Origin of the sequence: Pantoea agglomerans (assembly GCF_020149765.1) — a bacterium.
GTDB lineage: Bacteria > Pseudomonadota > Gammaproteobacteria > Enterobacterales > Enterobacteriaceae > Pantoea > Pantoea alvi.
In genome coordinates this window covers 1934180-1991709 of sequence record NZ_CP083809.1, presented here as the reverse complement: position 1 = coordinate 1991709, position 57530 = coordinate 1934180, and the positions used below count along the sequence as shown (strand labels likewise).

The 57530-nt window shown below is 59.4% G+C and carries 48 protein-coding genes and 1 pseudogene (1 of these 49 cut by a window edge); 22 read left to right on the top strand and 27 right to left on the bottom strand.

Annotated elements, in window-relative coordinates:
* Both LB453_RS12095 and LB453_RS12090 read right to left on the bottom strand, forming a co-directional pair.
* Window positions 1–328, bottom strand: the start of a protein-coding gene (locus LB453_RS12095) for an MFS transporter (protein ID WP_103795818.1). The gene continues 947 nt to the left of window position 1, outside the view; only the first 328 of its 1275 coding nucleotides appear in the window; the start codon lies at window positions 326–328; its stop codon lies beyond the left edge, outside the window.
* The gene (locus LB453_RS12090) at window positions 325–1746 is read right to left on the bottom strand and encodes a M20 family metallopeptidase (RefSeq protein ID WP_224481752.1); all 1422 of its coding nucleotides are present in this window, start codon (window positions 1744–1746) and stop codon (window positions 325–327) included. Before LB453_RS12090 ends, LB453_RS12095 begins: the two co-directional genes overlap by 4 nt.
* A gap of 154 nt (window positions 1747–1900) precedes the next feature.
* Here LB453_RS12090 and LB453_RS12085 point away from each other — a divergent pair, with 154 nt between their 5' ends.
* The gene (locus LB453_RS12085) at window positions 1901–2809 is read left to right on the top strand and encodes a LysR family transcriptional regulator (RefSeq protein WP_103795899.1); all 909 of its coding nucleotides are present in this window, start codon (window positions 1901–1903) and stop codon (window positions 2807–2809) included.
* On the opposite strand, the gene LB453_RS12080 is transcribed toward LB453_RS12085, so the two are convergent.
* On the bottom strand, window positions 2810–4399 hold the full coding sequence (locus LB453_RS12080; protein WP_103795820.1) for an ABC transporter substrate-binding protein: 1590 nt from the start codon (window positions 4397–4399) through the stop codon (window positions 2810–2812). It lies immediately after the preceding gene.
* Window positions 4400–4521: 122 nt separating this feature from the next.
* Between LB453_RS12080 and pepT the strand changes: the two genes are divergently transcribed.
* On the top strand, window positions 4522–5748 hold the full coding sequence (gene pepT, locus LB453_RS12075) for a peptidase T (protein WP_199187314.1): 1227 nt from the start codon (window positions 4522–4524) through the stop codon (window positions 5746–5748).
* Between the two features lie 182 nt (window positions 5749–5930).
* On the opposite strand, the gene LB453_RS12070 is transcribed toward pepT, so the two are convergent.
* On the bottom strand, window positions 5931–6794 hold the full coding sequence (locus tag LB453_RS12070; RefSeq protein ID WP_103795822.1) for an ATP-grasp fold amidoligase family protein: 864 nt from the start codon (window positions 6792–6794) through the stop codon (window positions 5931–5933).
* Complete coding sequence (locus LB453_RS12065) at window positions 6795–8015, bottom strand: oligosaccharide flippase family protein (RefSeq protein WP_233215850.1); 1221 nt, start codon at window positions 8013–8015, stop codon at window positions 6795–6797.
* A 602-nt stretch (window positions 8016–8617) separates the two neighbouring features.
* Here LB453_RS12065 and LB453_RS12060 point away from each other — a divergent pair.
* Window positions 8618–9520, top strand: a complete 903-nt coding sequence (locus LB453_RS12060) for a pyridoxal-phosphate dependent enzyme (RefSeq protein ID WP_103795824.1) — start codon at window positions 8618–8620, stop codon at window positions 9518–9520.
* A gap of 75 nt (window positions 9521–9595) precedes the next feature.
* Here the strand turns inward: LB453_RS12060 and LB453_RS12055 are convergent, their stop codons facing one another.
* The gene (locus LB453_RS12055; protein ID WP_103795825.1) at window positions 9596–10375 is read right to left on the bottom strand and encodes a transporter substrate-binding domain-containing protein; all 780 of its coding nucleotides are present in this window, start codon (window positions 10373–10375) and stop codon (window positions 9596–9598) included.
* A 15-nt stretch (window positions 10376–10390) separates the two neighbouring features.
* Complete coding sequence (locus LB453_RS12050) at window positions 10391–11551, bottom strand: methionine aminotransferase (protein ID WP_103795826.1); 1161 nt, start codon at window positions 11549–11551, stop codon at window positions 10391–10393.
* A gap of 129 nt (window positions 11552–11680) precedes the next feature.
* Here LB453_RS12050 and LB453_RS12045 point away from each other — a divergent pair, with 129 nt between their 5' ends.
* Window positions 11681–12520, top strand: a complete 840-nt coding sequence (locus LB453_RS12045) for a LysR family transcriptional regulator (RefSeq protein WP_103795827.1) — start codon at window positions 11681–11683, stop codon at window positions 12518–12520.
* Here the strand turns inward: LB453_RS12045 and LB453_RS12040 are convergent.
* From LB453_RS12040 to LB453_RS12025, 4 genes are all read right to left on the bottom strand, one after another.
* Window positions 12517–14178, bottom strand: coding sequence for a methyl-accepting chemotaxis protein (locus LB453_RS12040; RefSeq protein ID WP_103795828.1), 1662 nt, complete (start codon window positions 14176–14178; stop codon window positions 12517–12519). The genes LB453_RS12045 and LB453_RS12040 overlap by 4 nt on opposite strands.
* A 209-nt stretch (window positions 14179–14387) precedes the next feature.
* Window positions 14388–15905: a carboxylesterase/lipase family protein gene (locus tag LB453_RS12035; RefSeq protein ID WP_103795829.1), complete on the bottom strand. Its 1518-nt coding sequence runs from the start codon at window positions 15903–15905 to the stop codon at window positions 14388–14390.
* Between the two features lie 98 nt (window positions 15906–16003).
* Window positions 16004–17347, bottom strand: coding sequence for a VOC family protein (locus LB453_RS12030; protein WP_103795830.1), 1344 nt, complete (start codon window positions 17345–17347; stop codon window positions 16004–16006).
* A gap of 69 nt (window positions 17348–17416) precedes the next feature.
* Window positions 17417–18751 carry an MFS transporter gene (locus LB453_RS12025; RefSeq protein WP_103795831.1) on the bottom strand — a complete coding sequence of 445 codons (1335 nt, stop codon included), beginning with the start codon at window positions 18749–18751 and terminating at the stop codon, window positions 17417–17419.
* 322 nt (window positions 18752–19073) lie between these two features.
* Between LB453_RS12025 and LB453_RS12020 the strand changes: the two genes are divergently transcribed.
* Window positions 19074–19994: a LysR substrate-binding domain-containing protein gene (locus LB453_RS12020; RefSeq protein WP_103795832.1), complete on the top strand. Its 921-nt coding sequence runs from the start codon at window positions 19074–19076 to the stop codon at window positions 19992–19994.
* On the opposite strand, the gene smrA is transcribed toward LB453_RS12020, so the two are convergent.
* The gene (gene smrA / locus LB453_RS12015; protein ID WP_103795833.1) at window positions 19991–20557 is read right to left on the bottom strand and encodes a DNA endonuclease SmrA; all 567 of its coding nucleotides are present in this window, start codon (window positions 20555–20557) and stop codon (window positions 19991–19993) included. The genes LB453_RS12020 and smrA overlap by 4 nt on opposite strands.
* Before the next feature lie 318 nt (window positions 20558–20875).
* Here smrA and LB453_RS12010 point away from each other — a divergent pair, with 318 nt between their 5' ends.
* Window positions 20876–21628, top strand: coding sequence for an FNR family transcription factor (locus LB453_RS12010; protein ID WP_224481751.1), 753 nt, complete (start codon window positions 20876–20878; stop codon window positions 21626–21628).
* 174 nt (window positions 21629–21802) lie between these two features.
* Window positions 21803–22762, top strand: coding sequence for a universal stress protein UspE (uspE, locus tag LB453_RS12005; protein WP_224481750.1), 960 nt, complete (start codon window positions 21803–21805; stop codon window positions 22760–22762).
* 32 nt (window positions 22763–22794) lie between these two features.
* Here the strand turns inward: uspE and pntB are convergent, their stop codons facing one another.
* Together pntB and pntA are read right to left on the bottom strand one after the other, a co-directional pair.
* The gene (gene pntB, locus LB453_RS12000) at window positions 22795–24183 is read right to left on the bottom strand and encodes a Re/Si-specific NAD(P)(+) transhydrogenase subunit beta (RefSeq protein WP_103795836.1); all 1389 of its coding nucleotides are present in this window, start codon (window positions 24181–24183) and stop codon (window positions 22795–22797) included.
* A gap of 3 nt (window positions 24184–24186) precedes the next feature.
* Window positions 24187–25719 carry a Re/Si-specific NAD(P)(+) transhydrogenase subunit alpha gene (gene pntA / locus LB453_RS11995; protein WP_103795837.1) on the bottom strand — a complete coding sequence of 511 codons (1533 nt, stop codon included), beginning with the start codon at window positions 25717–25719 and terminating at the stop codon, window positions 24187–24189.
* A gap of 536 nt (window positions 25720–26255) precedes the next feature.
* Between pntA and ydgH the strand changes: the two genes are divergently transcribed.
* Window positions 26256–27209 carry a DUF1471 family protein YdgH gene (gene ydgH, locus LB453_RS11990; protein ID WP_103795838.1) on the top strand — a complete coding sequence of 318 codons (954 nt, stop codon included), beginning with the start codon at window positions 26256–26258 and terminating at the stop codon, window positions 27207–27209.
* Window positions 27210–27412: 203 nt separating this feature from the next.
* Window positions 27413–28804, top strand: a complete 1392-nt coding sequence (locus LB453_RS11985; protein WP_103795839.1) for a basic amino acid/polyamine antiporter — start codon at window positions 27413–27415, stop codon at window positions 28802–28804.
* On the opposite strand, the gene LB453_RS11980 is transcribed toward LB453_RS11985, so the two are convergent.
* Window positions 28801–29217, bottom strand: a complete 417-nt coding sequence (locus LB453_RS11980) for a hypothetical protein (protein ID WP_103795840.1) — start codon at window positions 29215–29217, stop codon at window positions 28801–28803. The genes LB453_RS11985 and LB453_RS11980 overlap by 4 nt on opposite strands.
* A 174-nt stretch (window positions 29218–29391) precedes the next feature.
* Here LB453_RS11980 and rstA point away from each other — a divergent pair, with 174 nt between their 5' ends.
* From rstA to LB453_RS11955, 5 genes are all read left to right on the top strand, one after another.
* Window positions 29392–30120: a two-component system response regulator RstA gene (gene rstA, locus LB453_RS11975; protein ID WP_103795841.1), complete on the top strand. Its 729-nt coding sequence runs from the start codon at window positions 29392–29394 to the stop codon at window positions 30118–30120.
* Window positions 30117–31418, top strand: coding sequence for a two-component system sensor histidine kinase RstB (rstB, locus tag LB453_RS11970; RefSeq protein ID WP_103795842.1), 1302 nt, complete (start codon window positions 30117–30119; stop codon window positions 31416–31418). The genes rstA and rstB overlap by 4 nt, the downstream gene beginning before the upstream one ends.
* A 20-nt stretch (window positions 31419–31438) precedes the next feature.
* Entirely contained in the window at window positions 31439–32926 is a 1488-nt protein-coding gene (locus tag LB453_RS11965; RefSeq protein ID WP_103795843.1) for a carboxypeptidase M32, read from the top strand.
* 155 nt (window positions 32927–33081) lie between these two features.
* The gene (gene asr / locus LB453_RS11960; RefSeq protein WP_103795900.1) at window positions 33082–33543 is read left to right on the top strand and encodes an acid resistance repetitive basic protein Asr; all 462 of its coding nucleotides are present in this window, start codon (window positions 33082–33084) and stop codon (window positions 33541–33543) included.
* 284 nt (window positions 33544–33827) lie between these two features.
* The gene (locus tag LB453_RS11955; RefSeq protein ID WP_103795844.1) at window positions 33828–34637 is read left to right on the top strand and encodes a trypsin-like serine peptidase; all 810 of its coding nucleotides are present in this window, start codon (window positions 33828–33830) and stop codon (window positions 34635–34637) included.
* Window positions 34638–34703: 66 nt separating this feature from the next.
* On the opposite strand, the gene LB453_RS11950 is transcribed toward LB453_RS11955, so the two are convergent.
* Together LB453_RS11950 and hrpA are read right to left on the bottom strand one after the other, a co-directional pair.
* A complete protein-coding gene (locus LB453_RS11950) occupies window positions 34704–35279 on the bottom strand; it encodes an Ail/Lom family outer membrane beta-barrel protein (RefSeq protein ID WP_103795845.1) in 576 nt (191 codons plus the stop codon).
* A 206-nt stretch (window positions 35280–35485) separates the two neighbouring features.
* Window positions 35486–39388, bottom strand: coding sequence for an ATP-dependent RNA helicase HrpA (gene hrpA / locus LB453_RS11945; protein ID WP_224481749.1), 3903 nt, complete (start codon window positions 39386–39388; stop codon window positions 35486–35488).
* 255 nt (window positions 39389–39643) lie between these two features.
* On the opposite strand from hrpA, the gene LB453_RS11940 reads away from it, so the two are divergent.
* The gene (locus tag LB453_RS11940) at window positions 39644–40243 is read left to right on the top strand and encodes an FMN-dependent NADH-azoreductase (protein ID WP_103795847.1); all 600 of its coding nucleotides are present in this window, start codon (window positions 39644–39646) and stop codon (window positions 40241–40243) included.
* Between the two features lie 55 nt (window positions 40244–40298).
* Here LB453_RS11940 and LB453_RS11935 read toward each other — a convergent pair whose 3' ends face one another.
* From LB453_RS11935 to LB453_RS11925, 3 genes are read right to left on the bottom strand one after another with little or no spacing between them, the layout of a single operon-like run.
* Window positions 40299–40628: a YdbL family protein gene (locus LB453_RS11935; RefSeq protein WP_103795848.1), complete on the bottom strand. Its 330-nt coding sequence runs from the start codon at window positions 40626–40628 to the stop codon at window positions 40299–40301.
* The gene (locus tag LB453_RS11930) at window positions 40628–40816 is read right to left on the bottom strand and encodes a YnbE family lipoprotein (RefSeq protein WP_033747068.1); all 189 of its coding nucleotides are present in this window, start codon (window positions 40814–40816) and stop codon (window positions 40628–40630) included. Before LB453_RS11930 ends, LB453_RS11935 begins: the two co-directional genes overlap by 1 nt.
* Window positions 40813–43425 (bottom strand): YdbH family protein, encoded by a 2613-nt coding sequence (locus tag LB453_RS11925; protein ID WP_103795849.1) that lies wholly within the window; start codon window positions 43423–43425, stop codon window positions 40813–40815. The genes LB453_RS11930 and LB453_RS11925 overlap by 4 nt, the downstream gene beginning before the upstream one ends.
* Window positions 43426–43568: 143 nt before the next feature.
* Here LB453_RS11925 and LB453_RS11920 point away from each other — a divergent pair, with 143 nt between their 5' ends.
* On the top strand, window positions 43569–44567 hold the full coding sequence (locus LB453_RS11920; protein ID WP_103795850.1) for a 2-hydroxyacid dehydrogenase: 999 nt from the start codon (window positions 43569–43571) through the stop codon (window positions 44565–44567).
* A 75-nt stretch (window positions 44568–44642) separates the two neighbouring features.
* Here the strand turns inward: LB453_RS11920 and LB453_RS11915 are convergent, their stop codons facing one another.
* The 4 genes from LB453_RS11915 to LB453_RS11900 all read right to left on the bottom strand — a co-directional run bounded on the left by LB453_RS11915 (window position 44643) and on the right by LB453_RS11900 (window position 49535).
* On the bottom strand, window positions 44643–44915 hold the full coding sequence (locus LB453_RS11915; RefSeq protein WP_103795851.1) for a DUF333 domain-containing protein: 273 nt from the start codon (window positions 44913–44915) through the stop codon (window positions 44643–44645).
* 298 nt (window positions 44916–45213) lie between these two features.
* Complete coding sequence (gene feoB / locus LB453_RS11910; RefSeq protein WP_103795852.1) at window positions 45214–47340, bottom strand: Fe(2+) transporter permease subunit FeoB; 2127 nt, start codon at window positions 47338–47340, stop codon at window positions 45214–45216.
* Complete coding sequence (locus tag LB453_RS11905) at window positions 47337–47576, bottom strand: FeoA domain-containing protein (protein ID WP_103795853.1); 240 nt, start codon at window positions 47574–47576, stop codon at window positions 47337–47339. The genes feoB and LB453_RS11905 overlap by 4 nt, the downstream gene beginning before the upstream one ends.
* A gap of 180 nt (window positions 47577–47756) precedes the next feature.
* Entirely contained in the window at window positions 47757–49535 is a 1779-nt protein-coding gene (locus LB453_RS11900; RefSeq protein WP_103795854.1) for a sensor domain-containing phosphodiesterase, read from the bottom strand.
* Between the two features lie 332 nt (window positions 49536–49867).
* Between LB453_RS11900 and LB453_RS11895 the strand changes: the two genes are divergently transcribed.
* A complete protein-coding gene (locus LB453_RS11895; RefSeq protein WP_103795855.1) occupies window positions 49868–51313 on the top strand; it encodes a methyl-accepting chemotaxis protein in 1446 nt (481 codons plus the stop codon).
* Window positions 51314–51322: 9 nt separating this feature from the next.
* Here the strand turns inward: LB453_RS11895 and LB453_RS11890 are convergent, their stop codons facing one another.
* Window positions 51323–51526, bottom strand: a complete 204-nt coding sequence (locus LB453_RS11890; RefSeq protein ID WP_103795856.1) for a DUF3606 domain-containing protein — start codon at window positions 51524–51526, stop codon at window positions 51323–51325.
* A gap of 392 nt (window positions 51527–51918) precedes the next feature.
* Between LB453_RS11890 and LB453_RS11885 the strand changes: the two genes are divergently transcribed.
* The 3 genes from LB453_RS11885 (at window position 51919) to LB453_RS11875 (ending at window position 54586) form a co-directional block, all read left to right on the top strand.
* The gene (locus tag LB453_RS11885; protein ID WP_103795857.1) at window positions 51919–52149 is read left to right on the top strand and encodes a transcriptional regulator; all 231 of its coding nucleotides are present in this window, start codon (window positions 51919–51921) and stop codon (window positions 52147–52149) included.
* Between the two features lie 208 nt (window positions 52150–52357).
* A complete protein-coding gene (locus LB453_RS11880) occupies window positions 52358–53908 on the top strand; it encodes a methyl-accepting chemotaxis protein (protein WP_103795858.1) in 1551 nt (516 codons plus the stop codon).
* Window positions 53909–54049: 141 nt separating this feature from the next.
* Window positions 54050–54586 carry a DUF2058 domain-containing protein gene (locus LB453_RS11875; RefSeq protein WP_103795859.1) on the top strand — a complete coding sequence of 179 codons (537 nt, stop codon included), beginning with the start codon at window positions 54050–54052 and terminating at the stop codon, window positions 54584–54586.
* A 48-nt stretch (window positions 54587–54634) separates the two neighbouring features.
* Here LB453_RS11875 and LB453_RS11870 read toward each other — a convergent pair whose 3' ends face one another.
* Complete coding sequence (locus tag LB453_RS11870; protein ID WP_103795860.1) at window positions 54635–55333, bottom strand: RluA family pseudouridine synthase; 699 nt, start codon at window positions 55331–55333, stop codon at window positions 54635–54637.
* Window positions 55334–55567: 234 nt separating this feature from the next.
* Between LB453_RS11870 and LB453_RS11865 the strand changes: the two are divergent.
* Window positions 55568–55828: pseudogene (locus tag LB453_RS11865) on the top strand (EamA family transporter); the annotation flags it as partial.
* The gene (locus tag LB453_RS11860; RefSeq protein ID WP_103795862.1) at window positions 55825–56715 is read left to right on the top strand and encodes an oxidoreductase; all 891 of its coding nucleotides are present in this window, start codon (window positions 55825–55827) and stop codon (window positions 56713–56715) included. The pseudogene LB453_RS11865 and the gene LB453_RS11860, both read left to right, overlap by 4 nt.
* A gap of 573 nt (window positions 56716–57288) precedes the next feature.
* Here the strand turns inward: LB453_RS11860 and LB453_RS11855 are convergent.
* Window positions 57289–57486 carry a hypothetical protein gene (locus LB453_RS11855; RefSeq protein WP_146053822.1) on the bottom strand — a complete coding sequence of 66 codons (198 nt, stop codon included), beginning with the start codon at window positions 57484–57486 and terminating at the stop codon, window positions 57289–57291.
* Window positions 57487–57530 lie beyond the last annotated feature (44 nt).

The window sequence follows — 57530 nt, the reverse complement described above, 5'->3', positions numbered from 1 at the left end:
TAAAGGTAATGATCGCGCCGCCCAGCATCATCAGGTTAATGGAGAGCAGCAGCGCCTTTTTGCGCCCGTGGCGATCGGCGTAGTTGCCCAGCACCACCGCGCCGAGCGGACGAATAAGAAAAGAGACGCCAAAGCTGCCAAAGGTGAGCAGCAGCGACACGGAGGCGTCGCTGGTGGGGAAAAAGGCGTGGGCGATATAGCTGGCGAAAAAGCCGTAAACCGCAATATCGAACCACTCCAGCGCGTTGCCAATACAGGTGGCGAACAGCGTTTTATGCAGGCTCGGCCGGATCTGAACCTGCGGCGGCGCTTGCGTCAGGCTGCTCATACGCGCGCTCCTGAATAAGCCTGCTGGCGTGCCAGCAGCGCCTCGCCCTCTCCTCCCAGCTGCCAGAACAGTGCCGTCATGATCTGCAGCCCTTCGCGTGCGACGGACTTCAGCATATGCTCGTTGACGCCGTGCTGGCCGCAGGCCGGATAAGAGTGCGGCACCCAGAGGGTCGGCAGGCCGAGAATATCGGAAAAGACTTCGTTTGGCAGCGAACCGCCCAGGTTAGGCAGCAGCGCCGGCTTTTTGCCGCTGCTGGCGGCCAGGCTCTCCAGCGCCCAGCCGACCAGCGGGCTTTGCGGATCGAGGCGCGTGGCGGGCGAGCCGCGCAGAAATTCAACCTGCACATAGTCAAATCCGTGGGCGCGCAGGTGCGCTTCAACGTGCGTCACCAGCTTTTCCCAGTCGGTGCCCACCACAAAGCGCAGCTGACAGACCGCGGTCGCCTCGCCGGGAATGGCGTTCATGGGACGCGCCGGATTGCCGGTTTCAAACGCCAGCACCTCCAGCGTGTTCCAGCCGTAGAGGCGCTCCGCCGCCGTCAGGCCGGGTTCACCCCAGCCGGCGTCCAGCGCAGGATCGCCCGGCATACCGCCCACCTCGATATCGCTGAGAATGGCGCGCACCGCCGCGCTCAGCGAGTCGGGCTTCAGCGCCTCAACCTGCAACACGCCGCGCGCGTTGACCAGCGTGCTAATGGCGTTAGCCAGCTGGGTGCCGGGATTGCTTAACAGGCCGCCCCAGTTGCCGGAGTGATAGGCGTTGTCCCGCGCACTGATAGTAAGGCGAAAATTGACCGCGCCGCGCGAGCCAAGGAACAGCGTCGGTTGCGACGCGCTAACGCGCGGCCCGTCGGAGGCGATAAAGAGATCGGCGCGCAGCAGCGCCTGCTGCTGCTGACACAGCGCGGCCAGCCCCGGCGAGCCGATCTCTTCGCCCATTTCAAACAGGATCTTACAGTTGAAGCCGAGCCGGCCGCCGCGCGCCTGGTAGACCTGCTCCAGCGCCGCCAGATTGATGCAGTGCTGGCCTTTGTTGTCGGCGCTGCCGCGCCCATACCAGCGGTCGCCCTCTTCGGTCAGCTGCCAGGGATCCAGGCCGTCGCGCCAGTTTTCATCGTCGCCAAATACCACGTCGCCATGTCCGTAGACCAGCAGCGTCGGCAGCGACTCATCCTCGATGCGCGTCGCCACCAGAAACGGGCGATTTTCCGCTACGGTGTTGTCGATAATCTGCAGACTGAAGCCGAGCGCCGTCAGCTGCGGCGCGATCTCCTGATGCAGATAGTGATTAAGCTCGCCGTCGCGATCCGCCCGCTGGCTTTCGGTGACGCACGCCACGCGACGTGCCAGAAGCCGCTGAAATTCCCCGCTGTCGAAATAGCGCATCGCCTGTTGAATCGCCTGTTGTTCCGTCATGTTTGCCCTGTCTTTTTTATTGTGTCGTCGCTCTATCTTTGCCAAAAGCCTGGCATTGCCACAATTATCAATTTATCGACATAGCCTTGCTTTAAGAGCAAAGCTAGAATGCCCGATAAAGAGGCACGCACCGCCGGGGTGCAGAGGTGAGATGATGCTGAGCAGTGAAATCCGTTATTTCCTCGCCGTGGCTAACAGCGGGTCGCTGAGCGCCGCCAGCGAGCAGCTGTTTGTGGCGGTCTCCGCCATCAGCCGCCAGATCCAGCGGCTGGAGGCGCAGGTGGGCGCGCCGCTGTTCGATCGTCATGCGCGCGGCATGGTGCTTAATGAGGCGGGCGAGATCTTTGCCCGTCAGGTGCGGCAAAGCCAGCTCGATATGGAGCATGCGCTGGCGGAGATTAAGGGACTGAAGGCGATCCGCCGCACGCTGATCCGCATCGCCTGCACCGACGGCATGGCGTTCAGCCTGCTGCCCGGCCTGCTGGCGGAGTTTCGCGCGCTGAATCCCGGCGTCTACTTCGCCTTAAAGGTAGAGAGCGCGCAGGGCGTAGCGGAACGGGTGCGCGCCGGGGAGTGCGACGTGGCGCTACAGTTCAGCCTTCATCCAGAACGCGGCGTAGAGGTGATGGGATCCTGGCCCGCCCCGGTGCTGCTGGCAATGCACAAGGATCATCCGCTGGCGCAGCAGCCGGTGACGCTGGAGGCGCTCAGCCACTATCCGATGGCGCTGCCGGAGCAAAACACCACGGTGCGGCAGCTGTTCGACCTCGCCTGCCAGATGCGCGGCTGCGTTATTGAGCCGGTGCTCACCTGCGACTATTTCGCCACGCTTTACCAGTTTCTGCTTCATACCCCCGAGGCGATCACCATCAGCAGCGCCTTTACCCTGCTCAACGCCACCCAAACCCAGCATCTGGTGCTGCGCGAGATGGGAGTCGACCAGCTCAGCCAGCGCACGCTGCAGCTGCAACGGGTGTCGGGACGACAGCGCAACGCGGCGCTGTCGCCCTTTCTCGCCTTTCTCCAGCAGCGCCTGAACGCCATCGCTGCCGGACTGGCCTGATTACTCTTTGATATCGACCGGATAGAAGATGTGTTTGCCGAACGGATCGATATCGTAGCCGCTCACCTCTTTGCGCACCGGCTCGAAGATGGTGGAGTGGGCAATCATCACCGCCGGCATCTGGTCATGCATAATCTGCTGCGCCTGCAGGTAGAGCGCGGTACGCTTGCCCTGATCCGGCTCGGCGCGCGCCGCGACGATCAGCTTTTCAAACGGCTGATAGCACCACTTCGACGAGTTTGAGCCGCCCTGGGACGATTTACAGCTGTAGAGCGGGCCGAAGAAGTTATCGGGATCGCCGGTAGCGGTGGTCCAGCCCATCAGCGCCGCCTGATGCTCGCCGCTGCGCACCCGCTTGAGATATTCGCCCCATTCGTAGGTAACGATTGTCGCCTTGATGCCGACTTTCGCCCAGTCCGCCTGGATCATCTCCGCCATACGCCGAGCGTTAGGGTTATAGGGACGGGAAACCGGCATCGCCCAGAGCGCGATCTCGGTACCGGGTTTAATACCCGCCTGTTGCAGCAGCGCCTTCGCCTTTTCCGGATCGTAGTCGTAATCTTTCAGCGCGTTGTTTTCGCTCCAGACGCCCGGCGGCAGAATATTTTTCGCCGCGGTGCCGGTGCCTTTGAAAATCGCGTCGATGATGGCGGGTTTATTAATCGCCATCGCCAGCGCCTGGCGCACCTCAACCTTATCCAGCGGCGCTTTGGTGGTGTTGAAGGCGAGGAAGCCGGTATTCAGCCCCGCCTTTTGCATCAGGTTAATCGCCGGGTTGCTGCGCATCTTCTCCAGATCGGCGGGATTCGGGAACGGCATAATCTGACACTCTCCCTTCTCCAGTTTGGCGAGCCGAACCGACGCGTCCGGCGTAATGCTGAAGACGATGCGGTCCAGCTTCGCCTTGCCTCCCCAGTAGTCTGGAAATGCCTTATAGAGAATGCGCGAGTCTTTCTGATACTGCACCAGCTGGAACGGCCCGGTGCCGATGGGATCCATATCGACCTTCTCTGGCGTGCCCGCCTTCAGCATCTGGTCAGCATATTCGGCGGAGTGAATCGAGGCGAAGTACCAGGCGAGATCGGCGAGGAACGGCGACTCCGCGTGATTCAGGGTAAAGCGCACGGTGTGGTCATCGACGCGATCGATGCTCTTGATCAGCGTGGTCAACTCCAGGCTGTCAAAGTTGGCGTAGGTGCCGCCCGAGACGTTGTGGTAGGGATTTTTGCTATCCATCTGCCGCATAAAAGAGAAGATAACATCGTCGGCGTTGAATTCGCGGCTGGGCCTGAAGGCCTTATTGCTCTGAAAAGGGACGTTTTTACGCAGGTGGAAGGTGTAGACCTTGCCGTCCGGGCTGATCTCCCAGCTTTCCGCCAGGCTCGGCACCAGTTCGGTGGTGCCATATTTAAAATCCACCAGCCGGTTAAAGACCGGCACCGCGCTGGCGTCCACGCTGGTTCCCGAGGTGTAGAGCTGCGGATTAAAGTTTTCCGGCGACCCTTCGGCACAGTAAACCAGCGTTTTCGCGCTGGCGTTATGCGCCAGGGTAGCGGTCAGCAACGCCAGCATCGCTATCTTCACTTTCATCATTTCCTCACTTTTTATTGACTTCCGTTGGTCAGATTCCCTAAATGATCCAGGCGCTTTATGGATACCACGTTTTCGTAACATAGCGAATCCTGCTGCTGGCAGACAAATAAGGATCAGTGATGACAGCCCTTGCAAATCAGTTAACCCAACGTTTTTTCCGCTATCTGGCGGTCAGTAGCCAGAGCGACGCTAAATCGAATACTTTGCCGAGCACGCCATCCCAGCACGCCATGGCGCAGCTGCTGGCGCAGGAGCTGACCGCTCTCGGGCTGGATGAGGTCGTTATCGACGACTGCGCCACGGTGACCGCAGTGAAGCGCGGCAACCGGCAGGATGCGCCGCGCATCGGGTTTATCACCCATATCGATACCGTCGATGTGGGGCTGTCGCCCGATATCCATCCGCAGATCCTCACCTGGCAGGGCGAGGATCTGTTGCTTAACGCGCGGGAAGATATCTGGCTGCGCCGCGACGAGCATCCAGAGATCGCCCCCTATCTCGGCGAAGAGATTATTTTCAGCGACGGCACCAGCGTGCTGGGCGCAGACAATAAAGCGGCGGTAACGGTGGTGATGACGCTGATGGAGAATTTGCAGGGCGATCACGGCGATATCGTGGTGGCCTTTGTGCCCGATGAGGAGATCGGCCTGCGCGGCGCCAAAGCGCTCGATCTGGAGCGGCGCTTTAACGTCGATTTCGCCTGGACTATCGACTGCTGCGAGCTGGGGGAAGTGGTTTATGAGAACTTTAATGCCGCCTCAGCGGAAATCACCTTCACCGGCGTGCCGGCGCACCCGATGTCGGCCAAAGGGGTGCTGGTCAATCCGCTGCTGATGGCGCACGACTTTATCAGCCTGTTCGATCGTCAGGAGACGCCGGAGCATACCGAGGGCCGTGAAGGCTATATCTGGTTTAACGAGATGCAGGCGGGCGCCAGCCAGGCAACGCTGAAGGCCTCGATTCGCGATTTCGATCTGGCGCAGTTTGCCGCGCGTAAGGCGCAGCTGCAGCAGGCGGTGATGCAGATTGCGCAACGCTACCCGACCGGCAGCGTCACCATCAGCATCAGCGATATCTACAGCAATATCAGCAACGCCGTAGGCGCGGATCGCCGCGCCATCGATCTGATCTTCGCCGCGCTGGCGGATCTCAATATTGAACCGAAGGTGATCCCCATGCGCGGCGGCACCGACGGGGCGGCGCTGTCGGCGAAGGGGCTGCTGACGCCAAACTTTTTTACCGGCGCGCACAACTTCCACTCCCGCTTCGAATTTCTGCCCATCTCGTCGTTTGTGAAATCTTATCAGGTGGCGGAGAGGCTTTGCCTGCTGGCGGCGCAGAGCTGACCATCGGTGGCGGTGCGGTCGCTGCATCGCTGCCCTGTTAATTTGCAAGGCCGGTCAGCATCTGGCGAGACAACGGCAGCTGAATCGACAGACGGCTCAACTGTCGACTCACGGACGCTAATGGGGTCCCCTGCGCCATCGCTGGCAAGGGAGGGAGGATCGGCAGAGGATTGCGCGGCGGGTTACAGGGTTAACTGGCTGCCTAAAATGATATCCGCCTGCTGTAACGTAACATCCAGCCCGGCTGACGGCGTAAAGGTCAGTTCGCCAAAAATAACCCTGCCCGCGATAAGATAAAAATCGGCGCGTACAAACTTGAAGTCGGAGGCTAACTGCGTCGCATAGTGTTTCATTTTATCAAAGCCATCAGGCATGGCGGGATAATCGTTTTTGCTGATTAGCTCAAGAGTATCTTCGAAAGGAAGAGGATGCCAGTTCATATCAAAATAGTAGAACTTTGGCCTTCCCTTTTCGCGTCCGACACAGACCATTACCGCATAGGGTCTGCCGTTAAAACAGTAAAACTTGTAATCATCGGGAAAACCGCCGCGCGCATTGTCAATAAACTTTTCGCACAAAATTTTTCTTTCGATTTTTTTGTACTGCGGCTCGACAAAAAGCGATGAGAAATCCTCTTTTAGCCACCTGTTGAGCTGCCGGTTGGTTTTCTCAATATCGAGCCGGGCTTTATCACTACAGATAATATTATAGCCTGCGCCATGGTTGCATTTAAGCGCAAACTTTTCGGGCAGCGCCCTGTAGTCGATATCCTGGGGGTTATCATAAACGCCGTAGAGATCGTTTAGGATCTCACCGCAGCCTTTTGATGAGACATACTCCCTGACCTTGTATTTGTCGGCGCACAGCGTGTAAATATCGTTGTCGAGTTCGTTAAACTTCAGCCACTGAATCTTCTCATTAAGGTTAGAGGGATTGGTCAGGTTAAGTCTTTTCCTGAACCTGATAAAATAGTGCGCCTTTGCACATGACTCAGGAAAGATATTTGCACTTATCTTTAAGGCGGACTTTACCGTTTGTTTTATCATTTAAGCAGACCCTCTTGATTTGAAGATGCCAAGATGCATTTTGAAAATGGTTTTATCTTTAAAAAAGTAATTAAGCAGCGTGCAGGACAAAAGCTCTACTATCAAAAAGCAATATGCCGCTCCCTTAATGCCGAATGCATGGATCATTAGCCAGGATAAGGGGATGGTTAACAGACAGCATAAAACCATCTTTTTAGCCAGGTAGCTGTAGCCCGATTCCTTTATGATATAGCGGTAGCAAATGGTGCCGAGCGAAGAGAACATCGTACCGATGATAATAACGGGAATAATCGCCACGGCGTCGCTATAGCTCTCGCCATAGAGCAGGCGGATAACGTCATCACCAAAAACAGCAAAGCCGCCGAGCATCACCAGAGAGAGCAGGATAACCAGGCGATTAATGTTAACCAGCAGGCGTTCGACCACCAGCGGATTTTTTTCACTGTAGATGCGCGAAAAGAAGCTGGTAATCAGCGCTAAAACAATAAATGACCATGCGCCACCCAGGGTGAGCGCCACGCTATAGACGCCCAGGTCTGAATAGGTGAGTATCCGCGCTAAAAAAAGGCTCGAAACCTGCGTATAGATATCGGCAGACAGGCTTGAGAGAATCAACGCCCCGCCCGTGTAAAGCAGGTGCAGATTATAAATCTTTCCCCCTTTCGCGCGCGCTTTTACTTCGGTGGTATAGTGGAAATAGATAAGGCGCATAATATAGGGCACAAGAGGAATAATAACGATCGGTATAGTGAAGTAATAAACCGGCATCTTAAAGTGCGACACCAGGAACCGGATCAGTAGCGCAACAGAGAGCCCGATTACGTTTGTTATCGTGTTGATCTTTGATTTTAGCTGGGTGTTGTTATAGACAGAGAAGAAATCCATCACAATAAAGTAGGTAGCGATGCAGTTAGCCACGCCAAACGCAAACACCACGGGATCAGAAAAAAGCGAGAGCGCGATTAACACCGCCCCTGATGACAGCAGAAAGAAAAAGCGCCGCTGATTTTGCGTGTGGATCGCCATCGCGATCCCAGAGGCGGCCTTTTCGCTCATCCGTTTGAAAATGATGTTCTGCCCGCCAAACCAGGATAAGGTTTGCACAAAAACAAAAAGCGAGGTGGTGATATTTATCTTACCAAAATTCTCTGGCCCAATATATTTGGCCATCAGCGAATTAATATACAACAGCCCAATGATATTAATTGACTTCTCCAGCATAATCCATATTGCATTAGAGTACATATTCTGTCTCGCATCAGCACGGCGCTAAAATGCGCCGCATTTAACTCGTCTCGCTGGGGGCAATTCCCGCCAATAAACAGAGAATGTCAACCTGCTCTGCGCCTGATTGAATAAGCAAACCTCTTCGCTGCGCCTGGCTGATGGCGCCATTTTTTCTGGTAAAGAGTGTGGCCACTTGTATAAAAATAGTGAAGCGCTTTTTTAATTAATCAGATTAATGACGTCACGGGCGTAATATCGCGCCCAGTTATAACTGGTGATCACTATTTATTTAACCAGCTGCCCGCTGGCTGCTTATTAATGGCCTTTATCTTAACCTTCATCGCGAGCCACAATAAAACCACGCAGAGAACAACAGATAATCTTTACGCCTCAATAAACCGGCGTCTCACCGCAGCACAGTCGACAGCAGACGCGGCTGCGCCGCCGGGCCACCCTGTTTCAGAATCAGCGCAATAAATAAGAAAGTTTTTCAATCCAGGCTGGTATTGCCGCGTATTAACTCTATGATGGTTTCTGAAACAGCCTGCCGCCCTCGCTGGCGAGATAATAATATTTTTTCATAAGGACAGATATTAATGGCAATAAGCATCTCTACCCCGCTGATCCACTCTCTTCCATTAAGCCAGCAGAGTGGCTGCTCTGTCTGGCTGAAGATGGAGTCCTCCCAGCCAACCGGATCGTTTAAGCTCCGCAGCGCCGCGCATATTTGCCGTTATTACGCCAGCCAGAACGCGAAAGCATTTGTCAGCTCCTCCGGCGGAAATGCCGGTATCGCGGTGGCGCACAGCGGCCGCAAACTGGGGGTGCCGGTTACGGTGGTGGTGCCCGAAACCACCTCTGCCAGAGCCCGACAGCTGATTGAGCAGGAAGGCGCACGGCTGGTTGTCCACGGCAAGGTGTGGAGCGAGGCGAATGATTACGCGCTCTCTCTGGCGACGGATGAGATCTTTTATATTCACCCCTTCGATAACCCGCTGCTCTGGGAAGGGATCAGCACAATCGTGGATGAAGTGATTAACGAGGGCGTTCGCCCGGACGCGGTGATTCTTTCCGTGGGCGGTGGAAGCCTGCTGTCTGGCCTCGCCCAGGGTCTGGAAAAGCACCAGCTGAGTCATATTCCCGTCTACGCCGTTGAGACTTACGGCACGGCCTCGCTCAACGCCTCGCTCAATGCTGGCCGACTTGTGCGTCTTGATAGCGTCAGCGGGATTGCCACCACTCTGGCGGCCAGTCAGGTATGCGAAAATGCCTTTAAGGTTGCGTGCCGGGGCAATGTGACCAGCCTGCTGGTTTCCGATGAGGAAGCCACCTCAGCCTGTCGGCGATTTCTGGACGATCACCGCGTGCTGACCGAGCCGGCATGCGGGGTTTCTTTATCCCTCTTATACGATCGTAAGATCCGCTTTAGCCCGACTGATAATGTGCTGGTGATCGTGTGCGGCGGAGCATCGGTCACCGTGGAGAGTCTGCTCGGATAACAGGGGCTAATCTCTTCTCTGTTCGCCCCGGCAGCGGCAGCGATAAAAAAGGCGGCTATTAGCCGCCCTTTCTTCTTACTTTGTCGTGCTGACGTCGATGCCGGGGAAATATTTCTCCGCCAGCTTCTTCACCGTGCCGTCATCCTGGATTTTGGTAATCGCCGCATCCAGCGCCTGCTTCAGCTTCGTATCGCCCTTACGCAGACCAAAACCGATGCCGGAACCGAGAATCGCGTCATCCTCGACCGCCTTGCCGGCGAAGGCAAAGCCTTTGCCCTGCGGTTTATCGAGGAAGCCCGACTGGCCGGCGGCGGACATCACCAGCGTCCCGTCCAGACGGCCCGCAACCATATCGTTATAGACCTGATTCTGATCCTGATAGGAGGTGACGGTTACGCCCTGGCTTTCCCAGTGCTTTTTAGCGTAGGTCTCCTGAATGGAGCCCTGCAGCACGCCAATATTCTTGCCCTTTAGCGCTTCAGCGGTGGGCTGGAGCTTCTCGCCCTGTTTCACGATCAGCATGCTCGGAATGCGGTAGATCGGCTTGGTAAAGTCGATGCTCTTCGCCCGCGCCTCGGTGATATTCATCGCCGAGTTAATGGCGTCGAACTTCTTCGCCTGCAGCGCCGGGATCAGCGCGTCGAAACTGCTCTCTACCCAGTGACAGTCAAAATTGCCGGTCGCGCAAATGGCTTTGCCCAGCTCAATGTCGAACCCCTCCAGCTCGCCCTGCGCGTTGCGGCTCTCAAACGGCGCATACTGCGATTCAAGGCCGTAACGCAGCGTCTCCGCCGCCAGCGCGTGCGCCGAACTCATCAGGCCCAGCGCTAAAAAAATCGCGTTCACTTTTTTCATTTTTTTCCCCTGAGATTAACCCTTCACCCGACAGAGCGCTTCCGCGCCGCGCTGCAGGGTAACGTCGTCTTTTGCAAATGAGAGCCGAATAACCTTGTTGTCGGTACCGTCCATATAAAACGCCGAAAGCGGAATGGTGGCCACACCCTGTTCGACGATAAGACGTTTTACCATCTCGCTGTCAGATTCGTCACTGAAATGTCCGTAGCTGGCCAAAACAAAAAACGAACCGGCGCACGGCAGCAGCTTAAACGGCGACGCCTGCAGCAGCGCCACCAGGCGATCGCGCTTCTGCTGGTAGAAGGCCGAGAGCGAGAGATAGTTCCCGGCGTGCTGCAGATAGTGCGCAAAGCCGATCTGCATCGGCGTATCGGCGGCGTACATCATAAACTGATGCACCTTAACCAGCTCCTCCATCAGCCTGGCGGGGGCGAGACAGTAGCCGACGCGCCAGCCGGTTACGTGGAAGGTTTTGCCGAATGAGGAGACGATAACGCTGCGCTGCGCCAGCTCCGGATGGGTCGCCATACCGCAGTGGGCGCGGCCGTCGAACAGAATATGCTCATAGACTTCATCGGAGAGCACCACAATATCGGTGCCGCGCGTTAGCGCTGCCAGCTGCGCCAGATCGGCGGGCGTCAGCACCTGCGCGCTCGGGTTGTGCGGCGTATTAATAATGATCATGCGGGTGCGCGGCGTCAGCGCAGCGCGCAGCGCCTCCCAGTCGATGGCATAGTCGGGGAACTGCAGCTTCAAACCCACCGGGATGCCGCCCTGCAAACGCACCACCGGCGCGTAGCTGTCAAAGGCGGGCTCGAAGAAAATCACCTCATCGCCCTGGTTCACCAGCGCGGTAATCGCCATATAGATACCCTGGCTGGCGCTACCGCTGATCAGCACTTCGGTCGCTGGATCGTAGTGCTGTCCGTAGAGCGAGGCGACCTTCGCCGCCAGCGCCTCTTTGAGCGCGGGCCAGCCGGTCATGGGCGCATACTGGTTATGACCTTCACGCATGGCGCGGCTGACCTCCTCCACCAGCGCCGGATCGCACGGGAAGTTGGGCGCGCCCTGCGACAGGTTAATGGCGCGGTGCTGCGCGGAGAGCTGACCGATGACGCTGAATATGGTGGTGCCTACGTCGGGCAGTTTGGACGTGACGTTAACGCTGCTTTTCATCGGGCGTGCTCCTGCGCGGCTGCATAAAAATGTCGTTTTCGTTAATTTCTATTCAACGACCCGGCGCTTGAGCCGACAAGCGAATTGTTGTCATAATAGCCATGACAAATTTGCATAGCTGGAGTGACAATGCCGCGTTCTCTGCCGCTTAACGCCATACACGCTTTCCTGGTCACCGCTCGGCATCTTAACCTGACGCACGCGGCGGGCGAACTCTGCCTCACTCAGGGCGCGGTAAGCCGAAAAATCGCCTCCCTTGAACACTACCTGGGGTTTGCGCTGTTTGAACGGCACGCGCGCGGCCTGCGCCTGACCTCGCAGGGCGCAGCGCTGCTGCCGGAGCTGCGGCAGGGATTTGAGCTGATGGCGGGCGCGACGGACAAGGCGATGCGTCAGCATGGCGTTATTCGCCTCAGGGCGCCGACCTGCGCAATGCGCTGGCTGGTGCCGCGGCTGGTGGCACTGGAGCAGCAGCGGCCGGAGCTGCACGTCGCGCTGACCACCACGCTTGAGCATCACGCCGAGCTGGAGGGGTTCGACGCCGCTATCCTGTACGGCACGCCGCCGCCTGGGGCGATCCACTTGTTCGACGAGGCGATTACGCCGGTGATGGCAGCTGATATCGCGCCGCCCGCCTTGCCCGCGGGGCTGGCGGCGATGACCTTTCTGCATCCCACCGGCGATACCCGCGACTGGCAGCTGTGGCTCAGCGCCCAGAATACCCGACTGACGATGGGGCGTAATCAACATTTCAGCACCATGGATCTGGCGATTAGCGCGGCCATACAGGGGTTTGGCGTAACGGTGGCGGATATTAATCTGGTGGAGAGCGATCTGGCGAACGGTCGACTCATAGCGCCGTTCGCCAGCCGGGTAAAAACCGGGGCGGCCTACAGCCTGCTGCAGCGCCCCGTCAGGGATGCGCCGCCTTTCCTTGCGGATCTGGCGGCGTGGCTGTCGCGGGATTAAAAGGTGACCCAGTCGGCGCTCTGCTCCGCTTTGAGGCGTGGCGTGCCTCCAGCGGACGGCGTCGCGCTGTCGCGACCAGACGGCGCGCTGGCCAGCGGCGTCTGCGACGACAGGCGGAAGCGGGAGACTGAAGCCTCCAGCGATTCGGTCTGACGCGCCAGCGCGGCGGCGGCGGCGGAGACCTCCTCCACCAGCGAGGCGTTCTGCTGCGTGACGCTGTCCATCTCGGTCACGGCGACGCCCACCTGCGAGATGCCTTTGCTCTGCTCTTCCGAGGCGGCGGCGATCTGTTTCATGATGGCGTCCACGTCCTGCACCGACTTGAGAATATTATTCATGGTGCTGCCGGTATTGCTCACCAGCGTCGCCCCTTTATCGACGCGCTGCACCGAATCCTCAATCAGCGCGGCGATCTCTTTCGCTGCGGCGGCGCTGCGCTGCGCCAGATTGCGCACCTCGCTGGCGACCACCGCAAAGCCGCGACCCTGCTCGCCGGCGCGCGCCGCTTCCACCGCCGCGTTCAGCGCCAGAATGTTGGTCTGGAAGGCGATGCCGTTAATCACGTTGGTGATCTCGGCGATCTTCTTCGAGCTGCCGGAGATGCCGTTCATGGTGGAGACCACTTCGCTCACCAGCTGGCCGCCCTGCTGCGCCGTCGACGAGGCGGTTTCCGCCAGCATGCTGGCCTGACGCGCATTGTCGGCGTTGAACTTCACCGTCGCGGTCAGCTGCTCCATACTGGCGGCGGTCTGCTCCAGCGCCGCCGCCTGCTCTTCGGTACGGGAAGAGAGATCGTTATTGCCGGCTGAAATCTCCGCCGCGCCGCGCGAAATATTCTCGGTGCCGCTGCGAATGGCGCTCACCGCTTCGCGCAGGCTCTCCTGCATGGCGCTCAGCAGCGGCACCAGCTTGCCCACGCAGTTGCGGCCGAAAGGCTGCACCGTCTGGCTGAGGTCGCCGGTGGCGATCACGGCGAAATGCTCGCGGATGCGATCCAGTGGTTTAACCAGCATGGTTACCAGGTAGCGATCGGTAAACAGCAGGATCAGCAGGCCTACGAAGACCGCCGCCACCAGGGTGATTTTGGTCATCACGGTCAGACGATCGACGTTGACGCGGGTCTGATCGAGCGTGACCGCCGCCGCCTGGTTAAAGGCCTCTGCGCTGGCGCCGAAGGCGCGGCTTAGCGCCGGCGTTACCGTACTGGCGTGCTGGCGATAGGCCTCAAGCGACGCCTGACGCGCTTTCTCCAGCTGCGGCGTGACGCCCTCATCCAGCAGTTTTTGCCAGTTGCTGATGACCTTATCGACGATCTGCGGATCCATCGGGCCGGGCGCCATCTGTTTAAACTGCGCCAGTTGCTGCTTCATATTGTCCAGCGCCTGCTGGACCGGTTTCCAGTCGGCGTCGGTGGGCTGCGCGCCGCCCGCTTTTATCTCCATCACGCGCGACAGGCGCGTGATGACGCGGAAATACTGGTCGTTGCCCTTGCCTAAGATGGTCATCTGAGCCACCAGATGACGATCGACCTCATTGCCCTTGCTGAGCTCGCCGAGCGAATGCACGCTAAACCAGCCTACCGCGCACCACAGCAGGCAAAACAGGCCGAGAATCCAAAGCATAACGGCGCGAATTGTGAAATTTTTTAATATACCCATAGCCAAGTCCTTGACGGTGAAAACCGAGGGGGCCCGATAATCTCGGGCATACAGGCGTTATCGGCAGGGATTGAGGAAGGTACAGGGTTTTAGTTAGCAATAAAATTGCTCAATTATCACGCGCAGCGCAAGGCTAAATAATTGATTTATAATTTTTTACTCAGGCGGCACCGGGTGATAAACCTTGCTGCCGCCTTAACAATTAGTCGTCAAAGCTTCACCATGCTTTTCATCATCAGGCGAAACAGCCTCAGGCGAGCGCGTAAAAAATTGCGCTTTAGCAGCAGCGCCTCTTTTCCCCTTTCGCCAAAGGCAAGCGTGACGTCCTCGCCGGGATGCCAGGCAGGCCAGCTTATCTCGCCCTCCAGCCGGTGGCTGAATTCGCTGGCGTCGCGCGCAAAGGTGAACCAGTAGTCCGCCATGCGCCGGGCAAAGGCGCGATCGGCGGCGGTGTAGGGTCGCTGGCTGTCGACGGGCTGCATCGCCGTCAGGGTATTGAGCGTATAGGGCACCTCATTGCCGTGCCAGGCGCCGTGCGGATAGAGATCGCGCGACTGCTCGGAGACATAGTCGAACCAGTAGCGCCAGCCCGGCATGCCGACGTTGTGCTGGGCGCGCATCAGGATCCACGGCATCACGCTGAAGGCCAGATCGCGCGCCGCCGCGCGTCCCAGCAGGCGATCGTCGTGAATATCATACAGCCACTTCAGCAGCCGATAGCTGAGCGGACGGCCAACGCGCAGCTGGCGCATCACCTCTGCGCTGTCGACGTTGAAGTATTCCAGCACGCTCGCTTCGTCGCTGTTACTGCCTGCCATCAGCGGAATACGGTGCTGGCGCGCTGCCATAAAGGTGTTCAGCATCGGCTGGGGCAGCACGGCGTCGCCCGCTATGGGCACCGGCCCGTGCCACAGCGGCGATTCCAGCGGCCAGAAGGCGTCGGCAGGCAGCGCGCGCAGCTGCTGCGCGGTGGCGTTGGGCAGCCCAAAATGGGCCGCAACCTGCTCACCCTGCTGCAGCGCCGCTTTACGCGGCTTGTCCGGCAGGCTGTAGGCGCTTTGGGCGATAGCTTTATGAAACAACCCCTCCGCCAGCGGCGAGCAGCAGAGCGACAGCACGCTGCGCGCGCCGGAAGATTCGCCGAACAGGGTGACGTTGTCACGATCGCCGCCAAACGCGGGGATATTGCGCTGCACCCACTGCAGCGCGGCAATCTGGTCGAGCAAGGCGAAATTGTTTACCACGCCGCCGTCGCGGTACTCCGCATCCAGCGCCGGATGAGCGAAGAACCCCAGGTGGCCGAGGCGATAATTGACCGTTACCACCACGGCACCGCGCGCCGCCAGCGGCTTGCCGCTGTAGGGCGGCAGCCCGCCCGATCCCATAACAAAGCCGCCGCCGTGCAGCCACACCATTACCGGCAGCGGTCGTGCCGGCTCGACGTCGGGGGTCCAGACATTAAGATAGAGGCAGTCTTCGCTGAGCGGGCCGGGATCGCCACCGCCCGCGACGGCACAGAGGGTGCGGTTTTGCCAGCAGGCGGCGCCGAAGGCGGTTGCGTCGCGCACCTCTTGCCACGGCGTAACCGGCTGGGGCGCGCGCCAGCGCAGCGCGCCTACCGGCGCGGCGGCATATGGAATACCCTTAAAAACAAAGAGATCGTCATCCATACTTCCTCTTAGCTCGCCTTCGGCTGTGCTGAGGCGCAGAGGTCGTCTGTTTTTCATTACCTGTTCCCTGATAAAGCGTTAAGGCATTATCTACAGGCCGTTAAGATATTGTCCATGTGTCTGGTGCATTTGCAGATTATGCTGAATCGATGCCGTTACGCATCGGCAAAACCGCACCGTGCCAGCGATTGCTGCTGGCGCGCCTGATAAAGCTGCATTTCATCGTGCACCGGCGCCCCGAGCGCCCGTTCAAAATCGGCCCTGCTGGCGTGGCCGGCGGAACGTCCCTGCGCCCGATCGCCCAGATTTGACTGAAAAATGCCCGCCGCGCTCACCGGCAAAAAATCCTCATACACCAGGGGATCGGCGATAATGCGGCCCTGCTCGATCAGCATCGCCAGGGATTCGCCCGCCTGAGGCGGCTGCGCCTCGCCCTGTTCGCTCAGCCGGTAGTGGAACCAGGCAAGCTCCTGTTCGCGCAGGCTGCGCTCATCATCGGGAAAGGCGCGAAACACGTCGGCCAGACGCTGCTGGTGCTGCTGATTATCAGCGCCGGTGCCCGCTTCCGCCAGCAGGCGATCGTAGAGCGCGCGGCCTTTTGGCGTCAGCGCCGCCCCGCGCTGCTCGATTTCGCCAAAGCGCGCGGTGTGGGTGCCGCTGTCGCCCTGCTGAAAGCCCACCACCTCTTCCAGCGCTTTAAAGCTGGTCTGACGCAGCAAAATTGGCACGTTGCGCCGCGGCGGTCCCTCTATCAGCGTCTTGGGATCGATGCCATATTCCGGCATCAGCGCCTGCACTCGATCGATATCCAGGGTGCGCGGCGTCAGGTGGTTGATGTGGCATCCCGGAAAGCAGACCACGTCGGCGACCAGCCGATGCTGCTGGCTGAGCGCCTGATAGGTGGCGCGGTCAACGGTGCTGAGCGCGTGCCAGCGGAAGGTCTCCAGCGCCTCAGTGACAAAGGCGTCGGCGTCAGCTTCGCCCAGGCCGCCCTGCTGCTGATGCTGCGCTATCAGCGCCCGGCAGCGCGGCGTAAAAATATCACGCTGCGCCAGTATCGCCGCCGCCTTCTGCCGCAGCTCAAGGTCGTCAATCAGCTCCAGCCGCAGCAGCGAGGTAAAGATGCGGAAGGGATTGCGCCGCAGCGCCTCATCGCTCACCGGACGAAACGCGGTGGAGTGTACCGGCACGCCCGCCTGCGAGAGATCGTAATAGCCGACCGGCTCCATGCCCATTACCGCAAACATCTGCCGCAGCGTCGCCAGCTCCTGCGCCGTGCCGACGCGAATGGCACCGTGGCGCTCCAGGTTAAGGCGCTCCAGTTCGTCCGCGGCGCTGAGCCGCGCTTTCAGCGTCGGGCTATCGGTTAAACAGCGCGCGTTGACCTGCTGCACCAGCGTCATCAGCGTGCCGTACTGCGGCACCTCCTGCTGATACATAGCGGACATCGCCTGTGAGAAGCGCGTGCGGATAGCGTCCGCGCTGAGGAAGTCATTCATGGTGCCTGCTCCTGACATGATCGAGATTGCTGCTACTGTAGAGCAACCCGCTGTCGGCAGGCGAAAAAGTTACGGATTTGTGATCGGCTTAAAGCCGAAGCGGTTTTTCATCACCAGCATCAGGGTCGTCAGCAGCGCGGGAATAGCCAGCAGCATAAAAATCAGGCTAAACGACCAGCCGAGCGAAAGCATCTCCGCGCCGACAAAGGCGCTGAGGATGGCGCCGACGCGGCCGACGCCGTGCATCCAGCTGGAGCCCGTGGCGCGCGCGTGCGTGGGATAGTAGCTGGCCGAAAGCGCGTTCATGCCGGTGTTGGCACCGTTGAAACAGAAGCCGCTAAGAAAGGCAATGCCGCTCATCATGCCGACTTCCGCCGGGGAGAAGCCCAGCGAGACGATCGCCAGCCCGCCGCAGAAATAGATGGCCGCCAGCGCCAGCGTGGCGTTGAAGCGATCCATTAGCCAGCCTGCGAACAGCGACCCCAGGGTGCCGCCCGCCTGATACATGGCGGTAATAATCGCCGCCTCGGTGACCGACATGCCCAGCGTATTGATCAGCGACGGCAGCCAGCTGCCGATCAGATAGACCAGAAACAGCCCCATAAAATAGCCGCCCCACAGCATCAGGCTGCCGAACAGATAGCGGCGCGACACCACGGTAGCGATTGCGCCCTGGGTCTGCGGCGTCGGCTCCTGCGAGTGAAAAGCGCTGTCGGGACGCGTGGCGCCAGGCAGCATCCGCTCAAGAATGGCGTGAATGCGCGTCGCCGGCGCGCGGCGGCTAATCAGAAAGCGCACCGACTCCGGCAGGCCGCGAACCAGAAATGGCAGGATCGCCAGCGGCAGAATGCCGCCCAGCAGCATCACGGCATGCCAGCTATAGCGCGGCAGCAGCCAGGAGGCGGCGAAACCGCCGCTGGCGGCGCCGAAGGTAAAGCCGCAGAACACCACGGTGATGATAAAAGCGCGGCGGCGCTCCGGCGCGTACTCCGCCACCAGCGTGCCGACGTTGGGCATCGCCGCGCCCAGCCCCAGGCCGGTAAGAAAGCGAAACAGCATCATCTGTTCGATGTTGTTTGCCAGCGCGGTGGCGAGCGTCCAGAGCCCGAAGAAAAAGACGCTGAGGATAATCATCATACGTCGGCCATAGCGATCGGCCAGTGGCCCCGCCAGCATCGCGCCGAGCGCCAGCCCGACCAGCGCGGCGCTGATCACCAGGCCGAGCTGATGGTTAGTAACGCCCCATCCCGCCTTAAGCGTCGGCGCGATAAAGCCCATCAGCGCGATATCCATGCCGTCAAGGGCAACCACGATAAAGCAGAGCGCAATCAGACGCTTTTGCCAGCGGCTAAGCTCTGACTGATTGATTAACTGGCGAACGTCCACGGCCTCGACGCTGGTCACTGCGAACTCCTCACTGCGCTCACCCCTGATGCATCAGTTTTGGTAAAAAAAACGGCAGCTATGATAGCCCATCGTTAACGATAAGACGCCTGATTTTTATATGATATTGAGAATTATTCAACATTAATCAGTTAACCTGTTGAAATTGCTGAGGTGAGCAGGAGGTTAACGCGTCGTCCGCTTTGCGGCTGAGCCTGTTTTTCTCTTTTTATCAACAAGTAGCGTCAGGCGACGCTTTTTGTTAATTTTATTTTGCAGCAAAGTTAACAAAACCCAACTTTACTGGTTGCCGTAGAGCGGCCAAACTCATTAGGTTTGTGAGATGGACAAAAATATCCTTTTCAATCAGCGCATTCGCTTGCGCCATCTTCATACCTTTGTTGCGGTCGCGCAGCAGGGAACCCTGGGCCGCGCGGCGGAAACGCTGAGCCTGAGCCAGCCTGCGCTCTCAAAGACCCTTAACGAGCTGGAGGAGCTGACGGGGGTACGCTTGTTTGAACGCGGCCGGCTCGGCGCGCAGCTCACCACTATGGGCGAACAGTTTCTTATTCACGCGGTAAAAGTGCTGGATGCCCTTAATCACGCGGGCCAGAGCCTCACTCTGCCGATCTCGACCCGTCCGGTAGTGATCCGCCTCGGCGCGCTGACCACGGCGGCTATGGGTATGCTGCCGCAAATTCTCGACCGCTTTCACCAGCAGCAGCCGCACGCCACCGTGCAGGTGGCCACGCTGCACAATAACGTGCTGCTGGCGGGGCTACGCGCGGGCGAATTTGAGATCGGTATCGGCCGCATGGCGGACAGCGAGATGATGACCGGCTTAACCTATGAGCTGCTGTTTCTGGAATCGCTCAAGCTGGTGGTACGTCCCGAACACCCGCTGTTAAGTGACAACGTCACTCTCTCTCGGGCGATGCAGTGGCCGGTGGTGATCTCCCCTGAAGGCACTGCCCCGCGCCGTATTGCACAGCAGATGCTTGATGAACAGGGCTGCACCCTGCCCAGCACCTGCGTCGAAACCTCATCAACTTCGCTGGCGCGCCAGCTGGCGCTGCGTTATGACTACGTATGGTTTGTGCCATCGGGCGCCATCAAAGAAGATCTGGCGCACAATGCGCTGTGTGCCCTGCCCATCAGCTCCTCGGGGCCCGGAGAGCCGGTCGGCATTATTACCCGAACCGGCCATCCGCTGAGCCTTAGCGCGGAGATCCTGATGGCGACCATCCGCAAGGCGCCCGACTAACGGCTCCGCTTCGCGTGGCGCTCGCGGTTATCCAGCCGCGCCTTTTCGGTTTTACGCAGGCCGACATAGAGCGCACCGGCGCCGCCATGCTGCGGCTGCGAGATACAGAAGGTCTGCACGTCGTCGAACTGGCGCAGCCAGCGCGCCAGGTAACTGCGCACGATATTGGCGTGGGATTCGTTGTCACGCCCTTTGCCATGAATGATCAGCAAATTGCGCAACCCATCTTTGCGCGCCTGCTGCATAAAGCTGAACACCGCCTGGCGACAGGTCTCTACCGGCTGGCGCAGCAGATTCAGGCTGGCGTCCATCTTATATTCTCCCTTACGCAGCTTATCCAGAACGCCCTGCTGGATGCCGTCGGCCTTGTACTCCAGCGGCGTAGCGAGGGGGATAATGTCGAGGTAGCCGCGCGTCAGGAAGTTCTCTTCCTCTTTCTCTGCCTCAGGCCGACGCGGCGCTTTGGGCGAGGGCGATTTAAGCCACAGGGTGCTGGCGCTATCTTTTAACGGCGTGACGTCACCCATGGCATCCCGAAACAGCTCTTCATCGTCCAGGTTCATAGTCATTTCTCATACCAGGTCTATAAGGGAACAGAGATCAATTCCGCCTCTGCAATTGCAATAGTAGCAAACGCAAAAATCAGTGCGCCAGCGTTCGATCACCCCATTCTGGCGTTTGAAAAATGCGCATCGAGATCAAAAAAGTGGAAAGTTTTCGTGCCAGATCGCAAAAGTGTGATGCGCAGGGCTTGTCACAGCGCGGCTCCGCGCCGCATCGGACATCCCTACTCTTTATGGGCCTAAAACTGCTCGGACGAGTTCCCTTCAGCACAAAAAATGTTAAAATTGACCCCAGTCAATAATCGTCGAGCGTATATTATGATCACTGAAAAACGCACCATTCGCCGTATTCAGTCAGGTGGCTGTGCCATCCACTGTCAGGACTGCAGCATTAGTCAGCTGTGCATTCCGTTCACTCTGAATGAACATGAGCTGGATCAGCTTGACAATATTATCGAGCGTAAAAAACCGATTCAAAAAGGCCAGACGCTGTTTAAAGCGGGTGACGATCTGAAATCGCTTTACGCTATCCGCTCCGGCACCATCAAGAGTTATACCATCACCGAACAGGGCGACGAGCAGATTACCGGCTTCCACCTCGCGGGCGATCTGGTCGGCTTCGACGCCATTATGAGCGGCAGCCACCCCAGCTTCGCGCAGGCGCTGGAAACAGCGATGGTGTGTGAGATTCCATTCGAAACGCTGGACGATTTGTCAGGCAAAATGCCGGCCCTGCGCCAGCAGATGATGCGTCTGATGAGCGGCGAAATCAAAGGCGACCAGGATATGATCCTGCTGTTGTCCAAGAAGAACGCCGAAGAACGCCTGGCCGCGTTTATCTGGAATCTTTCCCGTCGTTTCGGCCAGCGCGGCTTCTCGCAGCGCGAATTTCGCCTGACCATGACGCGCGGCGACATCGGCAACTACCTCGGCCTGACCGTTGAAACCATCAGCCGCCTGCTGGGCCGTTTTCAGAAAACGGGCATGCTGGCGGTCAAAGGCAAATATATTACCATTGAAAATCATGACCTGCTGTCTGAACTGGCAGGTCAGAGCGTTCAGGCTGCTTAATTAATTGGCCGTCTAATGATTAGAGTTGCAGGTATGGGCGCAACGCCTCTGCAACTCTGATTAGCGCCGCATATTTGTTAGTTTATTGATCCCACAGCAACTTTTCCGCTTCTTCCCGCGGTTAACTTAGGCTATCTTTAAACCAGTTCGCCTTGGTTTAAGGAGTTATTCCCTATGTCCCGCTACCAAAATATGCTGGTCGCTATCGACCCTCAGCAAGACGATCAGCCGGCGCTGCGCCGCGCGGTTTACCTCAACCAGCGTATCGGCGGCAAAATCAAAGCCTACCTGCCGATTTATGACTTCTCCTATGAGATGACCACACTGCTGTCGCCTGATGAGCGCGCCTCCATGCGGCAAGGGGTGATCAGCCAGCGCACCGAGTGGATCCGCGAGCAGTCGCACGCCTATCTCGAGGCGGGCGTGGAGATTGAGATCAAGGTGGTGTGGCATAACCGCCCCTATGAAGCCATTATCCAGGAGGTGCTGACGCACGGGCACGATCTGGTGCTGAAAATGGCGCATCAGCACGACCGGCTGGAAGCGGTGATTTTCACCCCCACCGACTGGCATCTGCTGCGAAAGTGCCCCTGCCCGGTGTGGATGGTGAAAGATCAGCCCTGGCCGGAAGGCGGCAAAGCGGTAGTGGCGGTTAATCTCGCCAGCGAAGAGCCGCATCACGATGAGCTTAATCAGAAGCTGATCCGTGAAACCACGCGGCTGGCGGAGATGGTGAACCACACTGAGGTGCATCTGGTGGGCGCCTATCCCGTGACGCCAATCAATATCGCTATCGAACTGCCTGACTTTGACCCCAGCGTCTATAACGACGCCATTCGCGGCCAGCATCTGGTGGCGATGAAGGCGCTGCGTCAGAAGTTTTCCATTCGCGAAGAGTTTACTCACGTTGCCAAAGGGCTGCCTGAAGAGGTGATCCCCGATATCGCAGGTCAGCTCAGCGCCGGGATTGTGGTGCTCGGCACCATTGGCCGCACTGGCCTGTCGGCGGCGTTCCTCGGCAATACGGCGGAACAGGTGATTGACCATTTGCGCTGCGATCTGCTGGCGATCAAGCCTGACGATTTCACATCGCCCGTGTCGCTTGATGACGATGAAGAGGATGATGACGATTAAAAATAAGGGCGGCCAGATGGCCGCCCTTTTTGTTACAGCGCTTTCAGTATCCCTTCCACGCTCGCTTTGGCATCGCCGAACAGCATCTGCGTATTCTCTTTAAAGAACAGCGGATTCTGTACGCCGGCATAGCCGGTGTTCATCGAACGCTTAAACACGATGACGTTTTGCGCCTTCCACACTTCCAGCACCGGCATGCCCGCGATTGGGCTACGCGGATCGTCCTGCGCCGCCGGGTTAACCGTGTCGTTGGCGCCAATGACCAGCACCGTATCGGTGTCGGAGAAGTCGTCGTTTATCTCATCCATCTCCAGCACCACGTCGTAGGGCACTTTCGCCTCGGCCAGCAGCACGTTCATATGGCCTGGCAGGCGTCCGGCAACCGGGTGAATGCCGAAGCGCACCTTAACGCCGCGGGCGCGCAGCTTCTCGGTAATCTCCGCCACCGGGTACTGCGCCTGCGCCACCGCCATGCCGTAGCCTGGGGTGATAATCACCGATGAAGAGTGCTTCAGCAGCTCGGCCGTCTCTTCCACGCTGATTTCGCGATGCTCGCCCGCCTCTTCGCTCTCGCCGCTCGCGCTGCTGTCGGTACCGAAGCCGCCGGCAATCACGCTGATAAAGGAGCGGTTCATCGCCTTGCACATAATGTAAGAGAGAATGGCACCCGACGAGCCCACCAGCGCGCCGGTAACGATCAGCAGGTCGTTGCTCAGCATAAAGCCCGCCGCCGCCGCCGCCCAGCCCGAGTAGGAGTTAAGCATCGAAACTACCACCGGCATATCGGCACCGCCGATAGAGGCCACCAGATGCCAGCCGAAGGCGAGCGCGATCAACGTCATCAGCAACAGCGCGAAGACCTGCACGCCGGTGCTCTCGGTGCGAACAAACCACAGCAGCAGCAGGAAAGAGACCACCAGCGCCAGCAGGTTGAGCTTATGGCGATGCGGCAGCATCAGCGGACGCGACGAAATCTTGCCGCGCAGCTTGCCAAAGGCCACCAGCGAGCCGGTAAAGGTTACCGCGCCGATAAAGATGCCGAGGAAGACCTCGGTCAGGTGGATATTCTCCATCACCGCAGGCAGGCCCGGCGCATGATCGATAAAGCTGTTGAAGCCTACCAGCACTGCGGCCAGGCCGACGAAGCTGTGCAGGATCGCCACCAGCTCCGGCATTTCGGTCATCTCGACCTTCTGTGCCAGACGGATGCCGATAGCGCCGCCGATCACCATCGCCAGCAAAATCCAGGCGACGTTGCCGCTGTCGGGACCAAAAATAGTCGCCAGCAGCGCCAGCGCCATCCCGCTGATGCCGAACAGGTTGCCTTGCTTTGAGGTCTCATGCTTCGAAAGACCCGCCAGGCTGAAAATAAACAGAATCGCGGCAACAATGTATGCTGCAGTTACTAATCCGCCAGACATCGGTTACCCCTTACGAAACATTTTCAGCATGCGCTGGGTGACGGTAAAACCGCCGAAAATATTGATGCTGGCAATCAGCACCGCAATAAACGAGATAAAGGTGACCCAGCCGCCGTGCCCCATCTGCAGCACCGCGCCGACCACGATAATGCCGGAGATGGCGTTGGTGACCGACATCAGCGGCGTATGCAGCGCGTGGCTGACGTTCCAGACCACGTAGTAGCCCACCACGCAGGCGAGCGCGAACACCGTGAAGTGCGACAGGAACTCTGCTGGAGCGACGTTGGCGAGGCAGGCAAAGAGCACGATCGCCAGCGCCAGCAGCAGATACTTACGCCAGGTCGGCGCAGGCTTCGCCGCCTCACTGACCACCGGCTGCGCCGCCGCAGGCGCGGCTTTCGGCGCGGCAGAGACCTGAATCGGCGGCGCGGGCCAGGTAATTTCGCCATCGCGGATAACGGTCACGCCGCGCACCACGACATCATCGAAATCAAGGGTGATTTCGCCGTTTTTCTCTTTGCACAGCAGCTTCATCAGGTTCACCAGGTTGGTGCCGTAAAGCTGTGAGGACTGGGTCGGCAAACGGCTGGGCAGATCGGTGTAGCCGATGATCTTCACGCCGTTATCGCTGACGGTAACGCGATCGGCGACGGTCAGCTCGCAGTTGCCGCCAGTTTGCGCCGCCAGATCGACAATCACGCTGCCCGGCTTCATGCTGGCGACCATCTCGGCGGTGATCAGCTTCGGTGCCGGTTTGCCCGGTATCAGCGCGGTGGTGACGATAATGTCGACCTCTTTTGCCTGCGCGGCGAACAGCGCCATCTCCGCCTTGATAAAGGCTTCCGACATCACCTTCGCATAGCCGTCGCCGCTGCCCGCCTCCTCTTCAAAGTCGAGCTCGAGGAATTCGGCGCCCATGCTCTGTACCTGCTCTTTCACTTCCGGGCGGGTATCGAAGGCGCGCACGATAGCGCCGAGGCTGCCCGCCGCGCCAATCGCCGCCAGGCCAGCAACGCCCGCGCCGATCACCATCACTTTCGCCGGCGGCACTTTCCCCGCCGCGGTAATCTGCCCGGTGAAAAAACGGCCAAACTCGTGGGCCGCTTCAACAATGGCGCGATAGCCGGCGATATTGGCCATCGAGCTGAGCGCGTCCAGCGACTGTGCGCGCGAGATGCGCGGCACGGCATCCATCGCCATTACGGTGACCTGACGCGCCGCCAGTTTCTCCAGCAGCGCGGCGTTCTGCGCCGGCCAGACAAAGCTCACCAGCGTGCTTCCCGCACGGGTCAGCGCAATCTCCTCGTCGTCGGGCGCGTTAACCTTCAGTACGATATCGGACTGCCAGATCTGCTGGCTGTCGCAGAGGGTTGCGCCGGCGGCCACGAAACTTTCGTCATCAAAGCTGGCGCGCTTGCCGGCATCATGCTCAACGGCGACGCTAAAACCCAGCTTAATAAGCTGCTCAACGGTTTTCGGCGTCGCCGCCACGCGCGCCTCATTGGGCAATCGCTCTTTGGGTATTCCAATTAACATATTCATCCCTTTCATCGATTGATGATGGCCTGTTGACTGCATAACGACACAGCGCCTGAAACGGGCGTTTCAGGCGCTTATGAACGAAATGCACTTGTATCAAAGTATTTATAACCTACTGAAAATATGAACAGCGATCTACAATCAGAACCTCTGCCAGTGACATTCATACGATTATTCAGCGTCAAAAGAGAAAAGCCGCGCTTTGCGACTGCAAATTGAAAAGTTTGAAATATATTCTGCTAAGCAGAATCGTGTCATGACGAATATCCGGTTAACAAAAACCTTTATTTAACAATGCATTAACTGTTTCAGCACTAAGCGTTACCACCTTTACTGATAATCAGTACAAAAAACGCGCGTAGCAAATTTGCGTGACGTCAGGATGAATTTCGCTATCAATTTCCCGAGATTTGTCGCATAAATTGGCTGCGACAGCCTGTTTATAACATGCAATAATCGTCGGCTAATCTGTTATACATCAAGAGTCCAGCACGTTTTCGTACTCATTTTGCGTAAGGCGAAGGATCATTTTTATGAAGCTGAAGAACACCATTCTGGCGTCAACCTTGTTATCCCTGCTCGCGGGCAACGCATTCGCCGCGCAGGAGCTGACCCCGGAAAAAGCGGCCGAGCTGAAACCATTCGAACGTATTAACGTCACCGGCCGCTTTAACGCGATTAACGATGCGGCTGACGCCGTGTCGAAACGTGCGGATGAGCTGGGTGCCGCCTCTTACTACATTCAGGGCATCAACGACAGCAACGGCAACAGCGGCAACTGGCGCGTGACGGCCGATCTCTATAAAGCGGACGCGCCAAAAGCGAGCAACACCACCACCTACCGCGTGATGAATGGCGTGAAAGAGCTGCCGAAAGCGGAAGCCTTCCGCCTGGAGCCGTTCGACACCGTGAGCGTCAGCGGCTTCTTCGCCAGCCAGCCCGACGTTAACGACGCCATCAGTAAAGCGGCGAAAGAGAAAGGCGCTGCCTCGTTCTTTATCGTGCGCCAGGTGGACGCCAACAACGGCGGCAATCAGTATGTAACCGCCTATGTCTATAAGGCCGACGCGAAAGAGCGTAAGGTGCAGAGCCCGAACCTGATCCCGGCGGATTCCGAGGCGGGCAAAGCGGCGCTGGCGGCCGGCGGCGAAGCGGCGAAGCGCGTGGAGATCCCGGGCGTCGCCTCTTCAGAAACACCGAGCAACAGCGTCGGCCGTTTCTTCGAAACCCAGAGCTCTACCGGTCAGCGCTACACCGTGAAACTTTCCAACGGCAAGTCGATTCAGGAAGTCAACGCCATCACTGCCGCGCAGATGCAGCCGTTTGACACCGTAACCTTTACCGGCCACTTCGGCACGCCGACCGAAATCTCGGAAGAAGTGGCGAAACGCGCTGCGGACAAAGGGGCGAAGTTCTACCACGTGACCCGTCAGTGGCAGAACCAGAGCGGCGGCAACCTCACCGTCACCGCCGACCTCTTCAAGTAATTTGCTTCAGGGCGGCGCCCGCCGCCCTGCTGTTTGCATTATCCCTTCACAATTTTGCATAACCACGCATTGCCATCCCTTTTCGCACTCCGTAGAATCTGCGCCCTGCTTTTAGGTGAATCCGTCATGTAAAAGCAAAACAGCGCGGTTAAATTCGTTGCTCAGAACATAATCCAGCCACTTATGCTAGCGGGAAGGGTATTTTGGAGAAAAAATTAGGTCTCAGCGCGCTAACCGCGCTGGTGCTCAGCTCAATGCTCGGCGCGGGCGTGTTCAGTTTGCCGCAGAATATGGCGGCGGTGGCGGGTCCGGCCGCCCTGCTGATCGGCTGGCTGATTACCGGCGTCGGCATCCTGTTTCTGTCGCTGGCGATGCTGCTGTTAACCCGGCTGAAGCCGGATCTCGACGGCGGTATCTTTACCTATGCGCGCGCCGGCTTCGGCGAACTGCTCGGCTTCTGCTCCGCCTGGGGCTACTGGCTGTGCGCCGTGATCGCCAACGTCTCCTATCTGGTGATCGTCTTCTCCGCGCTCAGCTTTTTTACCGACACGCCTGACCGCGTAATATTCGGCGACGGCAATACCTGGCAGGCGATGCTTGGCGCGTCGCTGCTGCTGTGGATGGTGCACTTCCTGGTGCTGCGCGGCGTGCAGACCGCCGCTGGCATCAATTTGCTGGCGACGCTCGGTAAGCTGGTGCCGCTGCTGCTGTTCGTGGTGCTGGCGGTAGCGGCCTTCAGTTACGATCGGTTCCAGTTCGACTTTTCCGGCCTGACGCTCGGTAAGCCGCTGTGGGAGCAGGTAAAGCAGACCATGCTGATTACCCTGTGGGTATTTATCGGCGTGGAAGGCGCGGTGGTGGTTTCCGCCCGCGCGCGCCATAAAAAGGATGTTGGCCGCGCCACCCTGCTGGCGGTGCTGGCGGCGCTGCTGGTCTATCTGCTGGTGACGCTGCTGTCGCTCGGCATCGTGCCGCGCGCCGAGCTGGCGCAGATGCGCAACCCCTCCATGGCCGGTCTGATGACGCGCCTGATGGGTCACTGGGGCGACGCAGTCATTGCCGCTGGCCTGATCGTATCGGTGTGCGGCGCCTACCTGAGCTGGACTATTATGGCGGCGGAAGTGCCGTTGATCGCCGCGCAGCAGGGCGCCTTCCCGCGCAGCATTGCGCGTCAGAACCCGCGCGGCGCGCCTGCCGCCTCGCTGTGGTTGACCAACGGCAGCGTGCAGATCTGCCTGATCCTGATCGCCCTGACCCACGCCGACTACAACACGCTGCTGACCATCGCCTCAGAAATGATCCTGGTGCCTTATCTGCTGGTAGGCCTCTACCTGGTGAAGCTGACGCGCGGCAAGGCGCAGCCGCTGGCGCTGGCGGTAGGGATCGGCGCCAGCCTCTACGGACTCTGGCTGCTCTACGCCTCCGGGCCGCTGCATCTGCTGATGTCGGTGGTGCTTTATGCGCCAGGTCTGCTGCTGTTTCTCTTCGCCCGGCGCGGCGGACGCGGTGACGTCTCGCTGACCCAGCTGGAGCGCGTGGCTATTGGCTTACTGATGGCGGCGTCGCTGCCCGCGATGTGGCAGCTGCTGGTTTAGTGCGGCTGACCGGGGATCGCCACGCACAGCAGGTCGTCCTGCTGTGTGAGGCTGAGCGGCTTGCGGTATTCCTGATGGATCGCGTCCAGCTGCTGCGCGGAGAGCGGATAAGGCAGCTGGATATCGAAACGGCTGATGTGCTGCTGTTCGGCAAGGGTGATCAGGCGGGCAATATTGATTTCGTCGCTGACCTGGGTCGAAATGATTTGTAATGCTAATTCTTTCAGATGCTCATCGCTCGCCTGTACACTGCGAGCCGAGGATTTACGCGTCACCATGCCGAAAATGGGCATTACGCCGTAGATAGCGTCAACGAAACTCCAGCGCTTTTTGCAGGAGGCGGAGAGAAAATCACTGTAGTTTAGGCAGATGCGGTCACTGTATACGGCTGAAGCCAGCTCTTTATCAGACACCCTCTCTCTCCCTCTGTTTTTCATTATGGTTCAGAACCTTGCTTAAATGCGCTGTAATGATGGCACATTTTGCCGTGCAGATACCAGTCACGCAGGGATATTTCGTGCGGTGGCATAGTGCTCAGGACCGGGAAAAGCTATGCTGCTCGCCAGGCTTATTTGTCGCAGTGGATTATGAATAAAATCGTTTTTGTTGAAGACGAACCGGAAGTGGGTTCGCTGATTGCAGCCTACCTTGGCCGCCACGATATCGAGGTGATTGTCGAGACGCGCGGCGACCGCGCCGAAGCCGTTATTGCGGCCGAACAGCCGGATCTCGTTATGCTGGATATCATGCTGCCTGGCAAAGACGGCATGACGCTGTGCCGCGATCTGCGCAGCCAGTGGCAGGGCCCGATTGTGCTGCTGACCTCGCTCGACAGCGACATGAACCATATTCTGGCGCTGGAGATGGGCGCGCAGGACTATATTTTGAAAACCACCCCACCCGCGGTGCTGCTGGCGCGGCTACGGCTGCATCTGCGTCAGGCGCAGCAGGGCCAGGGCGACGATGCGCCCGCCCCCGCCACGGCGCAAAAACAGAAGCTGCTGCGCTTTGGCTCGCTCACCATCGATGCGCTCAATCGCGAAGTGACGCTGTTCAGCGAGCAGATCGTGCTCTCCACCGCCGACTTCGATCTGCTGTGGGAGCTGGCCACGCACGCCGGACAGATCCTGAATCGCGACGCGCTGCTGAAAACCCTGCGCGGCGTCAGCTACGACGGCATGGATCGCAGCATCGACGTGGCGATTTCCCGCCTGCGTAAAAAGCTGCACGACAGCGCCACCGAGCCTTTCCGCATTAAAACCATCCGCAACAAGGGCTATCTGTTCGCTCCGCAGGCGTGGGATACGCAGGCATGAGAAAACTGTTTATCCAGTTCTATCTGCTGCTCTTCGTCTGCTTCCTGGTGATGGCGCTGCTGGTCGGCCTGGTCTACAAATTCACCGCCGAGCGCGCCGGCAGACAGTCGATGAACGATCTGATGGCAAGCTCGCTCTATCTGATCCGCAGCGAACTGCGCGAAATCCCGCCGCGCGACTGGAATAAAACGATAAAGAGCCTCGATCTCGGCCTGTCGTTCGACCTGCATATTGAGCCGATGAGCAAATATCAGCTCGACGAGCCCGATATGCGTCGGCTGCGCGCCGGCGAGATCGTCGCGCTGGACGATCAGTACACCTTTTTGCAGCATATTCCGCGCAGCCATTACGTCCTCTCCGTCGGCCCGATCCCCTACCTTTTTTACCTGCATCAGATGCGGCTGCTGGATATCGCGCTGCTGGTGTTTATCGGCATGTCGCTGGCGCTGCCGGTCTTTATCTGGATGCGACCGCACTGGAAAGAGATGCAGCGCCTGGAGATTGCGGCGCAGCGCTTTGGCCGCGGCGAGCTGGATGTCCGCACCCACTTCGACAACACCTCCAGCCTGTTTCGCCTGGGGGTCGCCTTTAACCAGATGGCGGAGAATATCAATACGCTGGTGGCGAGCAAGAAGCAGCTGATCGACGGCATCGCCCACGAGCTACGTACGCCGCTGGTGCGCCTGCGCTACCGGCTGGAGATGAGCGATAACCTTACCGCCGGCGAGTCCGCCGCCATCAACCGCGATATCGGCCAGCTGGAGAGTTTGATTGAAGAGCTGCTGACCTATGCGCGCCTCGATCGCCCGCGCGTCGATCTCAACCTCACCTCGCTCGACCTGGCGCACTGGCTGCGTGAGCACATCAACGACGTGCGCGACCTCAACCCGCAGATGCAGATCGATCTCGACCTGCCGCAGCGCGAGAACCACGGCGTCTCCGACACGCGCCTGATGGAGCGCGTGCTGGACAACCTGGTCAACAACGCGCTGCGCTACGCCAGCCATCGGCTGCGCGTCAGCCTGTGGTTCGACGGCGCGCGGGGCTGTCTGCAGGTGGAAGATGACGGCCCAGGCATTCCGGCCGAGGAGCGCGAGCGCGTCTTCGAGCCCTTTGTTCGCCTCGATCCGAGCCGCGACCGCGCCACCGGCGGCTGCGGCCTTGGGCTCGCTATTGTTCACTCTATCGCGCAGGCGCTTGGCGGCCAGGTCAGCATAGAGGGCAGCCCGCTTGGCGGCGCCAGCGTTCGCTTTTGCTGGCCGGTTGATCTACCTTTGCGTGACCCTTCGGCGCGATAAACCTTCACAAGGAGTTTCTGGTGACTACTGCTTATCAACAACTTAGTGCCACTTTCCAGCGGCTCTCCCGTTTCGGCCACCTGATGGCGGTCGCGGGCTGGGACATGCAGACCATGATGCCGTCCGGCGGCAGCCAGGCGCGCGGCGAAGCGCTGGCGGAGATGGGCGTGCTGCGCCATAGCATCCTGACCGATCCCCGCGTCGGCGAGCTAATTCAGGAGGCCGAACAGGCCGACCTTAACGACGTCGAACGCGCCAACCTGCGCGAGATGCAGCGCGCATGGCAGCAGGCGTCGCTGCTGCCCGCCTCGCTGGTAGAGGCGAAATCGCTGGCCGGTTCGCGCTGCGAGCACGCGTGGCGCGAACAGCGTCCGGCAAATGACTGGCAGGGCTTTGCCGCCAACCTGAAAGAGGTGGTGCGCCTGAGCCGCGAAGAGGCGCAGCTGCGCGCGGACGCGAACGGCACCTCGCGCTACGACGCCCTGCTCGATCTCTACGAGCCGGGTATGACCAGCGCGAAGCTGGACGCCACCTTCGGCGAGCTGAAAAGCTGGCTGCCCGATCTGCTGCAGCGCGTGGTGGAGAAGCAGGCGCAGGAGCGCGTCGAACTGCCGCAGGGGCCGTTCGCTGTCGAAGCGCAGCGCCAGCTCGGCCTCAGCGTGATGGCGACCCTGGGCTTCGATTTTCGCCACGGTCGTCTTGACGTCAGCGCCCATCCCTTCTGCGGCGGCGTGCCGGACGATGTACGTATCACCACGCGCTATAACCAGGATGAGTTTCTCAGCGCGCTGATGGGCGTGATCCATGAGACTGGCCATGCGCGCTACGAGCAAGGCCTGCCGCAGCAGTGGCGCGATCAGCCGGTGGGGCTGGCGCGCTCGACCGCCATCCACGAGTCGCAAAGCCTGTTTATGGAGATGCAGCTGGGCCGCAGCCGCGAGTTCCTGCAGCGTATTCTGCCGCAGGTGTGCGACAAGCTCGGCGCGCAGCCGGCGCTGAACGCGGAAAACTTTGTGCGCCTGACGCAGCGCGTCAGGCCCGGCCTGATCCGCGTCGACGCCGATGAGCTGAGCTATCCGGCGCACGTTATTCTGCGTTTCGAGATTGAGCGCGCGCTGATTGAAGGCGAGATTGAGGTCGAGGATATCCCGGCGCTGTGGGATGAGAAGATGATGCACTCTTTAGGGCTGGATACGCGCGGCAACTACCGCGACGGCTGCATGCAGGATATTCACTGGACCGACGGCGCCTTCGGCTACTTCCCCACCTATACGCTCGGCGCCATGTATGCGGCGCAGCTGTTCCAGGCGGTGAAAAAAGCGCTGCCCGATTTAGGCGAACGCCTGCAGCACGGCGAACTGCAGCCGGTATTCGACTGGCTGCAGCAGAACATCTGGCAGCACGGCAGCCGTTTCCCGACCGAGCAACTGCTGATTAACGCCACCGGCGAAGCGCTGAATCCGCGCTTTTTCCGCCAGCATCTTGAACAACGCTACCTGAATCGTTAGTCTGTGCGGCCCTCGCGGCCGCCCTTTTCCCGCTTTGTACAATCGGTTACACGCCGATACCAAACACCCACGGAAACCGCCCCTCGCATTTTATATAGTCATTTCACCGGCCCCGCAGTGGGCTACACATGAAAAAAATGCTCGAGGAATTTGCAATGAAAAAATTGTTTGCACTGGTCATCGCCGCTGCTATGGGTCTCTCTTCTGTTGCTTTCGCTGCTGAAACCACCGCGGCACCGGCTGCAGCTCCTGCTGCGACCAGCACCACGACCTCCGCTGCGCCGGCTAAAACCGTTCACAAAACCGCGCACAAAAAACACAAAGCCGCTCAGAAAGCTCAGGCTGCTAAAAAGCACCACAAAAAAGCAGTGAAAAAAGAGACTGCGCAGAAAGCGCAGGCCGCTAAAAAGCACCACAAGAAAGCCGCTAAGTCAGAGACTGCGCAGAAAGCGCAGGCTGCAAAAAAACATCACAAAGTAGCGAAGAAAGCCGCTGCTCCGCAGAAAGCTCAGGCTGCTAAAAAGCATCACAAAGCAACCAAAAAAGCGGCTGCTCCGCAGAAAGCCCAGGCTGCTAAAAAGCACCATAAAGCCGTGAAGAAAGCCGCTGCGAAATAATTAAGGTTGCGCACCTGCGCCTTAAGAAGCGTTGACTAATAAAAACACCCGGTTCTGCCGGGTGTTTCGTTACTGGAGTTGCGGAAATGGTGCGTCGCTATCGTTTTGAAATTATCCTGCTGGTGATGATCCTCTGCGGCGTCATCGCGGCCTTCTTCTTTATTTAGTCGTTGTAGCGTGCTGATTATTCCAATAAATCTCCCTTTTTTACCGCTCACCGACTATAGTTATTGCGCAAGCGTGATGACAATAACCTCTTCTTAAATCTCGCCATTGAGAGACCTATGCGCCTGGCTATTTTGCTGTTGACTGGATTGTTCTGTTTCACCACTCTGGCCCACGCCGACGATGATGACGATGCGCCGAATCCCGATGAAATCAAAATGCTTTTCTTTGGCAAAGATCACCGCAAGGCGATCGGCGATATCACTGCCGCGCCCTGGGACGCCATTGGCCAGCTGGAAACCGAAAGCGGCAATCTCTGCACCGCTACGCTGATCTCCGCCCATCTGGCGCTGACGGCGGGACACTGCCTGCTGACGCCGCCGGGCAAATTCGATAAGCCGGTGGCGCTGCGCTTTATGGCGAGCGACAGCGGCTGGCGCTATGAGATCCACGATATCGACGCGCGCGTCGAGCCGTCGCTGGCGCGCAAGCTGAAGGCGGACGGCGAAGGCTGGATTGTCCCCAGCGACGCCGCGCCGTTTGACTACGGCCTGGTGATCCTGCGCAATCCCCCTTCCGCGATTAACCCGATTCCGCTGTTCGACGGTTCGCGCAGCGATCTCACCGCCGCGCTTAAAGAGGCGGGCCGGAAAGTCACTCAGGCGGGCTATCCCGAAGATCACCTCGATACCCTCTACTCCCACAGCGACTGCCTGATTACCGGCTGGGCGCAGCGCGCCGTGCTGTCGCATCAGTGCGACACGCTGCCGGGCGACAGCGGCTCGCCGCTGCTGTTGAAAAACGAGAATGGCTGGCAGCTGATTGCGGTGCAGAGCTCGGCACCGGCGGCGAAAGATCGCTACCTCGCGGATAACCGCGCTATCGCGGTCACGTCGTTCCGCGACAGGCTGGAAGCGCTGGCGCAATAAAACCAGCAGAAAAGAAAAGGCGCGCAGGCTTTGCCAGCGCGCCTTTTTTATTGCTCAACGTCAGGGTCAGAAGGTGTAGCCCAGGTTGAGAACAAAGCCGTTAATCGACATATCCTTGTCGGCCACGTCGAGACGCGATCCCTCATAGCCGATATCAATCGCCAGATTTTTTGCCGGATTGATCTGCACGCCTGCGCCATACATCAGCGACGTTTTCTTCTCGCTGAGCGAGCGGTCGCCCATATATACGTAGCTCCCTTCGTAGTTATACCAACTCTCACGGTAGTCGACTTTATTATAATTAAGGCCGAGCAGGCCATAGAGGCTGATATATTGGTTAACGCGCCACGCCGGGCCGACCGAGAGCGAATAATATTTTACTTTCGCATCACTCTCGAATATATCCATCGAGTCGGTCTGGGGGTTATAGCTGCCGCTGCCGCTCATATAGGTCAGCGAGCTAATCAGGCTTAGCGGCGAATCCCACTCATAGCGATACTTAAGGTTAATCCCGCGGATATTCTTGAAATCCTGCACTTTACTTTGTGCATAGCCGAGGGTAACAGTCTGCTGATCGGCAGAGGCGTTTGCGTGTATTCCCAGAGAGACCATAATAAGCGTGGCTAAAACAGACTTTTTCATATTTATCTTCCTTAATTAAATTCAATCATCCAGCGCGCATCTGGCGCCGCCGCTGATTCTAACCAAAAAATGCGGCCAGGGTCGATGCCTGCGTGACAATTTCCTCCGTTTTAATCACGCGAGTAAATAAATTACTGGCGCAGAAGATAGTGGCCCAAAAAAAAGCCGCAGCCTGTTATGCTGCGGCTTAGCAGAGCGCCAGGTAATTACGCCGCGAACTGCTCCATTGTCTGCAGAATACGCTTGTCGGAAACCGGATAGGGCGTACCAAGCTGCTGGGCAAAGTAGCTGATGCGCAGCTCCTCGATCATCCAGCGGATGTCGCGCACATCTTCATCATCCTGACGCTGCGGCGGCAGCTTGTTGCGCCACGTCTGCCAGGCCTGCTCCACCGCCTGCACCTTCAGCATGCGCGCGCGGTCGCTGTGCGGATCGGCCGGCAGTTTTTCCAGCCGCCGCTCAATGCCGTGCAGATAGCGCAGCGTGTCGCCCAGGCGCTTCCAGCCGTTGCCGGTAACAAAGCCGCGATAAACCAGGCCGCCTATCTGCGCCTTGATATCGGAGAGCGCCAGCGCCATGGTCATATCGACGCGCCCTTTCAGCCGCTTGTTGATGTTGAACACGGCGGTGAGGATCTGCTCAACCTGTTTAGCGATCTCCACCACCGTATCGTTCAGCTCGGCGCGCACCTTCTCGTGCAGCTGCTCAAAGTTCTGCTGCTGCCAGGCCGGGCCGCCCGCTTCCGCCATCAGCTTATCGACGCCGCAGGCGATACAGTCGTCGATCAGATCCAGCACCTTACCGTAGGGGTTGAAGTAGAGCCCCAGCTTGGCTTTGTTCGGCAGCTTCTCATGCAGATATTTTATCGGCGAGGGAATATTGAGCAGCAGCAGGCGACGCTGGCCGCGCCACATCATTTTCTGCTGCTCCTGTTCGCTGTCGAACAGGCGGATTGCCACGCTCTCTTTTTCATCGACCAGCGCTGGCCAGGCCTTGACCTGATAGCCGCCGCGCTTCTGCTCGTAGCTGCGCGGCAGATCGCCGAAGCTCCAGATATGCAGACCGTTCTGCTCCAGCCCGTCATCCGCCACCTTCGACAGCGTCTCCTGCACCTTTTCTTTCAGTTCCGCTTTCAGCGCGCTGAGATCTTTGCCCTCTTTCAGCTTGCGGTTATGTTCATCCACCACGCGGAAAGTCATTTTCAGATGATCGGGCACCTGTTCCCACTGCCAGCTTTCGCGCTCCAGCGTGACGCCGGTCATGCGGCGAAACTCTTTCGCCAGCGCGTCGAGCAGCGGCATCTCCATCGCGGTGACGCGGCCCAGAAAGGCGTCAGCGTAATTGGGTGCAGGCACCAGATTACGGCGCAGCGGCTTCGGCAGCGACTTGATCAGCGCGATAATCAGCTCGCGGCGCACGCCAGGGATCTGCCACTCAAAGCCCTGGTCCTCAACCTGATTAAGCAGCGGCAGCGGAATATGCACCGTGACGCCGTCGGCGTCCGCGCCCGGCTCAAACTGATAGCTGAGCTTCAGCTTGAGGTTGCCCTGATGCCAGAAGTTGGGGTAGTCGAGCTGGCTGACCTTATCCGCGCCCTCTTTGATCAGCATCTGCTTGTCGAAGCTGAGCAGATCGGGGGTGTCGCGGCTCGCCTGCTTCCACCAGCTGTCGAAATGCTTCGCCGATACCACCTGCTGGCCGACGCGCTGGTCATAGAAGTTGAACAGGGTTTCGTCATCCACCAGGATGTCGCGGCGGCGCGATTTATGTTCAAGATCTTCGACTTCGCTGCGCAGCTTTTGGTTGTTGCGGAAGAAGGCGTGGCGAGTCTGCCAGTCGCCTTCCACCAGCGCATGACGGATAAACAGCTCGCGGCTCAGCGTGGGATCGATGCTGCCGTAGTTGACCTTGCGCGCGGCGACGATGGGCAGGCCGTAAAGCGTGACCTTCTCCTGTGCCATTACCGCGCCCTGACCTTTTTCCCAGTGCGGCTCGCTGTAGCTGCGTTTGATTAGGTGCTGCGCCAGCGGCTCGATCCACTCAGGATCGACACGCGCCGCGATGCGTCCCCACAGGCGGCTGGTTTCCACCAGTTCGGCCACCATGGTCCATTTGGGCGGTTTTTTAAACAGCCCGGAGCCGGGGAAGATAGCGAAGCGCGCGTTGCGCGCGCCGGTAAACTCCTGCTTCTCGGCGTCTTTCATGCCGATATGCGACAGCAGGCCGGTCAGCAGCGCGCAGTGTACCTCGCGGAATCCGGCCGGCTCGCTGTTGACCGGGATCCCCAGCTCTCGCACCACCTGGCGCAGCTGGGTATAGATATCCTGCCATTCGCGCACGCGCAGATAGTTAAGGTAATCCCCTTTACACTGGCGGCGGAACTGATTGCCCGACAGCGCCTTCTGCTGCTCGCTCAGGTAGTTCCACAGGTTAACGAAGGCGAGGAAGTCAGACTCTTTGTCGGCGAAGCGGCGATGTTTCTCATCGGCAGCCTGCTGTTTCTCGACCGGCCGCTCGCGCGGATCCTGGATCGACAGTGCCGAGGCGATAATCATTACCTCGCGCACGCAGCCGAACTTCTGCGCCTCCAGCACCATGCGCGCCAGGCGCGGATCCACCGGCAGCTGCGCCAGCTGACGGCCCGACGCGGTCAGCTTGTAGTGACCGCTCTCCTCATTCAGGGTGAGCGCGCCCAGCTCCTCCAGCAGCCGCACGCCATCCTGAATATTGCGCTTATCGGGCGCTTCGACGAAGGGAAACGCGGCGATATCGCCCAGCCCCAGCGCCGTCATCTGCAGGATCACCGAGGCCAGGTTGGTGCGCAGGATCTCCGGGTCGGTAAACGCCGGGCGGCTGAGGAAGTCATCTTCCGAATAGAGACGGATACAGATACCGTCAGAGACGCGGCCGCAGCGCCCTTTACGCTGGTTGGCCGAGGCCTGGGAAATGGGCTCGATTGGCAGGCGCTGCACTTTCGTACGATAGCTGTAGCGGCTGATGCGCGCGGTGCCGGGGTCGATCACATATTTAATGCCGGGCACGGTAAGCGAGGTTTCCGCCACGTTGGTGGCCAGCACAATGCGGCGTCCGCTGTGGGACTGGAAAACCCGGTTCTGCTCGGCGTTCGATAAACGCGCGTAGAGGGGCAAGATTTCGGTATGCGGCAGATCGCGCTTCGCCAGCGCGTCGGCGGTGTCGCGAATTTCGCGTTCGCCGCTCATAAAGATCAGAATATCGCCGCGCCCTTCGTCGCTCAGCTCGTCTACCGCGTCGAAGATCGCCTGCAGCTGATCGCGCTCGCTGTCGTCCGCCTCTTCCACCACCGGCCGGTAGCGTACTTCCACCGGGAAGGTGCGGCCCGAGACCTCAATCACTGGCGCATTATGGAAGTGGCGTGAAAAGCGCTGCGGATCGATGGTCGCCGAGGTGATGATGATTTTCAGGTCGGGACGACGCGGCAGCAACTCGCGCAGGTAGCCGAGCAGGAAATCGATATTCAGGCTGCGCTCGTGCGCCTCATCGATAATGATGGTGTCATACTGCAGCAGCAGACGATCCTGCTGGATTTCCGCCAGCAGAATACCGTCGGTCATCAGCTTCACCTGGGTGGTGTCGCTGACCTGATCGTTAAAGCGCACTTTATAGCCGATGCAGCCGCCGAGCGAGGTTTCCAGCTCGTCGGCGATGCGGTTGGCGACGGTACGCGCCGCCAGACGGCGCGGCTGGGTATGGCCGATCAGCCCTTTGACCCCGCGGCCGAGCGCCAGACAGATTTTCGGCAGCTGGGTGGTTTTGCCTGAGCCGGTTTCGCCGGCAACGATTACCACCTGATGATCGCGGATCGCCTCGGCAATCTGCTGCTGTTTCTGACTGACGGGCAGATTATCGGGAAAGGTAATTTTTGGCGTCGCGGCGGTACGGGCGGCAACGCGCTGCTCCGCCGTCGCGATCTCCTGGCTGATTTCGTCAGCGATGCCCTGCAGCGCAGCGGGGTTAGCGACTTTGCCGGCGCCGCGCAGGCGGCGCTGGAGACGCTGGCGGTCGCGCAGCATCAGATTGTCGAGTCGCGACCACAGCGGCGCGAGAGGAGAGGAAACCGGTGATGACATAGTAATGGAGTACCTTCTCAGACGGAGCCGCTGCACATCGCAGCGTCCGGTAGCCGGGTTAACCGACTGATTCTAAAAATTGTATTGAGCAAAGAGTAACACATTTTAACACGCCCGGCTGCGCCTTCCATGGCATGCTTATTCAAGAAATTCGAACATAGCTCTCGAAATATTGCGCTTTTACCGCGTCGTTAATGACCGTAGAGTGTAACCCATTGAGCGGGAAGCCTTCCGCGTAACAAACAGGAAACAGCAATGAGCAAAGTATTAGTTCTGAAATCCAGCATCCTCGCAGGTTACTCACAGTCAAGCCAGCTGGCCGATTTCTATGCTGAAGAAGCGAAAGCCAAAGGCGATCAGGTTACCGTTCGCGACCTGGCTGCGGATCCGATTCCGGTACTGGACGGCGAACTGGTCGGCGCGCTGCGCCCGTCAGACGCCCCGCTCTCTCCGCGTCAGCAGGAAGCGCTGGATCTCTCCAACGCGCTGATTGAAGAGCTGCAGGCGCACGACGTAGTCGTCATCGCCGCACCGATGTACAACTTCAACATCCCGACCCAGCTGAAAAACTATTTTGACCTGGTTGCTCGCGCCGGCGTCACCTTCCGCTACACCGAAGCGGGCCCGGAAGGTCTGGTGAAAGGCAAGCGTGCGGTCATTCTCTCCAGCCGCGGCGGCATTCACAAAGATACCCCGAGCGATCTGCTGACGCCGTACGTGAAGCTCTTCCTGGGCTTTATCGGCATCACCGACGTTGAATTCGTTTTCGCCGAAGGCATTGCCTACGGCCCGGAAGTCGCGACCAAAGCGACCGACGACGCGAAAAACGCTATCAAACAGATTGTTTCTGCCTAATCATTATTATTATTCATACTGTGTTTCGCTTGCCAGGCATGATGCCTGGCTTTTTTTATTTCTGCATCCACAGGCCGTTAAGGCCGCGTACGTACTCGCCCGCGCCCGCGCGCTCGACCAGCTTTCCGCCAGCGATACGCGCCACCTGATCGGTGGTGAGATTATTTTGCTGCGCGATGCGCTGATACTCCAGGCTGCGTCCGGCGTTGATGCGCTTTACCAGCGCAAGGGTCTCTGCGTCCGACTGGCGCGCGGCGATATAGCCGCTAAAGGTTTCCCCGACCCGGCCCTGAAGGCGCGCCTCATCAAGCGTCAGCGCCAGCGCCGGCTGCGCCGCGCCCATCAGCAGCAGCGCGGCGAGCAGCGGCCTGCGGAGCGCGCGCATCAAAACAGATCGCTCTGATTTTTCAGCAGCGCCTCCACGTCTTTGTCCACTTTGATATGAATTTCATGCTCGATCTTCACATTCATATTGATGGTGATCGGCTCCTTTGGCGCGGCCACCTCGATGCGCGGCACGCAGCCGGTCAGCGGCAGCCCGACGGCCAGCACCAGTAACGCCCTGAGGCTCATGGTTGTTGATCCCTTTTGGTCGGCAGAGTGGCGTTCTGTTCCACCCAGGATTGCAAATTATCGCCAAAACGCAGGCTGCGCCAGAGTTGAAACAGGTTCTGCTGATGGCGGTAGTTGAGATTCACGGTCTGTTTGCGGTTGCTGAAGCGACTGACCCCCTGCACCTGTGCCTGCATGGCGAGGTTGCCGAGGTTGTCGAGATCGATTGTCGCCCAGGAGCGGGAGATCTCCATGTAGCGCAGCCAGTCCATCGCCGCGCCCGCCGCGACGTTGCCCGCGGTAATCGCGTCGGCCATATCTTTGTCCATGCGGAAGGTCAGCGATCCGCTGTTGGCCATCCAGCCGTTCTGCACCAGCCAGCGCGGGTTGTTGACCCACAGCGGCAGCTCGCCGTTGATCCTGCCGGACATGGCGAACTGTTTAGGTTTGAGCGCGGTGACCAGCTTGCTCAGGCTGATATCGCGCAGGCCGATCTTCGCCGCCTCGTGCTGCGGCAGGCGCAGCGCGGGCAGCGTCACCTCTCCCCCCAGCAGCGCCATGCTGACCGCCTGCAGCGTGAGCGGCTGCGCCTCGCTCCAGGGATAGTAACCCTGCAGATCGGCGCGAATATCCTGCATGGCGAACTGGTTGGTGATTTCGCCGATGCGCAGCTGCACCGGCCCGCGCACGCCAAACTGCCACTGCTGATCTTTCAGGCGGAACGGCAGCGAGAAGTCGACGCCGTTAATCTGGTTGTCCGGCGTCCAGAGGCTGCCCTGCGACACCGTCCAGTGGCCGCCGGCGCTAAATCCCTCTTTCGCGGCGGCGGAAAACGCCACCTGCGCACGCAGCTCACCGGCGCGGATTTTCATCTTCAGATCGGGATTAAGCAGCGGCTGAAATACCGTTAAAGACTGTGTTGGCCACCAGGCTTCGCCGCGCAGGCGCTCACCGTCCCAGCGGCCGTGAACGCGCAGCGGCCCGATCGCCTGCGCATGCAGCGATCCGCGCCAGCTAAAGTGGCTGGGATCCTGACCTTTTGCCTCAACGCTCAGCGAGGAGGCGGGCAGCCGCCCGCCGAAATCGAAGCGCGTCTCTCCCGCGTCGATGCGGAAGCCGCCGTTAAAGGCGGCCCGCTGTGCGTCGCGCTGCCAGTTAACCGGCGCGCTCAGCGTCAGGCGCGGCCGCACCACCTGCGCCATGCCGTACTGCATCTGATCGAATCCGGCGTTAAGGCTGTCGAGGTGGATCAGGGTATCGCGCCAGCCGCCCGCGCCCTGAATAGTCCAGGCGGCGTTAAGCGGCAGCATCTCGCCGGCACCCCAGTAGCGCCATTTCCACTCGCCCTTATCGGGCCAGAAGTCGTTCGCACGCCCGTCGAGATGGAGCCGGAACTGGCCAAAGCTCGGATCGTGCGCCTTGAGTATCGCCTGCAGACGGCCGTCGATCCCCTGCGAGGCGAGGCGCACGCCCGCCAGCGGCCAGCGCGCCTCGTCCACCTCCAGCGTGGAGAGGATGCGGCCGCGCAGGCGCAGCAGCGCGCCGGGGCGGAAGCTCAGCTGCGGGTCGAGCAGCGGCCCGCTGAGATCGCCCGGCAGCGCGGCGTAGAGCTGCATCGCCGCCAGTTTGCTTTCGCCGGTAAGGCGCAGCGGCAGCGCGCTGCGGGTCATGCTCAGCCTGCCTGGACCAATATTCAGCACCGCGTTGCCTTTGCCGCCGCGCCCCTGCGTCAGCACGTTGAGGCGGCCGGTTATCTGCGTCTCCTCCAGCCCTTGCCGCCAGTTGTCGAGGCTGAGATCGAGAAAGCCGGAGAGCGTCTGTTCGCCGGTCGGCCAGCGGTAGCGCCCTTTAACGATGCGGATCTGCCGCGCGTCTGCCTGCCACGGCAGCATCAGCAGCGGCTGACCGTCGCCGGTGGCGTAGAGCTCAAGCTTGCCCTGCTGCTGCTGCCAGTCGAGCGTCAGCCGCAGCGGTTCCCCGGCGTATTGCAGCGCGCCCTCCAGCTGACCGCCAACCGGCAGCCCGTTGGCGAACTCGGGCAGCGCGAACTGACCATGAAGCGTAACGGGCTGCGGCAGCGCATTATGACGCAGCGTCAGCTGCTCTACGCTGAGCTGCTGCCCCTGCAGGCTGGCGTCGATATTGAGGTTGTCGCCGCGATAGCGCAGCGTCTGTTTAGCGGGGGTGAGGCTGAGGTCGAAGCGTCCGGCATACTGCTGCCAGGGCGCAATCGTAAGGTTATCGAGCTGGATATCGGCACCGGGTAACAGCTGCTGCCACTGCGCGAGGCTTTTCGGCGTGCCAGGCTGCTCGCTTTGCGGCAGCTGCTGCAGGCAGTCGCTGTCGATGGTCACCTGGCGCGCGGCGAGGTGCCAGCGCTGGTCATGCCAGCCGAGCGAAGCCTGCTCGACGCTCGCCAGCGCGCAGTTGCCCGCCAGGTAGCGCACCTGAGGAAACCAGAGGCCGCCGTTGCGCCAGCGCGGCGCGCCTTCCAGCACGATGCGCGTGTCCGCCGGCAGCCAGATGCCGGCCAGTCGCGGCAGCCATTGGGTAACGGTGAGCAGCAGCCCCAGCACCAGCAGCGTCAGCGCCAGTAATGCAGCGAGTAGTCGGCGGAAACTCCGCGGCATGGCAGCACTATTCCTTTTCCTGACAGAATCCTGACGCAGATGATGGCACGTAATCGGCCAGAGTTGAAGGCGCGCCGCCGACGGCAGCAAAATTCACAATAAAACGTTATGCTGTGTGGATACCCGAATGCAGGAGCGTAACGATGAAAATCGCGGTTTACAGCACGAAGCACTATGACCAGAAGTATCTCGATCACGTTAACGAAGGCTACCGGTTCGATCTGGTGTACTTTGACTTTTTACTGACGGAAGCGACGGCGAAAAACGCCGTTGACTGCGACGCCGTCTGCATTTTCGTCAACGACGACGCCAGCCGTCCGGTGCTGGAGGAGCTGGCGGCGCTGGGCGTGAAGTATATCGCGCTGCGCTGCGCCGGTTTTAACAACGTCGATTTAGCCGCGGCGGCGGAGCTGGGCCTGAAGGTGGTGCGCGTGCCCGCCTATTCGCCGGAAGCGGTGGCGGAACATACGGTCGGTATGATGATGACGCTTAACCGCCGCATTCATCGCGCTTATCAGCGCACGCGCGACGCCAACTTTTCCCTCGACGGCTTAACCGGCTTTAATATGCACGGCAAAACCGCGGGCGTGGTCGGCACCGGCAAGATCGGTGTGGCGACGATGCGTATTCTGAAAGGGTTCGGTATGCGTCTGCTGGCGTTCGATCCCTACCCGAGCGCACAGGCGCTGGAGCTGGGCGCAGAGTATGTCGATTTAAAAACCCTGTTCACCGAATCTGACGTGATTACGCTGCACTGCCCGCTGACGCCGGAGAACCATCATCTGCTGAACGCCAGCGCCTTTAGCCAGATGAAAGACGGGGTGATGATTATCAACACCAGCCGCGGCGGACTGATCGATTCTCAGGCGGCGATTGACGCGCTGAAACAGCAGAAAATCGGCTCGCTCGGCATGGACGTCTACGAGAATGAGCGCGATCTGTTCTTTGAAGATAAGTCTAACGACGTGATTCAGGACGACGTGTTCCGTCGGCTCTCCGCCTGCCACAACGTGCTGTTTACCGGCCATCAGGCGTTTCTGACCGCTGAGGCGCTGACGGCGATTTCGGAAACGACGTTGTCCAATCTCAGCCAGCTTGAAAAGGGCGAAACCTGCCCGAATCAGCTCTCCGCCTCAGCCTGACGGGCGTTGCCGTCGAGAAGCGCCTGCTGTGCCAGTAGCGGGCGCAGTTGCCAACTAAAAGCGCCTGTTGTGGTATCAGCGGGCGCAGTTGCCGCCTATTAGCGCCTGTTCGTCGCAGCGGCGTCCGTTTGCCAGCTGGCACATGCCGATGCGCGTGCCGTCCAGCTGGTGAGAAAATGCCAGCGTGCCGCCTGCGCCGGCGCAGTTGCTTTCCGCCAGCGACGACATAATGACGTGAGGCTGGATATGCGCTGCGGTGGCCTGTTGGGGCGGTTCGTTATCGCTGCTGCTGCTGCATGCCGAGAGCAGCAGCGCGGCACCGGCCAGCAGAAAGGTGGCTGCTTTCATCAGTCGGACTCCGGGAGTGTCAGGGTTAAAGGCCGCTCAAGCATAAGGCAGGCATCGCGGTCGGTCGAGAGGCGACACAGCTTTTTACAAAATTTTCTCTGTGACTTTGCAAGCAGAATAGTCCTGTTTCGCTGCGCTAAGGATGGTTATCCGCCCTCTCTGGCGCGGCTCGCCTGCTCAGGCAGCGCTGCGGCGTTGCTGGCGTCACCCGCCATATAAGTGACAACGTCACGATTTTTTTTAATCGACGCTGCCTGCTTTGCGCAACGCGGCGGCGGTGCGCACTTTTACTGCCCAGTCAGTGCCCACAGCCTTTACATCCGCCGCAGCCGCCCTCTTTTACCGGCTGCAGAGCGGGCTGCAGATTGATGCCCAGCTGGCGTAACAGCATAACCGCCGCCATGCCCGTCGCGGCGATGGCCGCCACGCAGAGCAGGCTAAACCCGGGATGCTGGGTAAAAGTGCCGATCTGGTAAATCAGCGTTGCGGCACCATAGGCCATCAGCGTTCCCCAAATCAGCGCGAACCACATCCACTGCCGCCCCGCCTCCTTCGCCAGCGCGCCCATAACCGAAACGCAAGGCACATAGAGCAGCACAAAAACCAGATAGCTATAGGCCGCCAGCGAGCTGCCGAACATCGTCTGCATAATGCCCACCGCGCCCTGGCTCATCTCGCCGTCTCCTTTACTGGCCTCCACCGGGTTAAAGAGCGTTTGCGGGCTGAGCGCCGCTTTCAGGTTCTGCCAGGTCTCATCCAGCGCCGAGGCGAAAACTGCCGTCAGGCCCGGCGCGGGCGCAGCGTCTGGCGCATTTTGCGGCTCCGCCATATAGAGCGCATTCAGGGTGCCGACCACGCTCTCTTTCGCCATGGCGCCAGTCACCAGCCCCACCGTCGCCTGCCAGTTGTCGGGCTGAATCCCCATCGGCGTAAACAGCGGCGTCAGGTAGCGGCTGGCCGAGGCCAGTACGGAGTCATCAACGCGCTGCGCCAGATGGCCGCTGGCGGTCAGGTTAGAAAGCAGGCTAATCGCCACGCAGGCGGCGACGATCACCGCACCCGCGCGGATCACGAAGGCGTGCAGACGAAACCAGGTCTGCAGCAGCAGGCTACGCATCACCGGCACATGCCAGAGCGGCAGCTCCATAATCGCGCAGGATGAATCGCCCTTCAGCAGGGTATGCTTCAGCACCAGGCCGGTGAGCACCGCCGCCGCGATGCCGAGCAGATAGAGCGAAAAAATCGCCCCGGCGCCAGCACTGCCGAAAAAGGCGTCGGAGAAAACGGCGAATATCGCCAGCCGGGCGCCGCAGGACATAAAGGGCGCCATCAGCATCGTCATCAGCCGCTCGCGCTCGGTTTCCAGCGTGCGCGCGCCCATCACCGCCGGCACGTTGCAGCCAAAGCCGACGATGAGCGGCACGAAAGATTTGCCCGGCAGCCCCAGCCAGCGCATCAGGCGATCGACCACAAAGGCGGCGCGCGCCATATAGCCCGACTCCTCCAGCAGCGTCAGAAAGAAGAACATCAGCGCCAGCTGCGGCACCAGCGGCAGAACGGTGGTAATGCCGCCGCCGATGCCCTGCGCCAGAAAGGAGGTAAGCCAGTCGGGAAAGTGAAGCGCCGCGCAGAGCTGCGCAGTGCCGTCAACAAACAGCGCCGCGGAGCCCTTGTCAAACACCGGCTGCAGCGCGCCGCCGATATTGATAGAGAAGAAGAACATCAGGTACATCACCCCTAAAAACAGGGGGAAACCGAGCCAGCGGTGGAGAAACAGATTATCCAGCGCGCGCGTCAGCCGATGGGCGCGATGCGACCCACGATCGCAGGCGGCCTGACAGAGGGCGCTGATGCGCGCCAGCCGCGCTTCCGCGTCAAGCTCCGCTCGGTTCAGCAGCAGATCCGCAGGCGGCGCGGCGGCGACGCTATCGATAGCCGCCAGCAGCGCCGTCACGCCTTCCGCGGTCGAGGCGGACATCAGCACCACCGGACAACCCAGCTGCGCGGCCAGCGCATCACTGTCCAGCGCGACGCCGCACGATCTGGCGACGTCGGCCATATTGAGCACCACAATCATCGGCAGATTCAGCTCGCGCAGCTGCAGGGTCAGCCAGAGGCTCTTTTCCAGGCTGGAGGCGTCAACCACATTGATCAGCACGTCCGCCTGGCCACTCATCACGTAGCTGCAGGTAACGCGCTCGTCGGCGGAGAGGCCATCTCCGGGCTGCACCTTTTCGAGGGAGTAGATACCGGGCAGATCGATCAGGGTCACGCTGGCTTCGCCGGTGGCAAAGGTGCCCTGCTTGCGCTCAACGGTGACGCCAGGCCAGTTGCCGGTGCGCTGGCGCAGCCCGGTGAGTAAATTGAACAGCGTGGTTTTACCGGCGTTGGGATTGCCCGCCAGCACGGCACTGATACGCTTCATGCCTGCTCGCCTCCGTCAACCGCCTCAAGGCGCAGCATCGCCAGGTCGGCTTTACGTAGCGCATAGCTGCTGTGGCGAAGGCGCACTTCCGCCGGATCACCCAGCGGCGCGAATCTGACAATATCGATCACCGCGCCAGGCACCAAGCCCAGCGATAAAAATTTGCGACGGAAAAGCTCGGACAGGTCGTTCCTGAACCCTGTAATACGCCATTGACTCCCGGGTTTTATCAGCATGATCTCATCTCCGATATTTCTGTGGCGCAACTATGCAATTGCGAACAATTATCGTTATTGATGTAGATCGTTTTAACCGCAATAAGCGAGCAAAAATGGCGAGATTAACGCGGGATCGCTATGCCCAATACTTCGCCGCCCCTGGCGGCTAGCGAAGCGCAAGCGCGCAGAGGGGTCTTGTCAACATTTGTTGCGCAGCCGCCAGTCCAGCCAGCTATCCAGCTCGCGATCGGGCAGCGGTCTGGCATAGAAATAGCCCTGCGCCTGGTCGCAGCCGTAGTCGCTCAGCATCCCGGCCACGTCTTCACTCTCTATGCCCTCCGCCAGCACGACATAGTCCAGCTCTTTCAGCATGGTGATGATATTGCGCGCGATAATGCGTGACGCCGTGTCGGAGGCGAGGCCGCTGATTAACGAGCGGTCCAGCTTAATCACGTCCAGCGGCATGCGGCGCAGATAGCTGATATTGCTGTAGCCGGTGCCAAAGTCATCTAACGAGATGCCGAAGCCGCGCAGCTTGAGCATCTCCAGGCCGCGCAGCGCGGCCGGGCTTTCAATCAGGCGTTCAGTTTCAAGGCACTCCACGCCCAGCAGCGCGTTAGGCAGCCTGACTTTCAGCATCTTATCTTCCAGCATGTCGGCAAAACCGGGGCGCGCGAAGTCATGCAGGCTGACGTTAACGGATATCGGCAGCTGAATGCAGTGGTTTCGCAGCCGGGCCATGCGGGCAATGACGCGGTCGATCACCCAGGCGTTCAGCTCGGACAGCAGCTCGGTCTGCTCCGCCAGCGGCACAAAAGCCGAGGGCGACAGCTCGCCCAGCTGCGGATGACGCCAGCGGATCAGCGCCTCAAGCCCGACCGGCGCGCCGCTCTGCAGGCAAATCTTAGGCTGGTAAGCCAGATAGAGCCCCTCATCGTTTCGCAACGCCGAGGCGAGTTCATGCATCAGGTTAAAATCGCGCGTGCGGCGCACATCTTCCGCCGCGCTATAGGTGCGGGTCGGCACGCCGCTGCCGATCGCCTCATGCAGCGCGCTGATGCCGCGACGCAATATCTCCTGCGCCGACGACGCCACGGCCGTAAAGTCCGCTTCGCCGGTAAAGGTATTCAGCGTCACCGACAGCCCCTCTCCCAGATCCGCGCTGATGCCCTCCATGCGATTCGCCACCCAGGCTGCGCTGATTAAGCTGCTCTCGCTGGTCAGCAGCGCAAACCGGCCGGTGGCCACGGTGTAGAGCAGATCGCCCTGCCCGAGGCGCAGGCGCAGCGGCAAAAGCGTGGCGACATCCTTAAGCAATCCCTCAACCGGCACCATTCCCATCGAGCGCGCCAGCTCGTAGGCGCGCGGCATATCGATGCAGTCAATAAGGATCAGCCGTCGGGGCAGCGTGTCGCCGCTTGCCGTAAGGTAATGTAGATCGCGGATAAGGCGCTGGCGGTTAGGCAGCCCGGTTACCGGATCGACAAACCCGGCGGAGTGCCAGGCCTCAAGAAAGGAGATCACCAGCGCGGCCATCAGCGTCAGCGCGGTTAACTGATCGGCGCTCAGCAGATGCGGCTCGCCGTCGGTCACGCAGAGCGTGCCGAGTATATGGCCGGTGCGGCTTTTCAGCGGCACGCCTGCATAGAAACGAATATGGGGATCGCCGATAACGAACCTGTGATTAACGAAGCGCTCATCCTGCCAGGTGTCCGGCACCACCATCGGCGCCGCGGAGTCGATCACATAGCGGCAGAGCGAATCTTCACGCGTCGAGAATTTCAGCGAAAAGTTGCGCGCCGCTCTGATGTACTGAAATTCATCGTCAACGATGGAGATAAAGCAGCCGGGAATACCCAGCGCCTGGCTCGCCAGCCGAACGAACTTTTCAAGAACGCCATCGCGACTCTCGTCGGGCTCGCGCAGCGCGTCTAGCGCGCGCTGCCGACTCTCATCGTCACTGGAAGATGTGTGCATGGTTCCTCCGGTCCGCCCCAGCTCTGGAACGAACGGAAATAAAATGTTTAAAAGCAGACCGGGAAAAGCTGACCAGCGTACAAAGGAAACTATCAGATTCTGGCTGAAAGGAAATCTTATGCGCTTTTTGCCGCTTCGGCATAATAAATTATCTTAAACAATATCAAAAAATCCGAAAAATAAAAAAATTGCAAAATGATCGTTTCCTTTTTCCCGATTCGCTGCCAAAATGAAGAACTCAATAAGATTGCGTGCAATTTAATAGCAGGCTATGCAAATAACAACAAATTGTTGACCTTTTACACAGCATTAACAACACCAGGGAACCAGATATGCACTGGCTCAGAAACTTCACTATTCGTCGGGTTGTACAGGTTATTTTGCTGGCCGCACTGCTGGTCGTGGCGCTGGCCGGTGCCTATGGTTCTGCTGTTTTACGCGACCTGCACCAGCGTGCCGAGGCAAGAGACGCTCTCAACGCGCAGCTCTTTTTTTTAACGCGCGCCGGAAATGTTATGGCTTCCGGTTCCGCTGCGGAAAAATCAGCGCTGCGGGCTGAAGCGCCCGCCGGCCCCGACTGGGCGCGCCTCAATGCTGCCCTGAACGACCAGCCCGCCCTCTTTTTCGCCGCGTCAGGCGAACGGCTTAACGGGCTGCAGCGTCAGCTCGCCTCGGATCAGGCGGCAACCGCCCGCGATCGTCAGCATCTGCAGATCGCCTTCCTTGTCGCCGCGCTGATGACGCTGGGGCTGCTCGCCTTTTGCGATCGCTTTCTTGTCACCCATCTGGTGAAACCGCTGGGCGTGATGCGCGAACACTTCAAAAGCATCGCCGCAGGCGATCTCGCGCGCGAGCCGCAGGATTTTGGACGTAACTGCGTCGGTCAGCTGGTTCCGCTGGTCCGGCTTATGCAGCAAAGTTTGCTTACTACGGTGCAGTCGGTGCGCGACAACAGCGGCGTACTGCGTCGCGAGGCGGCGGAGATCGCCGCCGGCAATAGCGACCTCTCCGATCGCACTACCCGCCAGGCAGCAGCGCTTGAGCAGACCGCCGCCAGCATGGAGGAGCTGACCGCCACGGTGAAGAACAACGCGCTGAGCGCCCGGGAAGCGCGCGAACTGGCAGGCTCGGCCGCGCAGACCACCCAGCAGGGCGAGGCGCTGGTGCAGTCGGTATCAACGCTGATGCGCGACATCGCTGAGCAAGCGGAAAAAATTCGTCAGTTCACCGCCACGGTCAACAGCATCGCGTTCCAGACCAATATTCTGGCGCTAAACGCGGCCGTTGAGGCAGCGCGCGCCGGCGAGCAGGGTCGCGGTTTCGCCGTAGTCGCCTCCGAGGTGCGTATTCTCGCCCAGCGCAGCGCCGCGGCGGCCAAAGAGATTGAAGGCCTGATCGGCGGCGCGGTGACGCGCGTGCAGGAGGGGGCCGCAGCGGCCGGACGCGCCGGGGAAACCATGGGCAGCGTGACAAAGCGCGTTTCAGCGGTAAACGATCTTATCGGCCAAATCGCGCTGGCGTCAGAGGAGCAGAGCAAAGGGATTTCGCAGGTCACGCTGGCTATCGCCGATCTGGATCGCGTTACGCAGCAGAACGCCGCGCTGGTTCAGCAGGTTTCCGCCTCTGCGGGCAGCCTGAACGGACGCACGGAAACGCTCGCCGCCGTTATCAGCCACTTTAAAATGCCGACCGACTTATCCGAAGAGGCGCGCGGGCACGCGGCGGCCAGCGGCGCTGCGAGCTTTACGTCGCCGCTGACGGCAGGCACGGTGCTCTGACCGACGCCATCAGGAACAGGGACGGCGCGGAGGCGGGTTTTCTTTCAGCCAGCTGCGCACCTTTTCCACATCCGGGCCCGCTTCTTTAACGGCCCGGATCAGCCGGTCCTGAGTAATGTGCAGCGTCAGCATCCAGAAGGTGATTTGCCACTGTTCGCTGACCTCCACGCAGGAAAGATCGGCGGGAACGCGTCGAACGATTGGGTCTCTCATATTTGTGTCCTTATTACCGGCAAAGCAGAACGCCGGGAGAATAGAGATCTTGTGAAGCACCACATCCTGAATGTCTGGCTCAGGATATAAAGCGGATTTATCCCTAAACGATTTTGTCGTGGAATTATGAGAGGGTTCTGAGTGGCGCAGGCTGCATTAAATCCGGCAGCGCACCATTGAAAGCATTAAAAACAGGCTAGCGCGCTGAATTAGCCGCTACGCTAACTGAAAGTTTATTTCGCGTACGCGTGCGCAGCACCTGATAACGCAACCCGACACAACAGAAGTGAGCGTCCGTGATGCTTCACCACTGTTCACCCTTTTATTGATTGTTTTGTGTAGGCCAAACGCGCTTTGCTGGAGCAAAGCTGGCGACATAAGAGAGAAAAAAGATGCCTAATAAATCCTTTAAACCTGGCGTAATTGTCCAGTCTGATGTCCGCTCCCTGCGCATTGCCGCTGGCCTGACCCAGGAGCGCGCCGCCGAACGCTTCGATCTCAGCCTGCGCGGCTGGCAGCTTAAGGAGGCCACATCCAACCCCGGATTACTCAGCCAGGGAGAATATGAACTTCTTCTGCTGCTGGCTGGCAAACACCCCCATTTTACCCTTGCGCCGCGCTAGCGTTTCGCTTATTTATCCTGTCGCTGCCTATTGCGTTTATATCTGGCTATCAAACTGAAAATAAACATAAATCGACCGACTTCAGTTTTATTTCTCGCCGCCTGACGTGGCAGAACTTTTAATTCAAGCCGTACTGACTCATGCCGATAACTTATCGGTTTTACGGCTATCTGTGCTGTTCTGTTAACGTCTGTGGAATGAGAAATAAATGTTCAGAAATTTACCGATCAAGAAAAAGTTCTTTTTTGCCTTTGGCGCCGTTGTGGTTTTACTGCTGGCGCTGTGCGCAACGTTCTACAATAACTTTTCCAGCATCGTTAAGACCAACGACTGGAATATTCATAGCTGGCGCGTGGTGGATAAAAGCCGCGCTCTGACCCTGAGCCTGGTAAATATGGAAACGGGTCTGCGCGGCTATGCTATTAATGGCAAAGAGGAAATGCTGGCTCCCTGGAAGGCAGGCAAAGCGGATTTTGTAAAGCTTTTGCAGGAGGCCAAAGGCTTAACCGCAGATAACCCTGCACAGCAGCAGCGCCTGGATAATTTACTCGCGCAGGAGGAGGCGTGGCAGGCGCACTTCGTCGCGCCCCTGCTGGATCACCGCCGTGCGCTTAACGCCGGGTCGATGACGCAGCTGGATTTCAATGCCGCCTTTGAAGCCAGTTCCGGCAAGCCGCAGATGGATCAGATGCGCAGCACCATCGATGAGATTGTCAGTGGTGAAAAGCACCTGCTCAACGATCGCCAGAAATCGGTCAATGCGGTGGAGACCCAGACGCGACTGATGCTGTTTATCGGCGCGCTGCTGGGGTTAAGTATCGCCTCTGCCCTGGGTTATCTTCTGGCCCGCTCGATTACCCTCCCGCTGGAAGAGGCGGTCAAAGCGGCTAAAGCCATTGCCGCCGGCGATCTCTCTACCCGGCTGGTGGCGCGTTCAAAAGATGAAACCGGTATTCTGATCGCCACCTTCACCGCTATGCAGGAGCAGCTTAAAACGGTGGTTTCCGATATTCAGACCGCTGCCGCCTCTATTGATAACGCCTCTAAAGAGGTCGCGCTGGGCAATACCGATCTCTCTGCGCGCACGGAGCAGCAGGCTGCCTCGCTGGAAGAGACTTCAGCCAGCATGGAACAGCTGACGGCGACCGTCAGGCAAAACGCCTCTAACGCCCAAAACGCCAGCGGCCTGGCGTCTGAGGCTTCCCTGGTGGCGCAGCAGGGCGGCGAGGTCGTGGATAAAGTGGTTACCACCATGTCCGCTATTTTCGACAGCTCAAAGAGCGTGGTCGATATTATCGGCACCATTGAAAGCATCGCTTTCCAGACCAATATCCTCGCCCTTAACGCCGCGGTAGAAGCGGCCCGCGCCGGCGAGCAGGGTCGCGGCTTCGCTGTGGTAGCAAGCGAAGTGCGCGCCCTCGCCCAGCGCAGCGCGACCGCGGCGAGAGAGATCAAAGGGCTGATCGAAGCCTCAAATCACCGCATAGCGGAAGGCACCGACCTGGTGGCGCAGGCGGGCAAGACCATGACCGGCATCGTAACGGCGATCGGCGAAGTATCGACCATCATGGCGGAAATCTACACCGCCTCCGGCGAGCAGGTTAACGGCATTGAGCACGTCGGCATCGCCATCAACCAGATGGATGAAGTGACCCAGCAAAACGCCGCGCTGGTGGAACAGGCCGCCGCTGCCGCCGCGTCGCTGGAAGATCAGGCGGCTCAGCTCAGCCGCGCTACGGCAATCTTTAAACTCGCCTGATCGGCCGGTTCACCCTGAAAAAACCTCGCAAATGCGAGGTTTTTTATTAAGCGCGCGGCGGCAGGCTGAGGCGCGCCCCTCGGCGTCCACTCCTTTTACAGGTATAATCAGCTCACTTTTTTAACCGGCTCAGAAACCACGATGACGAAACTTACCTTACAAGAGCAGATGCTCAAAGCTGGCCTGGTCAGCAGCAAGAAAATGGACAAAGTGCAGCGCACCGCCAAAAAATCGCGCGTTCAGGCGCGCGAGGCGCGCCAGGCGGTAGAAGAGAATAAAAAGGCCCAGCAGGAGCGCGATAAGCTGCTGAACGAGCAGCAGAAACAGGCGGTTTTGTCCAGAGAGTACAAAGCGCAGATCAAGCAGCTGATTGAAATGAACCGCATCGAGATTTCGCGCGGCAATATTGGGTTTAACTTCACCGACAATAATCTGATCAAAAAAATAGAGGTGGATAAGGCGACCCAGGCGCAGCTGATTAGCGGCCGACTCGCCATCGCGCGGCTGGCAGCGGAGAACGGCGAAAGCGAGTACGCCATTATTCCAGCCAGCGTCGCCGATAAGATTGCGCAGCGCGACGCCAACAGCATCGTGTTAAACAGCGCGCTCAGTCAGGAAGAGCAGGATGAAGACGATCCCTACGCCGACTTTAAAGTCCCTGACGATCTGATGTGGTAACTCCCGCCTTATCGCGCCCTGCCAGGCGAAGCGCCTGCTGAAACGCGGCTAAAACGGGCTGGCATGGCGCGCGGCCATCCGCTCTCCGCTTACCGGATGGGTGAAATGCAGCTCGCTGGCGTGCAGCATCAGTCGCGGGGTGCGTTCAGTGCCCGGCAGCAGCCGTCCGCCATAGAGGTCGCAGCCCAAAATAGCATGTCCCAGCAGCTGGCAGTGGATACGCAGCTGGTGGGTGCGCCCGGTCTCCGGCGTCAGCGCGACGCGCGTTAACGGCACCGTCGCGCCGCCCTCTCCCGCCTGATAAAAGCGCTCGACGACCCGGTAGCGAGAGCGCGCCGGTTTGCCGCTCGCGGCGCAAATCGCCATCCGGGGGAAGCGCGCCGGATCTTTTGCAATCGGCGCCTCGATAATCCCACTCTCCTCCTCAACATGTCCGCACAGCAGCGCGCTGTAGACCTTGTTCACCGTACGCTGGCTGAACTGCTGGCAGAGTGCGGCGTTAATGGCTTTATTGCGCGCGATGACCATTAGCCCAGAGGTGCCGAAATCGAGCCGATGCACCAGGGTAGAGCCGGGAAAAAGCGCCGCCAGCCGATAGTGTACCGAGTCAAGGTTAAGGGGATTTTTCCCCGACAGGCTGAGCAGCCCGGCGGGTTTGTTGATCAGCACCAGATGCGCATCCTGATAGAGCGTCTCTATCTCTTCCGGGCACGGTGGGGCGATAAAGTTATCGACAATAAGAGACATCAGGCGGCCAGTTGGGGAGCGAGCGCGGATAGTAGCGAATTTTGCCCGCGCTGGCGACTCTGGCGGATCGCCTGAGAGTCAGAAAGCCCCGCTGACCTTCGGTTTAAAGGCAAAGCGCGGTTGCGTGCAGCAGCACCGCCGCGCTCTCTTTTACGCGGCGCTGGCGTTAGGGTGCGATGAGCATTAGCTTATCAACAGCAAGCCCATGATGCGTATCTCCCGCCTGACGCCACGCTGCGCTGGCGGCCGGGCCTGCCTGTCGCCGCTGCTGGCGGGCTGGTGTCGCTGCTGGCCTGCGGCATTATTATTGATGTGATCTCCTCTGCGCCGATGGGCGCGGTTTCTGCCCTGCGCGAGACCAGCGTGCTGTTTGCCGCCGTGCTGGGCTATCTGTTTCCCGGCGAGCCCCTGACGCGCAGGAAAATAGCGGCGTGTGCGGTGATTGCCGCGGGCACCTTTATGATGAATTCATTGAGCGAGGAGAAGTTACTATGACAGATCGCTTTACCATTGCGCTGCTTGGCCCGGGCGCTATTGGCACCACCATCGCCGCCGCGCTGCATGAAGCGGGCCGCACGCCGCAATTGTGCGGACGCACCGCGCACCCGCAGCTGATCCTGCGTCACGACGAGGGTGAAGTGGTCGTGCCTGGCCCGGTCATGACCGATCCGGCCGCCATTGACCGCCCGTTCGACCTGGTCTTCGTGGCGGTAAAAACCACCCAAATCGCCGACAGCGCCCGCTGGCTGGCGCGGCTGTGCGACGAAAACAGCGTGGTCTGCGCGCTGCAGAACGGCGTCGAGCAGCAGGCGCTGCTGCAGCCCTGGGTAAATGGCGCCGACGTGCTGCCTGCGGTGGTATGGTTTCCGGCGCAGCGCGAGCCAGACGCCTCTGTCTGGCTGCGCGCCGCGCCGCGTCTGACGCTGCCGGACCTGCCGCAGGCGCAGCGGGTGGTCGAGGCGCTGAGCGGCACGCGCTGCACGGTAGCGCTCTCGACGGACTTTGTTTCGATCGCCTGGCGCAAACTGCTGCAGAACGCGGTGGCGGGCCTGATGGTGCTGGCTAACCGTCGCGCCGGCATGTTTGCCCGCGCCGATATCAGCACCCTGGCGCTGAGCTACCTGCGCGAATGTGCCGAGGTCGCGCGGGCGCAGGGCGCGGAGCTTGACGATGATGTGCCGCAGACCATCCTCGAAGTGTTTCAACGTGCGCCAGCGGATTTAGGCACCTCAATCCTCGCCGACCGGCAGGCAAATCGCCCGCTGGAGTGGGAGATTCGCAACGGCGTAATCCAGCGTTACGGCCGCGCGCACGGTATCGCGACCCCCATCAGCGACGTTCTGGTGCCGCTGCTGGCGGCGGGCAGCGAGGGGCCGGGCTAAACGGGCACAGCAGGCCCGCACGGGCCTGCTGCCTCCGCGATAAAGATTATTTTAGCGGCGGGCCCCTGTGCTGCGCCGCGCTGCCTTGCGCAGGAATAATAAGACGCGCTGCTGCCTGTCCTCAGGAAAGTCAGCATGAGGCCTGGGATCAAATAGTTAAATGCTTTATTCCAGCTGCAATTTGACTGCGTATACCTCTTTAATAACCCCACAACCGATCGGGCGAACTTAAATATATTGCCAGCGCAAAAACGACAGCAGGCCAAATAAAAAACGCCCCTCCAGACCTTTTTATTTATCCGGTTAAGCTTGATTTAGATCAACGAGATTAGCTATCGGTAGTTAATTGTTTAACTAAATAAAATGGATGGATTATTCTTTAAGGCATGTGGTATGCGTTTCCCTGGTGCCAGCCATTCTGGCTATCCCGCTTCACCTACCGGTCGCCAACGACTCCCGGAGCGGGATTTTTTTTGCCCTGCTCTGCGGGCTGGCCCACTGCTCCTCCCCGGGGTAGGCAGCGGCGGGCCGCCATAGTCTCCGCTGGCGAGCTTAACAGGCGGCAGCGCAGCGTTAACGCGGGTGAATATAGCGCAACCGTAACGCGACTCTCCGTTTTTTATAAGCCGCAAAAGGTTCAGGCCAAATAAAGATGCTGCCTGTTTCTTTATTAATAACTGGTCTACTGACGATATTAATAGCACGCTCATCTTTAGGGGCAATAATAGCTGCACCCGCCCAGACGGAGAGTATTAAAGCTGCCGCCAGCATTCTAAGCGGTGCCGCTATTTTTTATAAACGCAACGCTGATATTT

Coding starts and splice junctions, on each gene's coding strand:
- LB453_RS12060 (WP_103795824.1), top strand. CDS start 8,618: ATGGCAATAAGCATCTCTACCCCGCTGATCCACTCTCTTCCATTAAGC.
- LB453_RS11860 (WP_103795862.1), top strand. CDS start 55,825: ATGACAGATCGCTTTACCATTGCGCTGCTTGGCCCGGGCGCTATTGGC.
- LB453_RS12080 (WP_103795820.1), bottom strand. CDS start 4,399: ATGAAAGTGAAGATAGCGATGCTGGCGTTGCTGACCGCTACCCTGGCG.
- rstB (WP_103795842.1), top strand. CDS start 30,117: ATGAGAAAACTGTTTATCCAGTTCTATCTGCTGCTCTTCGTCTGCTTC.
- LB453_RS11890 (WP_103795856.1), bottom strand. CDS start 51,526: ATGAGAGACCCAATCGTTCGACGCGTTCCCGCCGATCTTTCCTGCGTG.
- ydgH (WP_103795838.1), top strand. CDS start 26,256: ATGAAGCTGAAGAACACCATTCTGGCGTCAACCTTGTTATCCCTGCTC.
- hrpA (WP_224481749.1), bottom strand. CDS start 39,388: ATGTCATCACCGGTTTCCTCTCCTCTCGCGCCGCTGTGGTCGCGACTC.
- pepT (WP_199187314.1), top strand. CDS start 4,522: ATGACAGCCCTTGCAAATCAGTTAACCCAACGTTTTTTCCGCTATCTG.
- LB453_RS11900 (WP_103795854.1), bottom strand. CDS start 49,535: ATGCACACATCTTCCAGTGACGATGAGAGTCGGCAGCGCGCGCTAGAC.
- LB453_RS11895 (WP_103795855.1), top strand. CDS start 49,868: ATGCACTGGCTCAGAAACTTCACTATTCGTCGGGTTGTACAGGTTATT.
- rstA (WP_103795841.1), top strand. CDS start 29,392: ATGAATAAAATCGTTTTTGTTGAAGACGAACCGGAAGTGGGTTCGCTG.
- LB453_RS11915 (WP_103795851.1), bottom strand. CDS start 44,915: ATGAAAGCAGCCACCTTTCTGCTGGCCGGTGCCGCGCTGCTGCTCTCG.
- LB453_RS12030 (WP_103795830.1), bottom strand. CDS start 17,347: ATGAATGACTTCCTCAGCGCGGACGCTATCCGCACGCGCTTCTCACAG.
- pntA (WP_103795837.1), bottom strand. CDS start 25,719: ATGTTAATTGGAATACCCAAAGAGCGATTGCCCAATGAGGCGCGCGTG.
- LB453_RS11875 (WP_103795859.1), top strand. CDS start 54,050: ATGACGAAACTTACCTTACAAGAGCAGATGCTCAAAGCTGGCCTGGTC.
- LB453_RS11870 (WP_103795860.1), bottom strand. CDS start 55,333: ATGTCTCTTATTGTCGATAACTTTATCGCCCCACCGTGCCCGGAAGAG.
- LB453_RS11955 (WP_103795844.1), top strand. CDS start 33,828: ATGCGCCTGGCTATTTTGCTGTTGACTGGATTGTTCTGTTTCACCACT.
- LB453_RS12035 (WP_103795829.1), bottom strand. CDS start 15,905: ATGAAAAACAGACGACCTCTGCGCCTCAGCACAGCCGAAGGCGAGCTA.
- LB453_RS11940 (WP_103795847.1), top strand. CDS start 39,644: ATGAGCAAAGTATTAGTTCTGAAATCCAGCATCCTCGCAGGTTACTCA.
- LB453_RS11920 (WP_103795850.1), top strand. CDS start 43,569: ATGAAAATCGCGGTTTACAGCACGAAGCACTATGACCAGAAGTATCTC.
- LB453_RS12040 (WP_103795828.1), bottom strand. CDS start 14,178: ATGGGTATATTAAAAAATTTCACAATTCGCGCCGTTATGCTTTGGATT.
- LB453_RS12065 (WP_233215850.1), bottom strand. CDS start 8,015: ATGCTGGAGAAGTCAATTAATATCATTGGGCTGTTGTATATTAATTCG.
- LB453_RS11855 (WP_146053822.1), bottom strand. CDS start 57,486: ATGCTGGCGGCAGCTTTAATACTCTCCGTCTGGGCGGGTGCAGCTATT.
- LB453_RS12010 (WP_224481751.1), top strand. CDS start 20,876: ATGATCACTGAAAAACGCACCATTCGCCGTATTCAGTCAGGTGGCTGT.
- smrA (WP_103795833.1), bottom strand. CDS start 20,557: ATGAACCTGGACGATGAAGAGCTGTTTCGGGATGCCATGGGTGACGTC.
- LB453_RS12090 (WP_224481752.1), bottom strand. CDS start 1,746: ATGACGGAACAACAGGCGATTCAACAGGCGATGCGCTATTTCGACAGC.
- feoB (WP_103795852.1), bottom strand. CDS start 47,340: ATGAAGCGTATCAGTGCCGTGCTGGCGGGCAATCCCAACGCCGGTAAA.
- pntB (WP_103795836.1), bottom strand. CDS start 24,183: ATGTCTGGCGGATTAGTAACTGCAGCATACATTGTTGCCGCGATTCTG.
- asr (WP_103795900.1), top strand. CDS start 33,082: ATGAAAAAATTGTTTGCACTGGTCATCGCCGCTGCTATGGGTCTCTCT.
- LB453_RS12045 (WP_103795827.1), top strand. CDS start 11,681: ATGCCGCGTTCTCTGCCGCTTAACGCCATACACGCTTTCCTGGTCACC.
- LB453_RS12050 (WP_103795826.1), bottom strand. CDS start 11,551: ATGAAAAGCAGCGTTAACGTCACGTCCAAACTGCCCGACGTAGGCACC.
- LB453_RS11930 (WP_033747068.1), bottom strand. CDS start 40,816: ATGAGCCTCAGGGCGTTACTGGTGCTGGCCGTCGGGCTGCCGCTGACC.
- LB453_RS11925 (WP_103795849.1), bottom strand. CDS start 43,425: ATGCCGCGGAGTTTCCGCCGACTACTCGCTGCATTACTGGCGCTGACG.
- LB453_RS11880 (WP_103795858.1), top strand. CDS start 52,358: ATGTTCAGAAATTTACCGATCAAGAAAAAGTTCTTTTTTGCCTTTGGC.
- LB453_RS12020 (WP_103795832.1), top strand. CDS start 19,074: ATGGACAAAAATATCCTTTTCAATCAGCGCATTCGCTTGCGCCATCTT.
- LB453_RS11885 (WP_103795857.1), top strand. CDS start 51,919: ATGCCTAATAAATCCTTTAAACCTGGCGTAATTGTCCAGTCTGATGTC.
- LB453_RS11905 (WP_103795853.1), bottom strand. CDS start 47,576: ATGCTGATAAAACCCGGGAGTCAATGGCGTATTACAGGGTTCAGGAAC.
- LB453_RS12070 (WP_103795822.1), bottom strand. CDS start 6,794: ATGATAAAACAAACGGTAAAGTCCGCCTTAAAGATAAGTGCAAATATC.
- LB453_RS12085 (WP_103795899.1), top strand. CDS start 1,901: ATGCTGAGCAGTGAAATCCGTTATTTCCTCGCCGTGGCTAACAGCGGG.
- LB453_RS11950 (WP_103795845.1), bottom strand. CDS start 35,279: ATGAAAAAGTCTGTTTTAGCCACGCTTATTATGGTCTCTCTGGGAATA.
- LB453_RS11935 (WP_103795848.1), bottom strand. CDS start 40,628: ATGCGCGCGCTCCGCAGGCCGCTGCTCGCCGCGCTGCTGCTGATGGGC.
- uspE (WP_224481750.1), top strand. CDS start 21,803: ATGTCCCGCTACCAAAATATGCTGGTCGCTATCGACCCTCAGCAAGAC.
- LB453_RS12055 (WP_103795825.1), bottom strand. CDS start 10,375: ATGAAAAAAGTGAACGCGATTTTTTTAGCGCTGGGCCTGATGAGTTCG.